Source organism: Hydrotalea lipotrueae, assembly GCF_019249625.1.
Classification (GTDB): Bacteria; Bacteroidota; Bacteroidia; order Chitinophagales; family Chitinophagaceae; genus Hydrotalea; species Hydrotalea flava.
Genome location: NZ_JAESDL010000016.1, coordinates 1 through 57,671 on the forward strand (window position 1 = coordinate 1; position 57,671 = coordinate 57,671).

The 57,671-nt window shown below is 37.5% G+C and carries 53 protein-coding genes (1 of these 53 running past the window's edge); 32 read left to right on the plus strand and 21 right to left on the minus strand.

What is annotated here, in order from left to right:
* Nucleotides 1-134: 134 nt before the first annotated feature.
* The 8 genes from JK139_RS10205 to yidD all read left to right on the plus strand — a co-directional run bounded on the left by JK139_RS10205 (nt 135) and on the right by yidD (nt 7,024).
* Nucleotides 135-896: an isoprenyl transferase gene (locus JK139_RS10205; protein ID WP_218331221.1), complete on the plus strand. Its 762-nt coding sequence runs from the start codon at nt 135-137 to the stop codon at nt 894-896.
* An 85-nt stretch (nt 897-981) separates the two neighbouring features.
* On the plus strand, nt 982-3,813 hold the full coding sequence (locus JK139_RS10210; RefSeq protein WP_228733201.1) for a BamA/OMP85 family outer membrane protein: 2,832 nt from the start codon (nt 982-984) through the stop codon (nt 3,811-3,813).
* 87 nt (nt 3,814-3,900) lie between these two features.
* A complete protein-coding gene (locus JK139_RS10215) occupies nt 3,901-4,419 on the plus strand; it encodes an OmpH family outer membrane protein (RefSeq protein ID WP_068243730.1) in 519 nt (172 codons plus the stop codon).
* Nucleotides 4,420-4,457: 38 nt separating this feature from the next.
* Nucleotides 4,458-5,057: an OmpH family outer membrane protein gene (locus JK139_RS10220; RefSeq protein ID WP_218331222.1), complete on the plus strand. Its 600-nt coding sequence runs from the start codon at nt 4,458-4,460 to the stop codon at nt 5,055-5,057.
* Nucleotides 5,058-5,127: 70 nt separating this feature from the next.
* A complete protein-coding gene (gene murI, locus JK139_RS10225; protein ID WP_218331223.1) occupies nt 5,128-5,958 on the plus strand; it encodes a glutamate racemase in 831 nt (276 codons plus the stop codon).
* Nucleotides 5,959-6,176: 218 nt separating this feature from the next.
* The gene (gene rpmH / locus JK139_RS10230; RefSeq protein ID WP_074419624.1) at nt 6,177-6,332 is read left to right on the plus strand and encodes a 50S ribosomal protein L34; all 156 of its coding nucleotides are present in this window, start codon (nt 6,177-6,179) and stop codon (nt 6,330-6,332) included.
* 76 nt (nt 6,333-6,408) lie between these two features.
* On the plus strand, nt 6,409-6,819 hold the full coding sequence (gene rnpA / locus JK139_RS10235) for a ribonuclease P protein component (RefSeq protein ID WP_074419627.1): 411 nt from the start codon (nt 6,409-6,411) through the stop codon (nt 6,817-6,819).
* On the plus strand, nt 6,794-7,024 hold the full coding sequence (gene yidD, locus JK139_RS10240; RefSeq protein ID WP_074419623.1) for a membrane protein insertion efficiency factor YidD: 231 nt from the start codon (nt 6,794-6,796) through the stop codon (nt 7,022-7,024). The genes rnpA and yidD overlap by 26 nt, the downstream gene beginning before the upstream one ends.
* Nucleotides 7,025-7,026: 2 nt before the next feature.
* Here the strand turns inward: yidD and JK139_RS10245 are convergent, their stop codons facing one another.
* The 6 genes from JK139_RS10245 to JK139_RS10270 all read right to left on the minus strand — a co-directional run bounded on the left by JK139_RS10245 (nt 7,027) and on the right by JK139_RS10270 (nt 13,772).
* Nucleotides 7,027-7,641, minus strand: coding sequence for a hypothetical protein (locus tag JK139_RS10245; RefSeq protein ID WP_218331224.1), 615 nt, complete (start codon nt 7,639-7,641; stop codon nt 7,027-7,029).
* A 47-nt stretch (nt 7,642-7,688) separates the two neighbouring features.
* Nucleotides 7,689-9,485 (minus strand): AMP-dependent synthetase/ligase, encoded by a 1,797-nt coding sequence (locus JK139_RS10250; RefSeq protein WP_218331225.1) that lies wholly within the window; start codon nt 9,483-9,485, stop codon nt 7,689-7,691.
* 167 nt (nt 9,486-9,652) lie between these two features.
* Entirely contained in the window at nt 9,653-10,675 is a 1,023-nt protein-coding gene (locus JK139_RS10255; protein ID WP_218331226.1) for a tetratricopeptide repeat protein, read from the minus strand.
* A 33-nt stretch (nt 10,676-10,708) separates the two neighbouring features.
* The gene (locus JK139_RS10260; protein WP_218331227.1) at nt 10,709-11,944 is read right to left on the minus strand and encodes a DUF1015 domain-containing protein; all 1,236 of its coding nucleotides are present in this window, start codon (nt 11,942-11,944) and stop codon (nt 10,709-10,711) included.
* A gap of 33 nt (nt 11,945-11,977) precedes the next feature.
* The gene (serC, locus tag JK139_RS10265) at nt 11,978-13,048 is read right to left on the minus strand and encodes a 3-phosphoserine/phosphohydroxythreonine transaminase (protein WP_075051803.1); all 1,071 of its coding nucleotides are present in this window, start codon (nt 13,046-13,048) and stop codon (nt 11,978-11,980) included.
* 82 nt (nt 13,049-13,130) lie between these two features.
* The gene (locus JK139_RS10270; protein WP_074420801.1) at nt 13,131-13,772 is read right to left on the minus strand and encodes a DUF502 domain-containing protein; all 642 of its coding nucleotides are present in this window, start codon (nt 13,770-13,772) and stop codon (nt 13,131-13,133) included.
* 286 nt (nt 13,773-14,058) lie between these two features.
* Here JK139_RS10270 and JK139_RS10275 point away from each other — a divergent pair, with 286 nt between their 5' ends.
* The 12 genes from JK139_RS10275 to lpxD all read left to right on the plus strand — a co-directional run bounded on the left by JK139_RS10275 (nt 14,059) and on the right by lpxD (nt 29,347).
* Nucleotides 14,059-14,313 (plus strand): YciI family protein, encoded by a 255-nt coding sequence (locus JK139_RS10275; RefSeq protein WP_228733202.1) that lies wholly within the window; start codon nt 14,059-14,061, stop codon nt 14,311-14,313.
* A gap of 159 nt (nt 14,314-14,472) precedes the next feature.
* Complete coding sequence (locus tag JK139_RS10280; RefSeq protein ID WP_075051804.1) at nt 14,473-14,673, plus strand: hypothetical protein; 201 nt, start codon at nt 14,473-14,475, stop codon at nt 14,671-14,673.
* Nucleotides 14,652-15,278, plus strand: coding sequence for a TetR/AcrR family transcriptional regulator (locus tag JK139_RS10285; protein WP_074420800.1), 627 nt, complete (start codon nt 14,652-14,654; stop codon nt 15,276-15,278). Before JK139_RS10280 ends, JK139_RS10285 begins: the two co-directional genes overlap by 22 nt.
* Before the next feature lie 80 nt (nt 15,279-15,358).
* The gene (locus tag JK139_RS10290; protein WP_218331228.1) at nt 15,359-16,765 is read left to right on the plus strand and encodes a TolC family protein; all 1,407 of its coding nucleotides are present in this window, start codon (nt 15,359-15,361) and stop codon (nt 16,763-16,765) included.
* 26 nt (nt 16,766-16,791) lie between these two features.
* A complete protein-coding gene (locus tag JK139_RS10295; RefSeq protein WP_218331229.1) occupies nt 16,792-17,994 on the plus strand; it encodes an efflux RND transporter periplasmic adaptor subunit in 1,203 nt (400 codons plus the stop codon).
* A gap of 51 nt (nt 17,995-18,045) precedes the next feature.
* Nucleotides 18,046-21,648, plus strand: a complete 3,603-nt coding sequence (locus JK139_RS10300) for an efflux RND transporter permease subunit (protein WP_218331230.1) — start codon at nt 18,046-18,048, stop codon at nt 21,646-21,648.
* A 114-nt stretch (nt 21,649-21,762) separates the two neighbouring features.
* Nucleotides 21,763-22,554 (plus strand): TIGR00266 family protein, encoded by a 792-nt coding sequence (locus JK139_RS10305; RefSeq protein WP_068243724.1) that lies wholly within the window; start codon nt 21,763-21,765, stop codon nt 22,552-22,554.
* Between the two features lie 10 nt (nt 22,555-22,564).
* Nucleotides 22,565-23,056 carry a DinB family protein gene (locus tag JK139_RS10310; protein ID WP_218331231.1) on the plus strand — a complete coding sequence of 164 codons (492 nt, stop codon included), beginning with the start codon at nt 22,565-22,567 and terminating at the stop codon, nt 23,054-23,056.
* Between the two features lie 80 nt (nt 23,057-23,136).
* Nucleotides 23,137-25,032, plus strand: coding sequence for a mechanosensitive ion channel family protein (locus JK139_RS10315; protein WP_218331232.1), 1,896 nt, complete (start codon nt 23,137-23,139; stop codon nt 25,030-25,032).
* An 84-nt stretch (nt 25,033-25,116) separates the two neighbouring features.
* Nucleotides 25,117-25,680 carry a Crp/Fnr family transcriptional regulator gene (locus tag JK139_RS10320; RefSeq protein ID WP_074420940.1) on the plus strand — a complete coding sequence of 188 codons (564 nt, stop codon included), beginning with the start codon at nt 25,117-25,119 and terminating at the stop codon, nt 25,678-25,680.
* Between the two features lie 68 nt (nt 25,681-25,748).
* Nucleotides 25,749-28,136 carry a glycoside hydrolase family 3 C-terminal domain-containing protein gene (locus JK139_RS10325; RefSeq protein ID WP_218331233.1) on the plus strand — a complete coding sequence of 796 codons (2,388 nt, stop codon included), beginning with the start codon at nt 25,749-25,751 and terminating at the stop codon, nt 28,134-28,136.
* 188 nt (nt 28,137-28,324) lie between these two features.
* Entirely contained in the window at nt 28,325-29,347 is a 1,023-nt protein-coding gene (gene lpxD, locus JK139_RS10330) for a UDP-3-O-(3-hydroxymyristoyl)glucosamine N-acyltransferase (RefSeq protein ID WP_074420938.1), read from the plus strand.
* 32 nt (nt 29,348-29,379) lie between these two features.
* On the opposite strand, the gene JK139_RS10335 is transcribed toward lpxD, so the two are convergent.
* From JK139_RS10335 to JK139_RS10380, 10 genes are all read right to left on the minus strand, one after another.
* Nucleotides 29,380-30,357: a fatty acid desaturase family protein gene (locus JK139_RS10335; RefSeq protein WP_074420937.1), complete on the minus strand. Its 978-nt coding sequence runs from the start codon at nt 30,355-30,357 to the stop codon at nt 29,380-29,382.
* A 69-nt stretch (nt 30,358-30,426) separates the two neighbouring features.
* The gene (locus tag JK139_RS10340; RefSeq protein ID WP_074420936.1) at nt 30,427-31,569 is read right to left on the minus strand and encodes a methionine aminotransferase; all 1,143 of its coding nucleotides are present in this window, start codon (nt 31,567-31,569) and stop codon (nt 30,427-30,429) included.
* 33 nt (nt 31,570-31,602) lie between these two features.
* Nucleotides 31,603-32,913, minus strand: a complete 1,311-nt coding sequence (locus JK139_RS10345) for a TolC family protein (protein ID WP_074420935.1) — start codon at nt 32,911-32,913, stop codon at nt 31,603-31,605.
* 62 nt (nt 32,914-32,975) lie between these two features.
* The gene (pyrH, locus tag JK139_RS10350; protein WP_068243449.1) at nt 32,976-33,692 is read right to left on the minus strand and encodes a UMP kinase; all 717 of its coding nucleotides are present in this window, start codon (nt 33,690-33,692) and stop codon (nt 32,976-32,978) included.
* 110 nt (nt 33,693-33,802) lie between these two features.
* Nucleotides 33,803-34,645, minus strand: a complete 843-nt coding sequence (gene tsf, locus JK139_RS10355) for a translation elongation factor Ts (protein ID WP_074418627.1) — start codon at nt 34,643-34,645, stop codon at nt 33,803-33,805.
* A gap of 195 nt (nt 34,646-34,840) precedes the next feature.
* Nucleotides 34,841-35,722, minus strand: coding sequence for a 30S ribosomal protein S2 (rpsB, locus tag JK139_RS10360; RefSeq protein WP_068243447.1), 882 nt, complete (start codon nt 35,720-35,722; stop codon nt 34,841-34,843).
* A 51-nt stretch (nt 35,723-35,773) separates the two neighbouring features.
* The gene (rpsI, locus tag JK139_RS10365) at nt 35,774-36,163 is read right to left on the minus strand and encodes a 30S ribosomal protein S9 (protein WP_074420933.1); all 390 of its coding nucleotides are present in this window, start codon (nt 36,161-36,163) and stop codon (nt 35,774-35,776) included.
* Nucleotides 36,164-36,191: 28 nt separating this feature from the next.
* On the minus strand, nt 36,192-36,635 hold the full coding sequence (gene rplM, locus JK139_RS10370) for a 50S ribosomal protein L13 (protein ID WP_074420932.1): 444 nt from the start codon (nt 36,633-36,635) through the stop codon (nt 36,192-36,194).
* Nucleotides 36,636-36,950: 315 nt separating this feature from the next.
* Nucleotides 36,951-38,606, minus strand: coding sequence for an amidase (locus JK139_RS10375; RefSeq protein ID WP_218331234.1), 1,656 nt, complete (start codon nt 38,604-38,606; stop codon nt 36,951-36,953).
* Nucleotides 38,607-38,736: 130 nt separating this feature from the next.
* Nucleotides 38,737-39,480, minus strand: coding sequence for an NUDIX hydrolase (locus JK139_RS10380; RefSeq protein WP_081299025.1), 744 nt, complete (start codon nt 39,478-39,480; stop codon nt 38,737-38,739).
* A 148-nt stretch (nt 39,481-39,628) separates the two neighbouring features.
* Here JK139_RS10380 and ligA point away from each other — a divergent pair, with 148 nt between their 5' ends.
* The 3 genes from ligA to JK139_RS10395 all read left to right on the plus strand — a co-directional run bounded on the left by ligA (nt 39,629) and on the right by JK139_RS10395 (nt 43,095).
* Nucleotides 39,629-41,743 carry an NAD-dependent DNA ligase LigA gene (gene ligA, locus JK139_RS10385; RefSeq protein ID WP_218331235.1) on the plus strand — a complete coding sequence of 705 codons (2,115 nt, stop codon included), beginning with the start codon at nt 39,629-39,631 and terminating at the stop codon, nt 41,741-41,743.
* A gap of 13 nt (nt 41,744-41,756) precedes the next feature.
* On the plus strand, nt 41,757-42,335 hold the full coding sequence (locus tag JK139_RS10390; protein ID WP_218331236.1) for an HNH endonuclease: 579 nt from the start codon (nt 41,757-41,759) through the stop codon (nt 42,333-42,335).
* 91 nt (nt 42,336-42,426) lie between these two features.
* Nucleotides 42,427-43,095: a DUF2461 domain-containing protein gene (locus tag JK139_RS10395; protein WP_074418613.1), complete on the plus strand. Its 669-nt coding sequence runs from the start codon at nt 42,427-42,429 to the stop codon at nt 43,093-43,095.
* Here JK139_RS10395 and JK139_RS10400 read toward each other — a convergent pair.
* The gene (locus tag JK139_RS10400) at nt 43,092-44,594 is read right to left on the minus strand and encodes an NAD(P)H-hydrate dehydratase (protein WP_218331237.1); all 1,503 of its coding nucleotides are present in this window, start codon (nt 44,592-44,594) and stop codon (nt 43,092-43,094) included. The genes JK139_RS10395 and JK139_RS10400 overlap by 4 nt on opposite strands.
* Nucleotides 44,595-44,676: 82 nt before the next feature.
* Entirely contained in the window at nt 44,677-45,666 is a 990-nt protein-coding gene (locus JK139_RS10405; protein ID WP_074420930.1) for an aspartate-semialdehyde dehydrogenase, read from the minus strand.
* 269 nt (nt 45,667-45,935) lie between these two features.
* Here JK139_RS10405 and JK139_RS10410 point away from each other — a divergent pair, with 269 nt between their 5' ends.
* From JK139_RS10410 to JK139_RS10430, 5 genes are all read left to right on the plus strand, one after another.
* The gene (locus tag JK139_RS10410) at nt 45,936-46,985 is read left to right on the plus strand and encodes a 3-oxoacyl-ACP synthase III family protein (protein ID WP_074420929.1); all 1,050 of its coding nucleotides are present in this window, start codon (nt 45,936-45,938) and stop codon (nt 46,983-46,985) included.
* A gap of 54 nt (nt 46,986-47,039) precedes the next feature.
* Nucleotides 47,040-47,951 carry a diacylglycerol/lipid kinase family protein gene (locus JK139_RS10415; protein ID WP_218331238.1) on the plus strand — a complete coding sequence of 304 codons (912 nt, stop codon included), beginning with the start codon at nt 47,040-47,042 and terminating at the stop codon, nt 47,949-47,951.
* 146 nt (nt 47,952-48,097) lie between these two features.
* Nucleotides 48,098-48,553, plus strand: coding sequence for a universal stress protein (locus tag JK139_RS10420; RefSeq protein ID WP_074420927.1), 456 nt, complete (start codon nt 48,098-48,100; stop codon nt 48,551-48,553).
* A 19-nt stretch (nt 48,554-48,572) separates the two neighbouring features.
* Entirely contained in the window at nt 48,573-48,818 is a 246-nt protein-coding gene (locus JK139_RS10425; RefSeq protein WP_218331239.1) for a cation-transporting P-type ATPase, read from the plus strand.
* Nucleotides 48,819-48,824: 6 nt separating this feature from the next.
* Nucleotides 48,825-50,957, plus strand: a complete 2,133-nt coding sequence (locus JK139_RS10430; protein WP_218331240.1) for an HAD-IC family P-type ATPase — start codon at nt 48,825-48,827, stop codon at nt 50,955-50,957.
* A gap of 3 nt (nt 50,958-50,960) precedes the next feature.
* Here JK139_RS10430 and JK139_RS10435 read toward each other — a convergent pair whose 3' ends face one another.
* Together JK139_RS10435 and mgrA are read right to left on the minus strand one after the other, a co-directional pair.
* Nucleotides 50,961-52,166, minus strand: coding sequence for a glycoside hydrolase family 27 protein (locus JK139_RS10435; protein ID WP_218331241.1), 1,206 nt, complete (start codon nt 52,164-52,166; stop codon nt 50,961-50,963).
* Between the two features lie 30 nt (nt 52,167-52,196).
* Entirely contained in the window at nt 52,197-53,195 is a 999-nt protein-coding gene (gene mgrA, locus JK139_RS10440; protein ID WP_218331242.1) for an L-glyceraldehyde 3-phosphate reductase, read from the minus strand.
* Nucleotides 53,196-53,437: 242 nt separating this feature from the next.
* Here mgrA and JK139_RS10445 point away from each other — a divergent pair, with 242 nt between their 5' ends.
* The 3 genes from JK139_RS10445 to JK139_RS10455 all read left to right on the plus strand — a co-directional run bounded on the left by JK139_RS10445 (nt 53,438) and on the right by JK139_RS10455 (nt 56,102).
* The gene (locus tag JK139_RS10445; protein ID WP_218331243.1) at nt 53,438-54,568 is read left to right on the plus strand and encodes a redoxin family protein; all 1,131 of its coding nucleotides are present in this window, start codon (nt 53,438-53,440) and stop codon (nt 54,566-54,568) included.
* Nucleotides 54,569-54,630: 62 nt separating this feature from the next.
* Entirely contained in the window at nt 54,631-55,632 is a 1,002-nt protein-coding gene (locus JK139_RS10450) for a Gfo/Idh/MocA family protein (RefSeq protein ID WP_218331244.1), read from the plus strand.
* A 101-nt stretch (nt 55,633-55,733) separates the two neighbouring features.
* Nucleotides 55,734-56,102: a hypothetical protein gene (locus JK139_RS10455; protein WP_081299136.1), complete on the plus strand. Its 369-nt coding sequence runs from the start codon at nt 55,734-55,736 to the stop codon at nt 56,100-56,102.
* A gap of 49 nt (nt 56,103-56,151) precedes the next feature.
* Here the strand turns inward: JK139_RS10455 and JK139_RS10460 are convergent, their stop codons facing one another.
* On the minus strand, nt 56,152-57,075 hold the full coding sequence (locus tag JK139_RS10460) for a LysR family transcriptional regulator (protein ID WP_074420568.1): 924 nt from the start codon (nt 57,073-57,075) through the stop codon (nt 56,152-56,154).
* 86 nt (nt 57,076-57,161) lie between these two features.
* On the opposite strand from JK139_RS10460, the gene JK139_RS10465 reads away from it, so the two are divergent.
* Nucleotides 57,162-57,671, plus strand: partial view of an NADP-dependent isocitrate dehydrogenase gene (locus JK139_RS10465; RefSeq protein ID WP_218331245.1) — the 5' portion only. Its footprint extends 927 nt past the window's final position; 510 of the gene's 1,437 nt are visible here — the first part of the coding sequence; its start codon is at nt 57,162-57,164; its stop codon lies beyond the right edge, outside the window.

The following is a 57,671-nucleotide window of genomic DNA, read 5'->3' on the forward strand; positions in this document are numbered from 1 at the left end:
TACCTATACTTTTTAGAGCAATAAAGAATTGCCGGATAAAAAAGCAATAAAACCTTGCTCCCTACTGCTATATTTTTATCTACAAACCCATTGCTTTCCATACATTTGCCGCTACAAAATAGTACGGGTTTTACATGCAAGCCTTATTACAACAAATTGATACATCCAGACTACCCCGCCATATTGCTATTATTATGGATGGCAATGGCCGTTGGGCAGAAGAAAAGGGTCAGGAGCGCTTATATGGCCATTTTCATGGGGTAGAAAGTGTACGTAATATTGTAGAAGGATGTGCAGAGCTGGGCATTGAATACCTTACATTATATGCATTTAGCACCGAAAATTGGGACAGACCACAACCCGAAGTAGAAGGGTTAATGGCATTGCTGGTTGAAACCATTCGCAAGGAGGTGCCGGTGTTGAACAAAAACAACATTCGGTTACACGTAATTGGAGAGTTGCGTATGTTACCCGATTTTGCCAGAACAGCTTTAAACGAAGCTCTGGAGCTTACTGCCGCCAATACAGGTTTAAATCTGGTAATGGCATTAAGTTACAGTAGCCGATGGGAGTTGGTAAATGCCGTAAAAAACATTGCAAAAGATGTAAAGGCCGGTAAAATTGAACCCGATAGCATTAATCAGGATACCTTGCAAAAATACCTGAGCACCAGTAACCTGCCCGATCCAGAATTGATGATTAGAACCAGTGGAGAGTATAGAATCAGTAATTTTTTATTATACCAATTGGCGTATGCCGAATTGTATTTTACCAATACACGCTGGCCCGACTTTAGAAAAGAAAACCTTTATGAAGCCATTATCGACTTTCAAATGCGGGAGCGGCGTTTTGGAAAAATTAGCAGGCAAATTAAAGCGAAGGAAATACACAAATAAAAATTTAATATGCTATTGTGATGAATTTAACGGCCGATTTAACAAACACTTTTAATTATTCCCTTTAATTTGCTCCAGTTAATATATGCTGAAACAACTGTCTAATGCTACTTTTTTATGGTACAATAGAACGGCAACCATACCAAAAAACCCTATTCGGATGCAGAAAACGCTTAAGCTTTTGACTCTTGCTTTATTTCTTAGTTCCTTTCACCTGTGTGTATATGCCCAACAAAAAGCCGATACAACCATTACCTCTATAGATGCAGATCTGATTAACATCTTCAATCAAAAAACACCTAAAAAATATAAAATTGAATCCATTAAAGTAACCGGCAACAAATATTTTGATGAAAACCTGCTGATTTCGATCTCCGGATTAAATGTGGGTGATGAAGTGGTGATTCCGGGCGGCGATAATTTTTCAAGAGCCATTAATAAATTATGGAGTCAGAATTACTTCTCGAATGTTGAAATTTATATTACCAAATTAGTAGGTACTAATATTGACATTGAAATAAATGTTACCGAAAGGCCACGCCTCTCAAAATTTTATTTTAAAGGCATTGGGAAAGGAGCTACCGACGATTTAAATTCCAAAACCGGACTAGTGCCGGGAAGGGTAGTTACCGAAAACATGAAACGTACTGCTTCAGAAGCCATTCGTAAATATTTCTTCGATAAAGGCTATCAAAATGCCCATGTAACCATTCAGGAAATAAAAGATTCTACCCGTTCTAATTCAATGGATTTGGTATTTGTGGTAGACAGGGGCGGAAAAATTAAAATCAGCGATATTTATTTTGCCGGCAATACTGTAGATGCCGCCAAACTAAAAAAACAAATGAAGGGAACCAAAGAAAAAGGCCATTTAACCTTATTCCCATCGATTGATTCCAGCGGGTTTATTAAACCACAACCCTATACTTTTCAACAATACATGCGTGATAAAGGCTTTTTAAACTTTACAGATACACGTAAAGTAGTAGCTCCATATATCCGCATAAAACCCTTTGTTTCTGCCAAATATAATGAGAAGAAATATAACGAAGACAAAGAATCGATTATTGATTTTTATAACTCCATTGGTTACCGCGATGCTCAAATTGTAAAAGACCAGGTATTTAAAAATTCAAAAGGAAATTTAGATATTGATATTGCAATAAGTGAAGGCCATAAATATTATTTTGGAAACATTAGCTGGAGGGGAAATACCATTTATTCTGATTCTATTTTAACTGTAATACTCGGCATTAAAAAAGGCGATACGTACAATATGGAAATATTGAACAAGCGCCTGGGTAAAGGTGGCGGTGCTCCCGATGGTAGTGCCGATATCAGCAGCTTGTATTTAGATAATGGTTACCTTTTCTTCAGAGCTGATCCGGTTGAAACTGCAGTATACAATGATACCATCGATTATGAAATCAGGATGGTAGAAGGTCCACAAGCTACTATTAAAAATGTACGGATTTCAGGCAATGATAAAACAAAAGAATATGTTATCCGACGCGAATTACGCACCATTCCGGGTGAGAAATTTAGTAGAACCGATCTAATTCGCTCTCAGCGTGAAATTGCGCAGTTAAATTATTTTAATCAGGAAAAAATTGGCATTAATCCTATTCCTAACCCTGATGATGGAACAGTAGATATTAACTATACATTGGAAGAAAAATCAAGCGATCAGCTGGAGCTGAGTGCCGGCTGGGGTGGTGCTATTGGATTAACCGGAACAGTGGGTGTTTCCTTCAATAACTTCTCCATCAAAAATATATTCAGTAAAAAAGCCTGGGACCCATTACCAATGGGCGATGGACAAAAATTGAGTTTCCGTGTACAAAGTAACGGGCGGGCATTTCGTTCCTATAATTTCTCTTTCACTGAACCCTGGGTAGGGGGTAAAAAAAGAAATGCATTAACTTTTTCTATTTACGATACCAAATTTGCCAATGCCTACGACCCGCTTACCGGTACCTATACTGCAGCAGCAGCAGGTCGTTCATTCCTAAAAACAACCGGTGCTTCGGTATCTTATAGCAAACAGTTAACCTGGCCCGATGATTATTTTTCCCTTTCATTCTCTGTAAACTATACGCGTTATCAATTGGTGAATTATGCCATCAGCCAACAGTTGAAATTGAGGGATGGAACCTTATTTAACAATGGTATTTCCAATAACTTCAACTTTAAAGTTGCATTGCAACGATCTTCTGTTAACCAGCCTTTATTCCCAACTTCGGGTTCTACATTTTTGGCCAGTTTAGCAGTAACACCGCCATACTCAGCATTTAATCCGGGTGTGGTTACACAAAACGATCCGTACAATTTTATTGAATACCACAAATGGCGCTTTAATGGTGAATGGTATGTGCCTTTAAGCAAAGGCACCGGTGAAGATCACAATAAAATGTTTGTATTGAAATTAGCTGCTAAGTTTGGTTTTCTGGGAAGGTATAATCCGCAATTGCAAATTTCGCCGTTCGAGCGTTTTCAGTTGGGTGATGCCGGTTTAAGTAACCAGTATGCTTTAATTGGATATGATATCATTTCGCAAAGAGGTTATCCAGTGTATGAAACTTCTAATCCAAGAATCAACCCTGATCAAACCGGCGCCAGTCAGTACTTCACCATGTTTAATAAGTATACGGCAGAATTAAGATATCCATTAAGTTTAAACCCGAGTAGTACTATTTATGCAGAATCCTTTTTTGAAGCAGCCAATGGATGGTATGATTTAAAAGATTACAACCCTTTCCAATTAAGGCGTTCAGTGGGTGTGGGTATGCGCTTCTTTTTGCCCATGTTCGGATTGCTGGGATTTGATTATGGAATAGGGTTAGATAGGTATACTCCCGGTGCCAGCTTAAAAGATATTTCCAGATTTACCTTTATGTTAGGATTTGAACCGGAATAGGATTGTATTGAATTTGCTTAATTTGTATGGTTAAATACAGCCACTGCAACCAAGCAGGAGGATGTTCATAAATTGAAAAATACAGGTATGAAAAAATTATCATTTTTACTGATTGGCTGTATCCTGCTCAGTCTGGGTGCAGTGCAGGCGCAACGTTATGCCGTAATAGATACCAAGTATATTTTAAACAAAATGCCCGAATATGTTCAGGCAAATAAACAAATTCAACTGATTAGTGAGCAGTGGCAAAAAGAAATAGATGATAAACAGGCTGCACTGGATCAGATGTATAAAAATTATGCCGCTGAACAGGTAATGTTAAGCGATGAACTAAAAAATAAACGCGAAGCAGAATTGTTTAATAAAGAAAAAGAGGTACGTGATTTGCAGAAAAAAAGGTTCGGTTATGATGGAGATGTGTTTAAAGAACGCCAACGATTGATAAAGCCAATTCAAGACAAAGTATACAATGCCATTCAAAAAATTGCTGTTGAAAAAGCTTATGATTTTGTTCTGGATAAAAGTGAAGGAATTACTGTTATATTTGTCGACCCAAAATTAGATAAGAGTGATGATGTACTGCGCGAACTGGGTATAAAACCTTAAAATAACACAAACAAAAAACAATCTATAAAACAAAAAAAATGAAGAAAGCAATAGTATTATTTGCCGCCCTTGGTTTGAGTATGGTAATGGTGGGCACTACAATGGCCCAAAACATTAAAATTGGTATTTTCGATGAACAAAATGTTTTGGCATTAATGCCCGGTATTCAAAAAGTAGATACGCTTTTGAATCAATACATGACCGATTCGCTGAATGTACAAAGAGATTATGCCATTAGCGAGTTTAAAAGAAAAGACAGTATTTACAAAGCAGATTCTGCCCGTATGAATTCCAGTATGAAATCAATTATGCAGAAAGATTTGGCTGATCAGTTTGCCAAACTCCAAAACTGGCAGCAATACCAAAACCAAATGATGCAACAAAAACAACAGCAATTATTGCAGCCATATTATGATATAATTGGAAAGGCTTTTCAGACTGTAATGGCAGAGCAAAAATATAATTATGTATTTAAACCCGATGCACTGTTGTATGCTGAAAAATCGGAGGAATTAACATTACGTGTACTGGCTAAAATGAAAATTCCTTTACCCAAAGAACTGGAAGACCAAATAAAAGCGTTGGGTATTAGTACTTCAGGTGGAACAACACCCTCTAAAGCACCTGTGAAACACTAAAAATATTTTAAACATCAATAAAGAAGTATCCGCAGCATGAAAAGGTCGGATGCTTTCTTATTTTTGAGCTATGCTAACACAGAAGGGTCCAATTGGCGTATTCGACAGTGGTTATGGCGGGTTAACTGTTTTAAAAGAAGTAACTGCTTTATTGCCGCAATATGATTATATCTATTTGGGTGATAATGCCAGAACTCCGTATGGTTCACGCAGTTTTGAAACGGTTTATCATTATACCCTGCAATGTGTAGAATGGTTTTTTGCCCGGGGTTGTTCGTTGGTGATTGTAGCATGTAATACAGCATCTGCTAAGGCATTGCGTACCATTCAGCAAAAAAATCTACCGGTTATTGGGGCTCATAAACGTGTGTTGGGTGTCATCAGGCCTTCAGCCGAAGTTATTGGGTCATTTTCCAAAACTGGGCATATCGGTATAATGGGTACCCAGGGAACGGTATCATCACAATCTTATCCACTCGAAATTAAAAAGTTTTTTCCCGAAGTAAAGATTTGGCAACAGGCCTGTCCTATGTGGGTACCACTGATCGAAAATAACGAACACCTTAATGCCGGCGCCGATTATTTTGTTACTAAATACACGCAACAATTATTGGCGCAAAGTGCAGCTATTGATACGGTTTTACTAGCCTGCACGCATTATCCGCTATTGTTCAATAAAATTAAAGCCGCATTACCGCCACATATTCAGGTAATTGTGCAAGGTGGAATTGTAGCCAAAAGTTTGCAGAACTACTTAATGCGACATCCTGAAATGGATGAAAAATGCACCAAAAATGGCAGTAAATCTTTTTTTACTACGGATGATTCAAAAAATTTTGAGCAACAGGCCGGGTTATTTTATGAACTACCCATTCAGGCCATGCAGGTAGAAATAGGTTAAAACTGCTTTTGTATACCTCTTTTTCAATAATATTTGCATTCCGCTTCATGTTTTTTTGCATTTGAATGAGCAGAAATAGGCTGAGTTAAAAAAAATTAGGGCAAAAGTTCAAATTTTCAGTCTGTGCCCTTACCTTTGCCATCCTTTCACAAAAGAGTGGTATGGTGGCCACTGTTGAAGTTGAAAAATTATTATTGGGTTAGAAAAATAAAATTATTATGAAACGTACATTCCAACCACATAAGCGTCGCCGTAAATCGGTTCACGGTTTTCGCAAACGTATGCAAACTGCTAATGGAAGAAAGGTATTAGCCAGTCGCAGAAGGAAGGGTCGCAAAAAATTAACCGTATCCAGCGAGAAAGGATTAAAATAGTCAATTTCAATTCTATTCATATCTTTAAAAGCCTCACCTTCGGGATGAGGCTTTTTTCATGTATAATTTTTTAAATATGTCTGGCCTTTTTTCATATTCCAAACACGAAAAATTAAAAAGCCGCAAGCAAATTGAGGTTTTGTTTGTGAAAGGTATGCAACTGTACAGTTATCCTTTTAAAATTTTATATCAAATAGCACCACGAACGGGTGATGATGCGGTGTTAAAAGCAGGGGTAACGGTTAGCAGCCGACATTTCAAAAAGGCGGTACAACGCAATCGGATTAAAAGATTAATGCGTGAAGCATACCGGTTAAATAAAGTTAAACTGCAGCAATTATTGACTGAAAAGCCACACCAACTGTATTTGTTTATTATTTATGTTGGAAAGGAAATGCCCAATCAGCAAAAACTACATTCGGCATCACATAAATTACTGGTTCAATTGTACCAGATTTTGCATGAAATGGATACTAAAAATACTTAGTTGGCCTTTGATTGGGTTGATAAAATTTTATCAATACGTCATATCGCCCAATATTGGCCCTAAATGCCGGTATACGCCCACCTGCTCACAATATGCCATTGAGGCATTAAAAAAATATGGCATTTTTAAAGGTGGTTGGCTTTCTATTAAACGTATCAGTTCATGCCATCCCTGGGGTGGCCATGGCCATGATCCAGTACCTTAAATTTATTTTACCGTTGGTGGTGCCGTTAAGGCTTTTAATTTTGCAAGCTTTTCCCTTATTTCATTTGATGTGTAAAAACGGTATACTTCCGGTTCTTTATCGCCTACTTTTTCAATCGAGGTCATTCTGTGAAAAGGGGGCACTACAAAAGCATCCATATTCGCTGTAATTTTTACAATATTACTTGGCGTAACAAAAAAATTGCGATTGGTTGCACTTACATTTTTACCTTCAATCAGTTGGCTCAATGAGTCAATTCCTCTTTCAATGGTTTCCTGTTTAATGGTATCTACTTTAGTTTTAGGTGCACTATAATTTTGATAAGCCCCTGCAATGGTATCCTTTCTTGCATTCAAAATATAATAGCCATTATCATTTACCGAAATGGCAGAGCTTTTACCGTCTTCATCCTTAAGAGTAAGCGTTAATGGTCCTGCAACATTAAAGTCAACTGTTTTGTCATTTGAGCCGGCTCCCCCACTAAGGGTAATGGTTTTGGCATCCATATTAACATCTATATTACCGGTAGCTACAATCATTATTTTTTTAGTGTTATTAGTAGAACAAGCTGCCAAAAAAATACCCATTATAGTTATTAATCCAATGTTACGAAGCATACATATATGTTTTAAATTGAAAAATAAAGGCGTTGCTGCAATTTAGGTTAGTTATTATTTTCAGCATAAATTTTTTCAATATCTGCTGCATATTTTTCCATAATAATTTTTCTGCGCAGGCTCATTTTTGGTGTCATTTCACCGGTTTCAATGCTCCATTCAACAGGCAATAATCTAAATTTTTTTATTTGTTCCACGTGGTTGAATAACTGGTTGTATTTATCAATTATTTTATTGTAATGTTCCAATACTTTGGGGTTTTCAATAGCCTGTTGATTTGTTGTAAAAGGTATATTATTTTCTTTCATCCATGATTGTAATGTACTGAAACTGGGAACAATAAGTGCTCCAACAAATTTTCTTTCGGGGCCTACCACCAATACCTGTTCAATGAAAGCATTTTCTTTTAATTTATTTTCAATGGGTTGCGGTGCTACATATTTGCCTCCACTGGTTTTAAACAATTCTTTTTTGCGGTCGGTAATTTTTAAAAAAGTTCCATCTTCCCATACACCAATATCTCCGGTATGTAGCCATCCATCAATTACAGCTTCGGCAGTTAAATCGGGGCGTTTATAATAACCAACCATTACACAAGGGCCGGTTACTAAAATTTCACCATCATCTGCCAGTTTCACTTCAATACCATTAATGGGTGGGCCTACTGTGCCAAATTTCATTCCACCTGCAGCTTTCCTGTTTACACAAATTACCGGACTGTTTTCGGTAGGTCCATAGCCCTCATACACGGGAATTTTGGCAGCATTAAAAATGCGTAATAATTTAACCTGACAGGCGGCACCACCTGTTACAATATATTGCACATTGCCTCCCAAAGCAGCACGCCACTTATTAAAAATAAGACGATTGGCTATTGCCAGTTGTGTATTGTACCAAAATCCTTTATTGATTCTATTATCGTATTGTGTACCCAATGATACAGCCCAAAAAAACAACCAACGTTTTATACCGGTTAACTGGTTACCGGTATGCATAATTTTTTCAAAAACTTTCTCTAACAAACGGGGTACCGTTGTAAAACCATCGGGTTGTACTTCTTTTAAATTATCGCCAATAGTTTCTAAACTTTCGGCGTAATAAATAGATATACCACTATACAGGTAAATATAAGTAACCGTTTTTTCAAATATGTGATTGAGTGGTAAAAAGCTTAATACTTTTGTGTGTGGTGCATCTTCAAAAGGGAAACTTTCTTTACTAAACATTACATTGCTGTAAATATTGGTATGGCTCAGCATTACACCCTTTGGGGTACCTGTAGTTCCGGAAGTATAAATGATGGTAGCCAAGTGTGTAGCCGGTATTTGTGCCCGAATTGTTTGTACCCTTTGCAGGGCTGCATCATCTTTTATCAATAACTCACTCCAATGTCTGGCACCTTCTATTTTGTTAAAAGTGAAAATATTTTTTAATGTAGGAACATTGGGTTGAATAAATTTTATTTTTTCCAATAAATCAACACTACTGATGAAAAGGGTAGTCACTTTTGAATCGTTTAAAATAAATTCAATTTCTAACGGATTGGTTGTGGGATAAAGCGGTACCAAAATGGCTCCTGTTTGCTGAACAGCCAAATCGGTAATAATCCACTCAGGGCGGTTATTACTAATAATGGCTACTTTATCGCTGCCTTCGGGCGTAAAATCATTTCCACTTAAACCGAGTGATAAAAGACCGGCACTTAATTGCAAGGCGGTTTGCTGCACATCCTGCGTACTGTAGCTGTGCCATTGCCCATTTTCTTTTGCTGCCAGCATGGTTTCTTTTGGAAAATGTTGCAATTGATGGTCTGTTACTTCAAATAATCTTTTGGGTGTTATCATATTGGCAATCGTTATAAACTAAAATATTGCGGTAACGGTGTTTTTAATATTGAACACGATACAAATTAAGTAAACATCGTTAATTAAAAAAACAGGAATGATAGGGGGTGAATAAGAAAATCTATTTTCTTAAATCAATGCTGGCATTTTAATATTAAGTAAGTGTATTATTGATGATAATACTGGCCTAAAGGAATTTTAAAAATACGACTGGCCTGATATTGTTTAAAAGCATCGGCCTGTGCAGTATGTGTTTGCACCCAATTTTGATAATTAACAGGACTGGCAGCAGCACCAAATATCCATTGGTTATAGGCCTCAAACATACCATCTCTTAAAAAGTATTGCCACTGATCAAAAAGGCGGGAGGGAAATTGCTGGTTTAGGCCGCTATTATACCAATCCAAAATAAAACGGGTTCTTACAGCCATTAAATTATCGGGTGTTACACCCGTGGCAATTTGATAAATACTATTTTTTAACACCTGAAAAAAGGCCAATGCAAAAGGTGTTTTTTTATAACCGCTGTCCCATTGCTCGGGTTTGTATTGGGTATATAGTTTTTTATAAGCATCTAAAATGGTGCTTTTCATGCTGGCAGTGCGGGTAGTGTAACTTTCCAAATTAATGAATATTTCGCCATAGTACATTACCCACAACAGGTTATCATTGTTTTGTGCATAATACATGGCTGCATTGAAATAGTTGCTGCTGTAATTTGGGTCTGCCTCAATGCCTTTTTCCCAATATTGAATGGCTTTGTCTAATGTTTTATTCATGGCCAACATTTCGCCATATTCATTGTATAATACACCACTATTGGGGAATTTTTTTAAACCTTTTTCATATAAATCGCCAGCCTCTTTGTATTCTGCAATGGCTTTATAGCACATGCCCAATATTTGATAGGCTTGTTCATCGGCGCCAGGTTGGGCAATAATTTTTTTGCTGACATTAATGGCGCTGGTATAATCTCTGTTCAAAAAATTAGCGAAGGCCAAATCTTTTTGTATGTCTAAGTTGTTCGGATCTTGCTGTAATGCATTGTTCAGCACCATTACTGCATTATCGTAATCGCCCTGTTGCATTAATTGTTTGCCATCTTTATACAACTGGGCAGCATCCTGGGTTTGCGCCTTTGCCATTATTACCAATAAACCAAAAAAACATAGAAAAACAACATGTTTCATAAAAATACATTTCAGGCTTTGGCGAAAATACACTTATTCATAAATTAAATGTGTTAATAAACCATCGCGTAATTTAGGTTCAAACCAGGTGCTTTTAGGAGGCATTACATTATTGGTATCTGCAATGGTGAATAATTGTTCCATGCTAACAGGAAATAAACTGAACGCCACTTTCATTTCACCGCTGTTTACGCGGCTTTCCAATGCTGCCATACCTCTAATGCCACCCACAAAATCAATTCTTTTATCTGTGCGCTGGTCTACAATATTAAATATGGGTTCTAAAATATTTTTTTGCAAAATGCTAATATCTAAAATACCAATGGGGTCAGTATTGAAGCTGCCGGGTTTAGCGGTTAATTGATACCAGTTGCCATTAAGGTACATACCCATTTCGTGCGAAGCAGCAGGTTTCAATGCTTTTTCTCCGACGAGATGAACTGTAAATTTTTTTGATAATGCTGCTAATAAACTTTCCTGTGTATGCCCATTTAAGTCTGATATTACCCTGTTATAATCCATTATCGATAACTGATTAGCCGGGAATAAAGTGGTTAGAAAATAATTGGCGGCTTCAGGTATTTTACCATTGAACGATTGCCTTACTTTGGCAGCAGAAGCAGCCCGGTGGTGGCCATCGGCAATATAAGTTACCGGCACATGTTTTGCGAACAGGTTAGTAATGGTTTCAATAGCATCACCATCGTTAATTACCCAAATGCTGTGTTGCACGGCATCATCGGCCACAAAATCGTACCCGGGTGTTTTAGCGGTGGTCCATTGTGTAATAAAAGCATCAATGGCATCAACATTTCGGTAAGCAAGAAATACATTGCCTGTTTGGGCACCTGTAACGGTTATGTGATTAATACGGTCCTGTTCTTTATCGGGCCGCGTAAATTCATGTTTTTTGATGATGTTGTTATCATAATCATCTACTGCACTGGTACAAACCAAGCCGGTTTGGCTTTTGCCATCCATAATTAAACGATAAATGTAATAACAGGGTTTTGATTCATAAAACAGTATTTCTCTTTTCAAAAATGCATCTAAATTTTGTTTGGCTTGCAGATATACTTCTGGTGCATGAACATCTATTTGTTCGGGCAAATCAATTTCACTTTTAGTAATGTGCAGAAAGGAAGCGGGATTGCCTTGTGCTTCAATTTTTGCTTCGGCACTGCTTAATACATCGTAAGGTTTACTGGCCACTTGTTTTGCAAACTGTGGTTGTGGTCTTAAAGCTTTAAAAGGTTGAATAATCGCCATGCTATCGTACTTGTTTAAATGATTTAAAATAATTTAACCGTGTTTTTGTGCAAAATCCTTCGCCAGTTGGCAAAATGCCTGAACACTTTCTAACGGTAAGGCATTATACATGCTTACCCTTAAGCCACCTACAGTTCTGTATCCTTTTACACCAATTATTCCATTTTCGGTGCAGGTTTTTAAAAAAGGCTGCAATAATGCTTCCTCTTTCATAAAAAATACTGCATTCATTAAGCTTCTGTCTTCTTTTGCAATGGCCGTTGTAAAAATGGGTAAACTGTCAATCGTTTGGTATAACAGGTCAGCTTTTTGGCGGCTTCTTGTTTTCATAGCAGCCAATCCACCTTCTGCAACAATCCATCTAAGGGTTAATAATGCTACATAAATAGCAAAAACCGGCGGAGTATTCATGAGCGATTTTGCTTCAATGTGTTTTTGATAGTGCATAATGGGAGGCACCGGCTTTTGTACCGAAGCTGCCCATTCTTTTTTGATGACCACCAATGTTACCCCTGCGGCACCCATGTTTTTTTGTGCACCCGCATAAATGAATGAAAATTGATTAAAGGGCATGGGTCGGCTAAAAATATCGCTGCTCATATCGGCTACTAATGGCAAATTTGTGGGTGGTATTTGATGCCACTGTGTTCCTTCAACCGTATTGTTGGTGGTAATATGCAGGTAATTGGCTTTTTCAGGCAGCGATAAATTTTTAGGAATATACGTATGATTTTTATCTTTAGAAGAAGCTGCAATATGAACATTCCCAAAATAACCCGCCTCCTGTATAGCCTTACTGCCCCAAATGCCGTTATCGCAATAAGCGGCAGTTTCGCCGGGCGATAAAAAATTCATGGGAATTTGCATGAATTGCGTGGTGGCTCCGCCGTGTAAAAACAAAACTTCATAATCATCATTCAACTGCATCAGTTGTTTTACCAACATTTTTGCTTCTTCTAATACTGCTACAAACCAATCGGTACGATGCCCAATTTCAAGGATAGATAAGCCAATGCCATTAAAATCGTGTAAGGCCGCAGCAGCCTGTTCTATTACCGTAGCCGGCAAAATAGAGGGGCCGGAATTAAAATTATGTTTTTTCATGGTTGCTAAAAAAAGTGCTGCAATTTAATCAAATAGCAGCAAAGCAGGCCGTTAATAAATATGCATTAAAAGAGTATTGGGTTTAATCGTGTTCGGTAATGCCGCCGCTAATGATAAATTTCATGGCATCTGCAGCATTTAAATTGCGAATAATACGTACCCGATCTTTTGGAACAATATAGGTTATGCCGCTAATGGCGTAAGAATGTGGCACATATACTACAATATGGTCGGGCAGGTTTAAGCCGGCAGCATCTTTATTGGTAATAAACCCCATTCTCCAAACATCAGTAGCATCTACATTCACCATTACCGGCTTATCAAATTTCTTTTTGTTGCCCGAAAATGCTTCAAAAAAATCTTTTACCGATGAATAAATAAATTTTACACCAGGGGTATGTTCCAAAATAGAATCAAAAGCTTCTACAATTTTAGAGAAAATAAATGAGGAAGAAATACGACCCACTAATAAAACCAAAGTGAGCACTACTATAAAACCAACACCGGGTATACGTTTCAGACTGCCATCGGAATCTACCTTTATTAAACTCGGAAAAATGGCGTGAATAATATTGGGAAGAATGCCATCAATAAAATTAAACAAACTAATAACCAGCCAAATGGTAATACCAATGGGGGCAAGTACGGCAAGCCCTTGTAAGAAATATTTAAAAATATTTCGGAGAAAGAGTTGAAATATCAAGGAAAATCGTTCCTTTTTCATACCACAAGTTTACAATAAATATGCATATAAAAATGCAGGATGCCATTTTACTTTTTTTATTGCCAAAAACGGATAATAACAATGCATCAATTTAGTAAATTCAAATAATTGATGGAAGCGGCATGTCCCTTTTTAGCCGTATCAATTGTTATAAATAGATACACTGCAACTATTCATCATTCATTAAAATTAAAAAGCCATGGAAGAGTTTTTACTAATTTTCAGACACGAAAACGCTACAGGAAAAGTTTCTCCCGAACAAATGCAAATTTGGATGCAGTAACAAATGGAATGGGTAAACAGTATTGCTGCCCAAAACAAGTTTATGAGTGGTACCGGTTTATTGTTTGAAGACGCAAAAGTAGTACACCATAACAAAATGGTTACCAACGGACCATTAGGAGATATTAAAGAAATCCTTGGCGGATTTATTCTCATCAGGGCCGAATCGGCTGAAGAAGCAGCCCAATTTGCAAAAGGTGCGCCGGTATTTCAGGGAGAAGGCAATACGGTTGAAGTAAGAGAAATCATGCGGCATTAAACAATGGATATTTACAAACAACCATTATTATTATCTGTTGCTTAGCTATTTGTATCATGCGCATCATACAAATATAAAAAAATTGTTTAATGCTGGCATATTCACTTTGCCGGTCAGTCACTGAAAAAAATTGTATTCAACAAAAAATGGCCTGTTTACATGTTTAAAATTTATTTTACCCAACAACCTTTACAAACTTATTCTCAATTCAAAAAACTGATAACCGAACGTTTATTTGTTCATTCATCCTTCCCCTATACCATTCATGTAAAAATAATATTAAAAAACAGCATAGAAACTTTGGCTACGTTAAAAGTTTCCATAGTTTTGCGGCCGTTATGGAACATGATGAGAGAATAATAGCAAAAGCCCATGAATTGTTTATGCGTTTTGGCGTGCGCAGTATTAGCATGGATGAAATTGCATCGCAATTAGGGATGAGTAAAAAAACCTTATATCAATATTTTACCGATAAAGACCATTTGGTAGAGCAGGTAATTCGTTTAGAAATAAATAGAAATACCAGTTATTGCCATTTGCAATATAACCAAAGCGAAAATGCCATTCATGAAGTGTTTCTGGCCATTGAAATGGTTGAAGAAATGCTGAAAAACATGAACCCGCTGCTTTTGTTTGAGCTGGAAAAATACCATCCCAAAGCTTTTCAGCAATTTTATGAGCATAAAAACAAATTCCTGTTTCAGGTAATTACCAACAATTTAAAAAGAGGAATTGAAGAGGAATTGTACAGGAGTGAATTGCCGGTTGAAATTATGGCAGCCTACAGAATTGAATCAATTTTTTTAATATTCAACCCATCTTTTACACAGGCAACCGGCAAACACAGTTTAGATGAATTGGCTGAGGCCATCACACACCATTTTTTATATGGTATTGCCACTCCTAAAGGTCAAAAACTAATTGCCAAATACCTGCAAAAACGACAAAAACCAATTGCTAAATAAATTTAAAAAACATGAAAAAAATAATAAAAAATATTTATTTAAAATTCTAATTGCAACCTATTCATGATAAAAACAATTGTATGAAGATAAAATATCCGCTACTATGGCTGCTGGCAATCGGCAGTAGTTTTTCTTTAAAAGCACAAAACAATGAACCGATGCATGCTTTTTCATTGCAACAATGCCTTGATTATGCACATAAAAACAATACACAAATTAAAAATGCCTTACTGAATGTGCAAATTCAGCAGCAAATAAACAGGGGTGTTACTTCGGCTGCACTGCCACAAATTAATGGTGGTATTGGTGCCAACTATTACCCCAATGTGGCCGTACAAAGCTTTCCTAATTTTATTGCGGCAGCCACTTATGGTGTGTTAGTGCAGGAAGGAGTAAAAAACGGTGCGGGTAACCCTATTGTGCCACCTTCCGACTTTGGTTATGTGCAGGCACAATTTGGTACACCTTATAATGCCAGTGCCAATGTTTCATTAACCCAAATATTGTTTGATGGACAGGTATTTGTGGGTTTACAAGCCCGTACTACTTCTATCCAATACCAACAAAAAAATGTAGAAGTAACAGAAGAAAATATTAAAGCCAATATTTACAAAGTGTACTATCAATTGGTAGTCAGTAAAACACAAATCGGTTTGTTAGATGCCAATATTGAGCGTTTTCAAAAACTGTTACACGATACACAGGAATTGTATAAAAATGGTTTTGCCGAAAAATTAGATGTAGATAAAACTTTAGTACAATTGGCCAACCTGCAAACAGAAAAACAAAAAACTTTAAACAGTATTGCGATAGGGTATATGGGTTTAAAAATGCTAATGGGAATGCCTGTTAAAGACTCATTGATACTAACCGACAATATTAATGAAGACATTATAAAAGACAATATTCTCAACGATACCGTTTATCAATACAATAACCGGAAAGATTATCAATACTTAGCATTGGTTAAAAAATTAAACCAGTACAATGTAAAACGTTACCAAATGAGTTATTTGCCTTCCGTAACATTGTCGGGCTCATTCGCCAAACAGGCTTATCGTGGAAAATTTGATTTTTTTGACCGAAAGGGCGATTGGTTTACCGCATCGGCCATTGGTTTAAATATTGGTATTCCTATTTTTGACGGATTTGCAAAAGATGCGAAAATTAAACAATCAAGACTTGAATTAAAGCAAACAGATAATTCATTAGATAACTTAAAACTATCTATTGATAATGATGTAAAAACGGCGCAACTCAATTTTGCTTCTGCATTACAAACCCTCAATTTCCAGAAAAAAAATATGGAACTGGCCGAAACAGTATACAACCAAACCAAGAAAAAATATGAAGCAGGTACCGGTAGCAATACAGAAATAACTGCCGCCGAAACCGATTTAAAAACAGCTCAAACCAATTACATCAGCGCATTGTATGATGCGGTAATTGCCAGAGTAGATTATTTAAAAGCAACCGGAAAACTTTAATTCATTCAAATAAACAAATCATTTATATGCAAAAAATATTTCAATTTTCATTTGTTGTGGGTACAGTGGTCTTGATGGCTGCCTGTTCAGGTAAAACCACTTCTACCGAAATTCAAAAAGAAAAACAAATGTTAGCAGATTTAAAAAAGCAACAACAAAAAATTAACCAGCAAATCAGCGATCTGGAAAATAAACTGGCACAACACGATACCGCATTTGCCAACACTGAAAAAGCAAAATTAGTGGTGCTTACAACCGTTGCCCCCCAAACATTTATACACTTTATTAATTTGCAGGGAAGGGTTGATGCGGTGAATATTGCTTACGTAGCACCAAAAGGTACCGGAGGTGTAGTAAAAGCTTTGTACGTTAAAAAAGGTGACAAAATTCATAAAGGCCAATTGTTATTACAGTTAGATGATGCCATTGCGCAACAAAGCTTTGCAGCAGCACAACAAAATATAGAAACCGTTCAAACACAATTAGCTTTTGCCAAAACATTGTATCAAAAACAAAAAAACCTGTGGGATCAAAATATTGGTACCGAGGTGCAATTAATTACTGCTAAAAATAATGTTGAAAATTTACAAAACCAGTTGGCCACCTTACAAAAACAGTTGAACATTACCAAGCAACAATTAGATTATACCAAAGTATATGCTGAAATTGATGGGGTTGCCGATGATGTAAATGTGCGAGTTGGCGAGTTGTTTACCGGTTTTTCAGGCACATCGCCCCAAATAAAAATTGTAAATACCAACAACTTAAAAGTAACCACACAGGTTCCTGAAAATTATTTGGGTAAAGTAATAGTAGGCTCTCCGGTAAAAATTACTTTGCCCGACATTAATAAAACCATTGATGCAACTATTAGTGTTACGGGTAATTTAATTGATGCCAATAATCGCAGTTTTTTTGCCGAAGCCAAATTGCCTTCCGGTAAAGAGTTTTATCCCAATCAGGTAGCCGTAATTGCCATTCAGGATTATAAAGCCATGAATGCCATTACCGCCCCCATTAATACCATTCAAAATGATGAAAATGGAAAATATGTGTTAGTAGCCGCTAAAGAAGGCAACCGTTTAATTGCTATAAAACGCCACGTTAAAATTGGAATGATGAATAATGATAATGTTGAAATTTTAAGCGGGTTACAGGCAGGTGATCAGATTATTACCGATGGCTACCAAAGTTTGTACGACGGGCAACTAATTACTACACAATTGTAGTACCGTTATAGCTATTGTTAACCTTATACATGCAGCTTTTAAAATATGTTTATGAGTTTATTAGAAGATATCAACAGTAAGTTTAAAGAGTTTGCGCCTACTAGCTGGAGCATTAAAAATAAAACAGCTATTTATTTAATCATGCTCTTTGTTAGTTTGGGTGGTATTTATCAGTTTGTTACTTTACCCAAAGAACAGTTTCCTGATATTGTTATTCCAACCATTTACGTGCAAACCATATATGTAGGTAACTCGCCTAAAGACATCGAAAATTTGGTAACACGCCCCATCGAAAAACAAATAAAGGGCATTACCGGTGCAAAAATTAAAAAATTTACCAGTACATCGCAACAAGATTACTCTGCTATTACTGTTGAGTTTGAAACTGATGTAAAAACAGAAGTGGCACTACAAAAAGTGAAAGATGCGGTAGATAAAGCCAAGCAGGATTTACCCACTGATTTAACACAAGAACCTACCGTTTTAGAAGTGAGTTTTAGCGATCAACCCATTATGTATGTAAACCTTAGCGGCGATTACGATTTACAACAGCTCAAAAAATATGCTGATGATGTAAAAGATGAACTCGAAAATATTCCTCAAATTAATCGGGTAGATGAAGTAGGCGCCCCCGATCGGGAGTTCCAGATTAATGTTGATAACTTCCGCATGCAATCTGCCGGAATTACGTTTGATGATATCAGTAATGCTGTACAACGCGAAAACTTAGATATATCCGGTGGTTTATTGGATGTAGGCAATATGAAGCGTAACCTGCAAATTAAAGGCCAGTTAAAAACCGCTGCAGATATTGCTAAAATTATTGTGCGCAACCAAACCGGTGGCCCTGTTTATTTGAAAGATATTGCTACCATTAAAGATACTACTAAAGAAAGTGAAAGCTTTGCCCGATTAGATGGTAAAAATGTAATTACATTAAACATCATTAAACGTTCCGGCGAAAACCTGATTGAAACCAGTGATGCTGTGAAAGCAGTAATAGAAAAAATGAAAGGAACTATATTACCCAAAGATTTAAAAGCAGTGGTTACAGGCGATCAAAGTATTAAAACAAGAAGTTCTTTTAATGATTTGGTTAACTCTATTGTAATTGGATTTGTATTGGTGTTAATAGTGTTGATGTTTTTTATGGGTGTCGTCAATGCCTTTTTCGTTGCCCTATCTGTTCCACTAAGTATGTTTGTGGCATTTGTATTCCTGCCCGGCGCCGACTTAATTGTAGGCTCGCATGTAACCTTAAACTTTATTGTATTGTTTGCATTACTGTTTGGGTTGGGAATTATTGTAGATGATGCGATTGTGGTAATTGAAAATACCCATCGTATTTTTATGCAGGGAAAAGGTAAAATACCCATACAAACTTCAGCACGTATGGCTGCCGGCGAAGTGTTTGTACCCGTGCTTGCAGGAACACTTACCACTTTGGCACCATTTTTTCCTTTATTATTCTGGCCGGGTATTATTGGTAAGTTCATGATTTATTTACCCACCATGCTCATTTTTACCTTAACAGCTTCATTGGTGGTAGCATTTATTATGAACCCCGTTTTTGCGGTCGATTTTATGAATCATCCTGAAGATGAAGTAAAGCCTCCTAAAAAAGATCTTTTTAAGAAAACTTCTTTCTGGGTAGCAATAGCCATTGGTATTTTGTTAGATATTGCAGGATTAACTTTCTTCGGTAACCTGTTGCTATTCTTCATGATTTTGGTTGTATTAAACAGGTTTGTGTTAGATGATGCCATTCATTATTTCCAGAATTATGGATTGCCCTGGATCATGAATCATTATGAAACTTTATTACGCTGGGCATTGCATGGATGGCGTCCTGTAAAATTGTTATTGGTTACTTTCGGTTTATTAATTGTGGCAGTAGTAGGTTTTGCTATTGCTATTAGTACCAGTCATGTGGGTATTACATTCTTCCCGAAAGGAGATCCCAACCAAATTTATGTTTACCTGAAATTGCCGGTGGGTACCAATGTGTTGTATACCGACTCCATTACTCATGTATTGGAAGGAAGGGTGAATAAAGTTTTGGGCATAGATGAAGCAAAAGGCAAAACCAATCCTATTGTTGAAAGTGTGATAAGTAATGTGGCAGTTGGTGCCAGTGACCCCATGAGTGGCGATAGAAGTACCAGAAGTGAATTGGGCAGAATTCAGGTTTCTTTTGTTGAATATGAAAAACGACATGGTGTTTCTACTGCACCTTATTTAGACCAGATTAGGTCTGTAATGAAAGGAATACCCGGTGCCGAAATTACGGTTGATCAGGAAAGCTCCGGCCCGCCTACCGATCCGCCCATTAATATTGAAATTGCCTGCGAAAATTTCGATAACTTAATTGGAACAGCCACTTTGCTAAAAAATTATTTAGATTCTATTCAGGTGCCAGGTGTGGAAGAATTAAAAATGGATGTTGATTTAAAAAATCCTGAATTAACGCTTACCATTAATCGCGACCGAGCTTTGACAGAAGGGGTTTCTACTGCACAAATTGGCCAGCAAATCCGAACTTCTTTATTTGGAAAAGAAGTATCAAAAATTAAAGAGGGAAAAGATGAATATAAAATTCAACTGCGTAGCCAGGATTATCAGCGCCAAAATTTAAATGATCTGTTGAATATGCGCATCTCCTTCCGCGATATGGCAGCAGGTGGCGCCGTAAAAAATATTCCCATTAGTGCATTGGTAAAAGTAGAACCTACCACTACTTTGGGTAGTGTTAAACGGAAAGATCAGAAACGGTTAATTACCCTTCGCTCTAATGTATTAATCAACCAGGGTTATGATGCAACGGGCGTAAATCAGGTAATTAAAAAATACATTGACCAGTTTAAACCCAAAGTACCGGCAGGTGTTACCATTAAACAAACCGGAGAGGGAGAACAACAAGCCGAAACCGGTGCATTTTTAAGTAAAGCTTTATTAATAGCATTGGGGCTTATTTTAATTATTTTGGTACTACAATTTAATAGCGTTAGTAAACCCGTTATTATATTAACAGAAATTGTGTTTAGTGTAATAGGTGTTTTACTCGGCTTTGCAATATCTGGTTTGCAGGTATCTGTTGTAATGACAGGATTGGGTATTGTTGGCCTTGCAGGTATTGTGGTAAAAAATGGAATTCTGGTAATAGAATTTGCCGATGAACTAAGAGGCCGTGGTATGAAGACAAGAGAAGCAGTGATTGCTGCAGGAAAAACCCGTATTATACCTGTATTGCTTACTGCATTGGCTGCCATCCTTGCATTTATTCCTATTGCAGTTGGATTTAATATCAATTTCATTACTTTATTTTCTGAATTAAATCCTCATATCTTTTTTGGAGGTGATAATGTTGTGTTCTGGAAGCCATTGTCATGGACCATTATTTTTGGTTTGGCATTTGCATTCTTTATGACGCTTGTAATTGTACCTTCCATGTATTTAATAGCAGAACGTTTACGCAAGCCCATGCGCAGAATGTTTGGTGGAAAATGGATTAGCTTTTTGGCCATTCCACCTTTTACCATCATCTTCCTGTTATTGATTTTAATTACTTTATACAATCACAGAAAGCATGTTCAAAAAAGAAAGGGCCTGCAATTGAAACATGTAAATGAAGCTTTTATAGGAAGCTGGTTTTAAACCCTAAAGTTTTTCACAAAAGGCCGCTATGATATTTTCATAACGGCTTTTTTGTTTTTTATTTCTATTCAAAATACAGCAAAACCTTTTGTATTTTCACACAAAATTTTTGGTATGATTCAAAATCATGAAATTGACTATAGGATTATTGGTGAAGAAATGCAATATGTTGAGGTAGAATTAGATCCCAATGAAACCGCAGTTGCTGAACCCGGTGCCTTTATGATGATGGAAGATGGTATTACCATGCAAACTATTTTTGGAGATGGCAGTAACCAGAATAACGGATTGTTAGGCAAATTATTTTCGGCCGGGAAGCGCATGCTTGTGGGTGAGAATCTGTTTATGACTGCCTACACAAATGTTAGTGCCGGGAAAAAGCATGTAAGCTTTGCTGCACCTTACCCCGGCAAAATTATTCCTCTCGATCTTAATCGATTGGGCAACAAAGTAATTTGCCAGAAAGATGCATTTCTCTGTGCAGCCAAAGGGGTAAGTATTGGCATTGAGTTTCAAAGAAAATTAGGAACGGGTTTGTTTGGCGGGGAAGGATTTATAATGGAAAAATTAGAAGGTGATGGTATGGCCTTTGTACATGCATGCGGACATGTTGAACAAAAAGAGTTGCAACCCGGCGAGTTACTTAAAATAGATACAGGTTGTATTGTTGGGTTTACTGCAACTGTTCAATACGACATTCAATTTGTAGGAGGTATTAAAAATACATTATTTGGCGGTGAGGGGGTTTTCTTTGCCACACTCAGGGGGCCGGGAACCGTATGGATACAAACTTTGCCAATTAGCCGCCTGGCCGGCCGCATTTTACAATACGCAACTTTTAAAAGGAAAGAAGAAGGAAGTGTACTCGGCGGTCTGGGTAATTTATTAGATGGCGATGGCTGGTAAAATTATTGTTATGGTTGATGATATTCAACAAGCATTGGTACAAACCTGTCTGTTTTACTGGCAGGAAAATGTAAAGAAAACGGAGTATTGCTTTACCTTATTGTCTGAACAACAGGTTTGGCAGCAATACAATACCGTTAGTAACAGTATTGGCAATCTGGTATTGCATCTTTGCGGAAACATCAGCCAATATATACTGGCAACTTTAGGAGCGCAGGGTTTTCAACGCAATAGGAATGCAGAGTTTGAGCAAAACCCTCAATTATCTAAAGCGGCATTGTTAAAGCAATTGAATGCGGTTTTAGAGGCAGCCATTCAAATAGCAAATAATTGTTCCTCTGATTGCCTGTTGAAAAACTATTCTGTTCAAATTTATGAAATGAGTGGCATTGCCATTCTTGTTCATGTAACCGAACATTTTTCTTATCATACCGGTCAAATTGCTTTGTTAACCAAACAAATGACCGGAAAAGATTTGGGTTTTTATGCTTCCTTAACTTAAAACGAATATCTTTTTCTTCTATCAACATCATGTTGCATGGCTCAAATGGGAATGACTGAAATGTATTAAATTTATGCCTGATGAAAAAGATAAATGCAATAATAATTCTGTGTTGGATGCTACTGCCCATTGCAATAATGGCACAGCGCAAAAAAGATACCCTTGCTTTACATACTGATTCAGCTCAGCAAATATATATTCAGCAACAAGCCAATCAATTGAAACAAATTGAATTAGAAAGGCAAGCCGATTCTTTAAAAAAAATAAACCTCTTTCTTGAATTACAAAATTTTTCCACCATCAATCATCAACAAAAACAAGTCTTGCAGCAGCAACTGGATGTTTTGAAACAAAAAGACAGCCTTCGTGTGGCCGTGCAAAAACAAAAAATTGATTCATTAAAAAAAATTATGCATGGTTATGTTGTAGCTCCTTTTGGCGATACCTTGTTTACTGTTTATACTTCATTGGGTAGTTTTTCTGCTGCCGACAGAGCAAATGCTATTAACAATCGAATTCAGGCATTGGCTGATAATTATAATTTTGCTGTTGATTCGCTAAGTATTGTGGATAATGAAAGTACGGTAGATATAGTGTTTCATGATTTAGTACTGATGAGTATTACAGAAAATGATGCGTTATGGGAGAATATGGGTAAACTGCAATTGGCAAATTCTTATCGTTTAAAAATTAAAACTGCTATTCAGAATTATCGCCAGGAAACAAGTTGGCAAAATATTCTTAAGCAAATTATTCTGGCATTAATTGTAATTGTTGTATTGATATTTGTAGTACATTATGTTATAAAATTATTTGTAAAAATTGAAACAAATATTGCTTCAACGCATCATGCACGGATTCAAGGTGTTAAAATAAAAAATTATGAATTACTTTCTGTTGAACAGGAAATAAATCTGATTAAGTCTGCGCTGCGTATTACAAAATGGGTCATCATTTTCATCGCAATTTATCTTGCATTTCCGTTAGTGTTTGGAATTTTTCCATGGACAAAAACAATAGCTACAAAATTATTATCCTATTTTGTTGATCCGTTAAAAAGAATTTTACTTGGTATTTGGGATTATTTGCCCAACTTAATCACCATTATAGTCATACTGTTTGTATTTAGATTGGTTTTAAAAGGCATTCGTTATCTTAAAAACGAAATTGAAAAGGGCGCTTTATCTATTCCGGGTTTTTATGCAGATTGGGCAAACCCTTCTTATCAAATTGTACGTATTCTTTTGTTTGCTTTTTTGCTTATTGTAATTTTTCCCTATCTGCCGGGTTCAAATAGCCCGGTATTCAGAGGCGTTTCAGTTTTTTTGGGTGTGTTATTTACATTTGGATCCTCCGGTTCTCTCAGTAATATTATTGCAGGGTTGGTATTAACTTATATGCGCTCATTTAAATTGGGCGATCGTATTCGAATTGCAGATGTTACAGGCGATGTGATTGAAAAAACCTTGTTGGTTACACGCATTAGAACCATTAAAAATGAAATAATTTCTATTCCCAATGCTACTATTTTAAATAGCCATACCATTAATTACAGCAGCGATGCGCCGGAACGAGGTTTAATTGTGCATACAACCATTACCATTGGGTATGATGCTCCATGGCGTCAGGTGCATGCTTTATTAATTAAAGCTGCATTAGCTACAACGTATGTTGAAAAAAATCCGGAACCTTTTGTATTGCAAACTTCGTTGAATGACTTTTATGTAAGTTATCAGATTAATGCCTACACGAAACAACCCAATAAGCAGGCAGAATTATATTCCCTTTTGCACGCCAATATACAAGATACTTTTAATGAAGCAGGCGTGGAAATTATGTCGGCACATTATACCAATTTGCGAGATGGAAATCAGACCACTATCCCTTCTGATTATCTGCCTGATAATTATACTGCACCGGGTTTTAAAGTAAATACTGAAAAAATGAATCCGGATAATGCTAAAAATAAATCATAAATCGGGTAGAATTGCTATTCAGCATTTTTATAACTTTCTATTGAACTAAAGCCTAATTTCGTTGGCATAAAGTTGGTATGTACTATGGACCGTTTGACCCAAAAAATTTCTGCAACCGGCTATTTTTCTGAAAATAGTTTACAGGCTTTTTTACAACAATGGCAACAATGGAAATTGCCCAAGGATTATTTACTGCTAAAAGAAGGCATTGTTTCAGATTATATTTATTTTGTATCTTCCGGTTTGGCCCGTATTTATTATTTTAAACATGGCAAAGAAATTACCGAATGGCTGGCCATGGATGGTACTTTTTTTCTTTCTATTACCAGTTTTTTTAAACGTACACCCAGCAAACTGAATATCCATACCATTGAGCCATCTGTTATCATGGGTATACATCATGATGATTTGATGCGTTTGTGCGATGAATACCATGATGTGGAACGCTGGCTGCGTAAATTGTTAACCCGCTCATTGATTTCTTCTCAGCAAAGAATGGATGCCATACAATTTGAAACCGCCTTACATCGTTACCGGCGTTTGGCCGATGAGCATCCTACTATTTTGCAGCGGGTACCATTATCTTATATCGCTTCATTCTTAGGTATTACGCAGGAAACACTGAGCCGTATTAGGGCGCATCGTTAGTTTTTTGATAATTATCAATGAAAGGTGTTCACATTGGTATGAACTTTATGTTTCATTAATATATAATCATGAAACTTTCTACACTATTGCCTGCCCTTGCTATACTATGCAGCACACCCACGCTATATGCCCAATCGGGTAAAGCCAATGATTTAATAGCACGGATGACCTTGGAACAAAAAGTTGAATTAGTAGTAGGAATGGGTATGCGATTGCCCGGCCCAACTGCTGCATCAGATAAAAAAACCGATACCGGAAAACATGAAATTGCCGGATTTCAATTACCACCATCGCTACCAAAAGATGCTTCCATTCCCGAAAAAGTTCCGGGTGCTGCGGGCAGAACACATGCCATTGAAAGTCTTGAGTTGCCTTCATTAACCCTGTCGGATGGTCCGGCCGGCGTACGCATCAATCCATTCAGATCCAATCATCCTAACAAAACTTATTATGCCACCGCATGGCCGGTGGGAATTTTGCTGGCCTCATCTTGGGATACAGCATTGGTACAACAAGTGGGCAGGGCTTTTGGGAAGGAAGTGAAAGAATACGGTATTGATGTGTTACTGGCACCTGCCATGAATATACAACGCAATCCATTGGGCGGTAGAAATTTTGAATATTATTCTGAAGACCCATTTGTTTCAGGACATATTGCGGCAGCATTTGTAAACGGAATTCAACAAAACGGAGTAGGCACCTCTATTAAACATTTTGTTGCCAATAATCAGGAAACAAATAGAAACAGCGTAAATACCATTGTGAGTGAAAGGGCATTACGTGAAATTTATTTAAAAGGTTTTGAAATTGCCGTGAAAGAAGCCAAACCATGGACAGTGATGTCATCCTACAATTTAATTAATGGAACGTATGCCTCAGAAAGCAAGGATTTACTGACCGGAATTTTACGCGATGAATGGGGCTTTAAAGGTTTGGTGATGACCGATTGGTTTGGTGGAAAAGATGCTGTTGCACAAATGAAAGCAGGCAATGACTTACTGATGCCGGGCACTATTTTGCAATACAATGCCATTCTAAAAGCAGTAAAAGACGGGACTTTAGATGAAAAAATTATTGACCGAAATGCCGCAAGGGTGGTTGATTTAATTTTAGAATCGCCTACTCATAAAAAATATGCTTATACCGATCAGCCCAATTTAAAAGCAGATGCGGCACTATCCAGAAAAGCGGCTGCTGAAGGTATGGTGCTGTTACAAAACAATAATAACGCATTACCATTGACGAATACCACTCAAAAACAAGTGGCTTTGTTTGGCAATACATCCTATGATATTATTGCCGGAGGAACCGGAAGTGGTGATGTAAATAAAGCCTACACTATATCATTAGAACAGGGATTATTAAATGCCGGTTTTACCATTGATAAAAATTTAATAGATGTTTATACTGCTTACATTACAACCGAAAAAGCCAAACAACCCAAGCCCCGTTTCTTTTTTGAGTTGGTACCTCGTGTAAAAGAAATGGATTTAGAATTGCCTTTGTTGCAAACTGAAGCCGATAAAGCAGCGGCTGCAATTATTACCATTGGTAGAAATGCAGGAGAAGGTGCCGACAGAAAAGTAGACAATGATTTTACTTTATCAGATGCCGAAAAAAATATGATTCGCCAGGTTTGCGATGCCTTTCATGCAAAAAATAAAAAAGTAATTGTAGTATTAAATATTGGCGGTGTAATAGAAACAGCCAGTTGGCGTAATATGCCGGATGCTATTATATTGGCCTGGCAACCTGGTTTAGAGGCAGGAAATGCTATTGCAGATATCATTAGTGGTAAAGTAAATCCTTCCGGAAAATTAGCAGTTACTTTTCCCATGAATTATCAGGATGAGCCTTCTGCAAAAAATTTCCCGGGAAAAGAGTTGCAACCTGTCCGGCACAAAGGGTTCTCTTTAATGGGTAATCCGGCTGAAGTGGTGTATGAAGAAGGCATTTATGTTGGTTACCGTTATTTTAATACATTTCATGTACAACCGGCTTATCCTTTCGGTTATGGATTATCGTATACTCATTTCTCAACAAAGCCTATTCACCTCAGTACTACTGAAATGAAAAAAAATATTACTGCTTCTGTAACAATTACTAATAAAGGCAAAAGAGCCGGAAAGGAAGTAATTCAGGTATATATAACGGCACCAAAAAGTGATATTGATAAGCCTTCTGAAGAGTTAAAAGCCTTTGTCAAAACAAAACTATTACAACCCGGCGAATCGCAAACCTTAACATTTATCATTTCACCTGCCGATATTGCATCTTTTCAAACCACGCAATCTGCATGGATTGCCGATGCGGGTACTTATACCATTAAAATAGGCAATTCGTCCGAAAACATTCTACAAACAGCCACTTTTCAATTGCCACGACAAATGATTACAGAGCATGTAACCCATTTGCTGGTACCAAAGCAGGCTATTAATGAATTGAGTATGCAATAAATTACAGCCCCTATAACAACCAAAAGTGCAATTCAACTCCAACCTGTTGCACAAATAAAAGGCAGCGTTTTTAGTTGCCTTTTTTTATGGGTTCCAAACTTTAGCATTTCATTGCAACAGGCGTACAAAATTCTGTTACCTTTAAAATTATTCTGCAAATTTCATTTAAAATATATTAAAAATAAATTATGCAATTTTCGGCACAACAAATAGCAGACATGCTTCAGGGTACAATAGAAGGTAATGCCACAGTAACAGTATCTACTTTATCCAGAATAGAAGAAGGCGTAACGGGTTCGTTATCTTTTTTAGCCAATCCTTTGTATACGCAATACCTGTATACCACAAAGGCTTCTATTGTAATTGTGAATAAAGATTTTGAAGCAAAAGAATCGGTAACGGCAACATTAATAAGGGTAGAAAATGCACAAACTGCTTTTGCAAAATTATTAGAACTATACAATCAGATAAAGCTGAATAAAACCGGTATTGCACCCAATGCACATATTGAGCCATCGGCAATAATTGGTGAGCAAATTTATGCCGGTGCATTTGCTTATGTTGGTGAAAATACGAGAATAGGCAATGGTGTTAAAATATATCCGCAGGTATATATTGGCGATAATTGTGTAATTGGCGATAATACCACCTTGTTTGCGGGTGTTAAAATTTATTCAGAAACACACATTGGAAAAAATTGTATTATTCACTCCGGTACTGTTATTGGGAGTGATGGTTTTAGATTTGATCCGCAAAATGAAGGCAATAAAAAAATTGCACAGATTGGTAATGTTGTAATAGAAGATGATGTTGAAATTGGCGCCAATTGTGCTATTGACCGTGCAACATTGGGTTCAACTATTTTAAGAAAAGGCGTAAAGTTTGATAATTTAATACATATTGCCCATAATGTAGAAGTGGGCGAAAATACTTACATCGCAGCACATGGAGTGATTGCGGGATCAACAAAAGTGGGTAAAAATTGTATGTTTAGCGGACAGGTTGGTATTGTGGGTCATTTGCAAATAGCCGATAATACAATTATTACAGCACAATCAGGCATATCCAAAAGCATTACAAAGCCGGGAGAAGTTTATATGGGTTCACCAGCCTTTGATGCCAATAAATACAGAAAGGCTTATATTCATTTTCGTAATTTAGATCAGTTGGCACAACGGGTAACTATACTTGAAAAAAAGCTAACTGATTAATTGAATGCATTAATTTTTAAAGCCAATTTGCACTAACTATCTAAAGGAACCATTTTATTCAGATCGGGGTCCCAAACTTTTAAACGAAGGCAGGCAATAATATCTTTAGGACGCAAACTGGTTACCGTTGCTTGCTGTAGGGCAGGTATATGTGCCATTGCTTCGGGTAAGCGGTAAAAAGGAATTTTGCAATTGAGGTGATGAATATGATGGTAGCCAATATTTGCAGTAAACCATTGCCATAAGGTACTCATTTTCATATAGCTGGAAGATTCTAATGCAGCAGCAGCATAACTCCATTCTGTATTGCAACGGTAAGTAGCACCGGGAAAATTATGTTGCGCATAAAATAAATATGCACCCAGCATGTGTGATAAGAAGAAAGGCAGAAAGAATACAAAAAACCAAATTTGCCATCCAAAATGAACCCATAAAACAATGGCGATGCCAACGTGTATCAGCAAAACGATGGCAGAATCCCAATGTCTTTTCTTTGAACTGAGAAACGACCGAACACACATGCCAAACATAAACATAGTAAAATAAGAAAAGAACATATTGAGTGGATGCCGGATAGCCAGATAAATACTTTGCTCTTTTTTATTCGCAGCATAAAACTTTTGTTTGGTCATAATCGGATAGGAACCAATACTGGCGCTGTACAATTTAGCATTGTTGTTGTGGTGGTGATCATGCGAACGTTTCCAGATACTTGGCGGTGTTATCATGTAAGCACCAAAAATGGTAAATAAAATATTGGCAGCAAACGATTTGTTTAAAATAGTATGATGCTGAAAATCATGAAAAATAATGAACATGCGGGAAAGCAGTAAAGCACTGAAAATGCTAAAAGCCAATTTAATTAGGATGCCCGGTAGTAAAAAAGAACCTGTTAAACTTGCAATTAATAAAACTGTAGTAGAAAGTGTATAATACCAGCTCTTCCAGCGAATTTCTTTGGCAAACGGTTTGGTGGATAAAATTAATTCCTTTTCGGAGGAAGTATGCATTAAACAAACGTATGAAAAGAATGGAAATAAAACATACAATTGCTGTTAATTCACACAAATTTTTTTGATTTATAAGTGTTTAAATCGTTCTGCTGCTTCCAGAAGTGTTTCTTCCTTTTTGGCAAAGCAAAAGCGAAGTACCTTTTCATCGGTTTTATGATGATAAAATGCAGAAACCGGAATGGTGGCTACACCGGCTTTTTGTACCAATTCAACTGCAAATTCTGTATCGGACTTATTAGATAATGCAGCATAACTGTAACATTCAAAATAGCTTCCGTGTGAAGGAATACAAACAAAACCCGTTTGCTGCATTAATGTTCTAAAAAAATCGCGTTTTTTTTGTATTTGCGCACCCAATTGTACATATTTATCCTCTTCCTGTAAATAAGTTGCCAAAGCATATTGTTTGGGGGTATCGCAACTAAAGCAATTAAACTGGTGTACTTTTCTAAATTCCTGCATTAATGGTGCTGCTGCTATGCAGTAACCCAACTTCCAGCCTGTACAATGATAGGTTTTTCCAAACGAAAAAATGATAAAACTTCTTTCTATCAAATCTGGATAGCGTAGCAGGCTTTGGTGCGGGATAGCATCAAATATTAAATGTTCATATACCTCATCACTCACTATCATTATCTTGGTCTTGGCTACCAGTGTTCTCAAAGTCATAATATCCTGCTCGCTTAATACAGCACCTGTTGGGTTATGGGGTGAGTTGATGATAATGGCTTTTGTTTTGGAATTGATTTTCTGCGCTACTTCATGCCAGGGAATTGAATAATCGGGATATTGTAATGCAATAAAAACCGGTTTAGCGCCATTTAAAACAATATTGGGAACATAGCTGTCGTATGCCGGTTCAAAAACAATCACTTCATCGCCGGAATATAAAAACGAAGTGAGTGCGGTGTAAATGGCGTAGGTGCCGCCCGGGGTAATGGTAATTTGTGTTTCAGGATGGATGGAGGTGTTGTACAATTTTTTTACCTTTTCGGCAAGGGCATTCCGTAGAGCAGGTAAACCATTGGTATGCGTATACTGATTGCAACCATCTGTCATGGCTTTTTGTATCAAATCAATTAAGGCCTCATCCATCATAAAATCAGGAAATCCCTGCCCAAGATTAATGGCGTGATGCTGTTGTGCCAACTGGCTCATTATAGTGAAAATGGTAGTACCTACCTGCGGTAATTTTGATACAATGTGCATAGCCCTTTTTTATAAAATGGGAAGATAGTAAACTTAAGGTGCCAAAATGCCAGCCACCCTTTTTAATTCAATTTCTGCAGCTTTTGCGGCATAATTTAAATTCACCAATTTATAACCTGCTTCTTCAAAACTTTGTTGTGCGGCTCTTACTTCCAAAATAGTAGCCTGCGATAAACTAAAACGCTGCAGGGTTAAATTCACCAATTGTTCGGTTAACCGGTTAATGGCGTATTGGGTGGCGATCAAATCTAATGTATGGATATACATTTGATATGTTTTTGTGAGATCGGTTTGGTAATTTAAAATGGTGGCATCTTTTTGCACTCTTGCAATGTGTGTATTGATGGCAGCAGCTTGTTGTTGCCGTTTTAAAATGCTTCCATTATAAATGGGTACGGATAAACCAAGCCCAACATAAGGGCCATACGACTGGTTTAATAAAATTTGCCCGCCATTGCTGGAATTTCTTCCGTAATTCAATCCGCTATTAACACGCAAGGTTGGATACCGTTGTGCAGCAGTTTGTTTTTCGGCGAGTGTGTTAATGGTAATTTGCTGATCAGCCGCTACAATATCCGGATTCTGGTTAAATTTATTTAGAACATCTTCTAATTTTATATTGTTTTCAATAGCAATAGAATCAGTAAACATTGCAGAAGAATCTGCGGGCATACTGAGTAGATTAAACAAATCAGCTTTTCCTTGTTCCAGAATAATTTTTTGTGATTGAAGGTCCTGCTCTTTACTATGTAAATCAATTTCAGCCTGAAAGTAATCAGCATCATTGGCAAAGCCAATTTTGCGTTTCACTGCTATAATTTCCAATTGTTTTTTGGATACTTCAATACTTTGTTCCAAAGTTTTCATATAGCTGCGTTGCCGAACTACATCAAAATATTTCGTCATTACTGCCGCAATCGTATTTTGTACCTGCGAATTAAAAAAAGATTCGCTTTGTGCCTGAATCATTTCTAATTGTTTTTTTGTAGTAATTACTCTGTAACCATTATACAACACCATAGTACCTGCAATGCCGGCATTTAAATTATTACTGGTGGCGCCATTGCGGGTTAAATCTCTATCGCCGGTTACACTGTTGATTTTTTGATTGATGTTGACAATACTTTCCTGATTGGTAGCAGTACCTGTTATGGTTGGTAAGCCCCCAGCCACACCTATATTGTTGTTTATTTTGGCAATTTGAATATTGCTTTTGGCAATTTGAATATTAAAATTATGTTGAAGTGCAAGGTTCACAGCCTCGTTTACAGAAATTGAGCGTTGGGCTGCTGCTTGCAGCATGCAGCAGAGCATAACAGCACCTGATAAAATTGCTTTTCTCATAAACCATGAAATTAGCTATGGAGCTATGTTGTATCAAATAAATTTTATGAGCGGATGAAGGGTTACTGTACCAGTGTTCCTACATTCATTCCTTCTACTACTTTAAGCAGGTTACCCGGTTTATTCATATCAAAAACAATAATGGGTAATTTATTTTCCATGCAGAGTGTAAAAGCTGTCATGTCCATTACTTTCAGGTTTTGGTTAATACATTCCTGAAAGCTGATATTTTCAAATCTTTTGGCATTGGGTTCTTTTTCGGGATCGGCGTTGTAAATACCATCTACCCTTGTACCTTTCAAAATAACATCTGCTTTCATTTCAATGGCTCTTAATGAACCGGCAGTATCTGTAGTGAAATAAGGGTTGCCTGTGCCGGCACCAAAAATAACTACCCTACCTTTTTCTAAATGACGCAATGCTTTTCTGCGGATATAGGGTTCGGCCACCTGCTCCATATTAATAGCGCTTTGTAAACGGGTATATACGCCAATTTTTTCCAGCATTGCCTGCATGGCCATTGCATTGATTACAGTTGCCAGCATGCCCATATAATCGCCGTGTGCCCTTTCAATACCACTTTCAGCTTCATTCATGCCTCTGTAAATATTGCCGCCTCCAATTACAATGGCTACCTGAACACCAAGGTTGGTTACTAATTTAATGTCTTGTGCATATTGTTCAATGATTTTTGGATCGAAGGGATCACCATTTTTTACATCACCAACAAGGGCTTCTCCGGATAGCTTCAGTAAAATGCGTTTGTATTTAGGCAGCATAATTAAAAGAATTGATTATACTGCAAATAACCTGATTTTTTGCAGAAGTTTCAAAATGAATAAAGGGAACCTTGTGGGTTCCCTTTAAAATATAGTCATAATAAATTATATTATCCCAATGCAATACGCTTAAAAGAAACTACTTTTAAATCAGCATCTACCGATTTCAGGTAATCGCCTACGCTTTTGCTACCATCTTTTACAAATGCCTGCGCCAGTAATGTTTGCTCTTTAAAGAAGGCATTTAATTTGCCATCTGCAATTTTAGCAATCATTTCTGCAGGTTTACCGGCCATTTTAGGATCGGCGGCAATTTGTTCAGTAACAATGGCTCTTTCTCTTTCTACTACATCTGCAGGAACAGAGTCGGCATCAATTGCTACAGGGTTCATAGCTGCAATTTGCATGGCCAGATCTTTACCTGCTTCAGCAGCGGCTTTATTTAAACCAACCAACACACCCATACGGTTGGCACCATGAATGTATGAGGCAACATAAGGTGCTTCAATTCTTTCAAATTTCTGAATGCCTATTTTTTCGCCGATAGCAGCTAATTTATCATTAATTAAATCGGATACTTTGGCACCGTTTACGATTACTTCGTTTAATTCTTCAGCACTTTTTACATTGTTGGCCACTGCTGCATCAGCAATAGATTGTGCAAAAGCAACAAAATCGGCATTTTTTGAAACGAAGTCAGTTTCGCAACTAATGCATACAATGAAGCCGGTTGTATTATTGGCAGTGGTTTTTGCAATAATAACACCTTCTTTTGCTTCACGATCGCTACGTTTAGCAGCAACTTTCTGACCTTGTTTGCGCAACCAGTCAATAGCTGCTTCAAAATCGCCATTGGTTTCGGTTAAAGCTTTACGGCAGTCCATCATACCAGCGCCGGTTGCCTGGCGCAATTTATTAATATCGGCTGCGGTTATAGAAACGGATGTACTCATTTGTAAAATTATTTAGTCATTGAAAAAATTTTTGCAAAGTTACCTATACTTTTATAAACGCTGTGTTGTTACAGGTTATGAAATGTTGAAGAAAGTACAGGTGTTGCAGTGTGCGACGCAACGGAAGTTGGAATAAATTGATACAGCCGGGCACAAAATAAATGATTCATTCGGGCTCAATGTACCGTATATATTTTATCTGCCACCACCTGCAGGTCTGCGACTGTTGGGCACTCTGCGTTTTGGTGCACCGGCACCTGGTTCTGCACCACGGCCACCTTTACGGGTACGTGCGGCTTCACTTTGTGCTTCAGCTTCCAGTCTGCGTGCTTTTGCTTCTAATTCGTTTGCATCATCGTTGGTATCTTCTTCTTCTTTATTTGCCTGACGTTCTGCCAAACCTTCTGCAATAGCAGCGGTTAAATAATTGGTAATGATGGCAATTGATTTAGTGGCATCATCATTAGCCGGAATAGGGAAATCAACTTTGTTAGGATCGCAATTGGTATCTACCATACCAAAAGTTGTAATACCTAAACGTTTGGCTTCTGCTAAAGCAATATGTTCTACACCAATATCTACTAAGAATAAAGCTGCGGGCAGTCTGCTCATTTGGGCAATACCACCTAATACTTTTTCCATTTTTTCTTTATCGCGGCTAAGCGTAAGGCGCTCTTTTTTGGTTAGGCTGTCTGCACTGCCATCGTTCAGCATTTTTTCAATGCTCTGCATTTTTTTAACGCTTTTACGAACAGTATTAAAGTTAGTGAGCATACCACCTAACCAACGTTCAGTAGCAAAGGGCATGTTTACGCGTTTTGCGCATTCAGCCACAATTTCTTTAGCCTGCTTTTTGGTAGCCACGAACATAATTTTTTTACCGTTCTTGGCAATTTGCTTCATAGCGGCGGCTGTTTCCTGAAGATGGTCTACTGTTTTGTTCAGGTCAATAATGTGAATCCCTTTTTTTTCTGCATAGATGTAAGGTAACATTTTAGGATTCCATTTCTTTTTTAAATGGCCAAAATGCACACCGGCTTCTAACAACTGCTGCTGTAGTGAAGTATTATTTTCCATTGTGTTTGTATAAATAGTTTGAATGATAGGGTTTGCGTAATCCAATACTGATTAACGTTTGCTGAATTGGTAGCTCTTACGGGCTTTTTTATGACCAAATTTCTTACGTTCAACACTGCGGGGATCACGTTTTAAGTATCCGGCGGCTTTTAATACAGGCCTAAACTCGGGGTTTACTTCTAGTAAAGCACGGGCTATGCCTAATTTTGCTGCTTCGGCTTGGCCTTTTAAACCACCACCTTGTGCATTGATAACTACATCAAATTTGGTAATTACTTCAGCAGTCTTTAAAGGGGCCTCTACCTGGTTTTGTAAGTAAACCAAAGGAAAATATTCTTTATAATCTTTGTCGTTCACGGTAATTTTACCTTCACCCTTACTAATAAAAACCCGGGTTACGGCTTCTTTACGGCGACCAACTGCGTTTTTTTGCTTTTCCATTTATTTGGAATTGATGTTAGAAATTAGATTAAAATTTTAATTCTTTGGGTTGTTGTGCACTATGTGGATGCTCGCTGCCGGCATAAACAAACAATTTATTGAACATTTTGCGGCCGAGGCGATTTTTAGGTAGCATGCCTTTAATGGCTCTTTCTAAAAGCACTTCAGGTCTGCGTTTTAATAAATCTTTGGCTGCTTCTTCTTTTTTACCGCCGGGATAACCTGAGAAGTTAATGTACATTTTATCATCCATTTTATTGCCGGTTAAAACAACTTTATCGGCATTGATGATAATAACATAATCGCCACAGTCTACATGCGGTGTGTAGTATGCTTTGTTTTTGCCTCTTAATACAGCGGCAATTTTTGAAGCAATGCGCCCTACGGTTTGATTAGTACCGTCTACAACATACCAGTTGTGCTTAACGGTAGCCGCGTTTGCATGCTTGGTAGTGAAATGAAGATGACTCATAATATGGTTTGTTTAAATGATATCGGGGCTATCCCCCCGGCGAATGTCCCATTTTTTTGGGATGGCAAAGGTAGGTGTTCTATTGTTGAATTTTTAGTGTCTTGACGATCTTTTTTAATAGCGCTTTCATAACTAATTGATTTTCAATAAAAATTTTGATTAAAAATTTTCATCGTGTTATAAAACTGCCTTTTTTGGGTGCTTTTTATTTTGCTTTTTTGTTTTGATTGTACAATGAAAAGTAATTTCCCATGAATGATGGCATAAAAAAAGCAGCTGTGAAAAGCTGCCGGAGTGTTTAAAACTTATTCATCTTTATTGAAATAGCTTAGGATAGGTTTTGTTCCAAGGTGTTGCCTGCTGATAAGCTTCTGCAATGCGCAACAGTGTGCCTTCATCGTATAAATTACCAATAAAAGTAATGCTGGTGGGTAAATGAAACCTTTTATCAAAACCCGTGGGAACGCAAACCACCGGGTTGCCTGTTAAATTGGTAATGGCCGACTGGTTGCCACTGCCACGGGTGGGACAAATAACTGCATCGTATTGTTGCAGTAATGCATTTACTTTTTGCATCAGCAAGTAACGGTGCCTATTGGCATTGATGTATTCTACGGCGGGTATTAACCTGGCTTCTCTAAACTGGTTGGGCCAGTCGTAACGGCTTTGCCGGGTCATTTCATCATCTAAATTACCGCGGGTAAATGCATCAAAAGCAGCGGCACACTCAGCACCAATTACAATACTCATAATATTGACATTGTAAACCCCACTGTCGGGAAAATTAACGGGAATTAATTGAACCCCCATTTTTTTAAATGTTTCTAACACTTTCCATTCATTTCTGGAGGTATCGGTTATATTATCGAAATAGTTTTTGGAATACGCTATTTTATAAGCTTGTATGGGTTTATTAGGCGTGTAATTAAATGGGCGGTTTACAGCCAATTCATCTATTCCATCAGTACCATGAATGGCATTAAATACAATAGCCGCATCATTTGCAGAGCGGCAAATGGGGCCAATTTTATCTAAACTCCAGCTAAGCGTCATAGCGCCTGTTCTGCTAATACTGCCAAATGTGGGGCGTAAACCGGTAACGCCGCATGTGGATGAAGGCGAAACAATACTTCCCCAGGTTTCTGTGCCAATGGCAAAAGGTACCAATCCTGCTGCAGTAGCGGCTGCTGGACCTGCCGAAGAACCGGATGACCCTCTTGTTAAATCCCATGGATTTTTGGTGCGTCCGCCAAACCAATAATCGCCCATGGCCAAGGCCCCTAAAGTAAATTTAGCTACTAAAACGGCACCGGCTTTGCGTAATTGTTCATATACAAAAGCATTTTCATCAATGGTTTGGTTTTTGTAGGGTGCTGCGCCCCAGGTAGTTTTATAGCCTTTTACAGCAAATAAATCTTTCAATCCATAGGGTATGCCATGTAACATGCCTTTGTATTTGCCGGCGGCTATTTCAGCATCGGCCTGTGCGGCTTGTTGCAATGCTAAATCTTCAGTAAGGGTAATAACGCATTGCAAGGTATCGCCAAATTGTTTGATGCGTTGAATGAAAAATTTGGTGAGTGCAACCGAAGTAATTTTTTTGTGTTGAATTAAATAAGCCAATTGAGGTATGGAGTAAAATGCTAATTCGTTTAAATGGGTGGGTAATACCACTGTTTTAGGCATTTCCCAATGAATAGGTAATTGTTGATTAGAAAAATGCATGCCGGCTACTACCGGGCTTTGCCACAAGCTCATGGGCACATCGTTAGGCAGTGATTGGCGGTGTAACGATTGGTAAGTGTGATAAAATTGCGTTATACCCTGTTGCATGGAATCTAATTCCTGTTGGGTAAAAGAAAGATCGGCTAATCCGGCAGCTATGCTAATTTGTTCAGTGGGGATGGTATCTTTTTGTGCCTGAAGAAATAAGGGTAAGGCGAAAAAGCATAAAATGGTGATTGTTCTCATGTTTAAGTGTTTTGGTTAGAATGAATGATGCGAAAAAATGCAGCAATGGGTATTAAACTATCATGTACTGCCCATTTCACCTGTGAACACAAATGTGCTTTTCTTGCAACGGAAAGTTATGGAACCTTTTTTAGAAATCAATACCAATCCATTTGCGTTTATTCTTTTCGTATTTCTGGAAATTGAACTTATACAATTTGCCGGGTCTGTGTGGCACATCCTGTTCCATTTCACCTATATCAATTAAAAGGCCCATGGCAGCAAATTTTTTTCTGAAATTACGGCGGTCTAATTCAATGCCTAAAATGGCTTCATATAAATTCTGTAATTCGCGAAGCGAGAATTTTTCGGGTAATAAATTAAAGCCCAACGGATGTTCCTGAATTCTTTTTTGTAACCATTGGTGGCAGGTATCTAAAATTTCTTTATGATCAAAAGCCATTTCTTTGATAGAATTTACACTATGCCAGTGCAACTCATTGTCTAATATTTTTACTTCGTGGTGTTGTATGTTGAGTAAAGAACAATAGGCAACGGTTAACACCCTGCCGCCCGGGTGCCGGTTGGGTTTGCTAAAAGTGCGTACCTGATCTAAATACACATCTGTCATGCCCGTTCTTATTTTCAAAACCCGGTAAGCTGCATCGTCTAATTCTTCATTGTCTTCTGCAAAATCGCCCAACAAGGTCCATTTACCTTTGTACATTTCCAAGTCACTCCTAATTAATAAAACCTTTAAATCTTGTCCGTCAAATCCAAATATTACACAGTCAACCGTAATAGGTACACGGGGATAGGAATTAACTAAGGCATGAACATCGGTAATCAGTGGCCGTTTCTCCGGCAATTCGGTTTGGTGGTTGTTCAGTTTCATTGTTGGCAAGTATTTTCCTTACATCTTAAAAAATGTATGGGAATTTTGGGGCAATGAAGGTAATACTTTTAGGCATTGTGTAAATTTTACATGGGCAAAAAAATTGAATTTATGTGCAAGGCAGTAAATTTGAAGTTAATTTTTTAGCATGTATAACACGGAGCATATTCATAGTTTATCACGTTTAACACAACAATGGCTTCAAAAGGAATCGGCGCCTGATGCAATGCAGCATGCTGCTGCAAATATTGAAGAGTTGCGTGAAGTATTGCGATTTCATGAATACCAATATTATGTAGCCAACACCCCCCTGATTAGTGATTATGAATATGACAGGTTGTATAAGTTATTAGAAAAAACTGAAAAAGCGCATCCGGAATTAATTACGCCTGTTTCTCCTACACAACGGGTGGGTAATAGTTTGAATCAAAACTTTTTAACGGTAGCCCATTTGGTACCCATGTTAAGTTTGGAAAACAGTTATAATAAAGCCGATTTGTTAGACTGGGATAGAAAAGTACGGGAATTGACCAATTTGTCCGTGGTTGAATATACACTGGAACCAAAATTTGATGGTGCCGGCATTTCACTGGTATATGAAAACGATATTTTAATTCGCGCTGTTACCCGTGGCGATGGGGTAGAAGGAGAGGATATTACCAACAACATCAAACAAATTCGTTCCATACCCTTAACAGCGCCTTTTTCTAAACATGGTATTCAGTTAATTGAAATAAGGGGTGAAGTAATTATGAGTAAGCGAGCATTTGAACTGTATAATGAAAAATTAGCAGAACAGGGTTTACCCATCATGGCAAATCCAAGAAATGCCGCTTCGGGAAGTTTACGGATGAAAGATCCCAAAGAAGTTGCTAAACGCAACCTGGAAGCATTTTTATATCACGTAAGTTATTACACAAAATTTGCTGATAGCGAAGTAAACGCGTCTGCTTTATTACAAACCCATGCAGGCATGTTACAATTGCTTTGGGAATGTGGATTGCATGCACCGGTAAAAGAGCAAAAAATTGTACAAGGCATTGATGGAGTGATAGAACAGGTTGAAGCTTTTGAGCATTTACGTGATACAATGCCTTATGAAATAGATGGCATGGTGGTAAAGGTGAACAGTTTATCATTACAGGATTTATTAGGAATGACGAGTCACCACCCACGGTGGGCCATTGCCTATAAGTTTAAAGCACGTCAGGCCACTACCATTTTAAATTCGATCGAGTTTCAGGTAGGCAGAACAGGTGCCATTACACCGGTGGCAAAGCTAATACCGATAGCCATTGGCGGGGTAACGGTATCCAGTATATCGGTACACAATGAAGAGTACATCAAAGACAAAGACTTAAAAATTGGCGATACCGTATTAATTGAAAGAGCCGGCGATGTAATACCGCAAATTGTAAAATCGTTACCTGAGTTAAGAACCGGCCATGAAAAAGCCATACATTTCCCTAACCATTGCCCGGTATGCCATAGCCCACTATTTAAAGAAGTCGGTGAAGCGGTTTGGCGTTGTGTAAACATAGAATGTACGGCTCAGGTGGTAGAAAGAATGGTTCATTTTGTGAGCAAAGATGCCATGGATATTAAAAGCCTGGGAGAAGCTAATATCAGGCGTTTTTATGAATTAGGGCTGTTGAAAGATATTCCGGGCATTTATAAACTCGATTTTCCTGCTATTGCACAATTGGAAGGATTTGGAAAAAAGTCGGTTGATAATTTACAGCAAGCCATTGAAGCCTCTAAAAAGCAACCACTTCATCGGTTAATTTATGCGTTGGGTATACGTTTTGTTGGAGAAACAACTGCCAAAACATTGGCCAATGCTATTACCCATTTGTTCGATTTGGGGAAAATGGATACATTGGCGCTACAACAATTAGAAGATGTTGGCGTTAAAGTAGCAGACAGTATTCGTCATTTTTTTAGCAATCGCCAAAATATGGCTATGTTAGAAGAATTAGAGGCTTTGGGTATTCAGTGTTACAACGAAAAACGAACAAAAACGCAAAGCAGCACCCTGCAAGGGCAAAGTTTTTTATTTACAGGTACACTCACCAAATTTAAAAGAAATGAGGCAGAAGAGATGGTAGAACAACGGGGGGGCGTTATTGTTGGCAGTGTTAGCAGCAAGCTCAATTACCTGGTAGTGGGGGCAGATGCGGGAGGGAAACTGGAAAAAGCAAAAAAGATTAATACAATTAAGATAATTGATGAAAATGAATTTCTATCTTTATTGCAACAATAAATAACCTTTAACTATGTTTGAACACCTACCCAACGAAAAGTGGCGCCAGTTCTCCTTTACGAACTCAGATGTCCTTCAAAAAAAATACATGGTAAGCAACATGGGAAGAATTGCCTCTTTTACCACCAATTTTAAAAAAGACGGCACCCTGCTAAAAGGCTCTGCGATAGAGGGTTATCGCATCATTCGCCTGAAAGTAAAGGATAGTTATACCCATTTTCTTTTGCACAGAGCTGTGGGCGAGTTATTCCTGAAAAAACCTAAGGCAAACGAAAAATTTATTATTCATCTCAATCATAATAAAAAAGACAACCGTGCCGAAAATTTAAAATGGGCTACTCAGGAAGAAGTGATTGAGCACAATAAAAATAACCCCCGTGTAAAAGCAGCCAGAAAAAAACTGCTTCAAAGAACATCTGAACTTAAAAAGGGATTGAAGTTAACCCTTGCTCAGGTGAAAGATATTAAAAAAATGCTGGCTAACCCCAAGCGTAAACTAACCTATAAGCAATTGGCCGAGAAATATGGCGTAAGCGAAATGGCCATTACACGTATTAAGCGGGGTGAAAACTGGGGCCACGTTAAAGTGTAACCTATTTTTGAATTGATAAAATATTTTATTCAATACTTTGTTTTGTTAACGGAATTCCATTTGCGTTTCTTGTTAACATTTTTATTTGTATATGTTACAACTATCTACCCTCCGTTTTCTGCAACACTTGGCAAAGCACAATAACAAAGAGTGGTTCAATGAAAACAGAGTAAAATACGATGCGGCACGAGCCGATTTTATTGCATTCACAACACAAATACTATCCGGTTTTTCAAAGGTGGAACCCGATTTATTACCGCTGCATTCCAAAGATTGTATTTTTCGCATCAATCGCGATGTGCGTTTCAGTACCAATAAAAGTCCTTATAAAACCAATATGGGCGCTGCATTTAGCAAGGGTGGCAAAAAATCAATCCTGGCAGGCTATTATTTTCATTTGGAACCGGGAAAAAGTTTTGTAGGTGGCGGTCTTTGGATGCCGGCAAAGGAAGTGATCCAAAAAGTACGGCAGGAAATTGATTATTGTTGGGATGAATGGAGAAATATCATTAAAGCAAAACCTTTTCAACAGCAGTACGGCGATTTAAGCAGAGAAGAAGGCATGTTTTTACAGCGTGAACCCAAAGGTTATGATAAAGAAAATCCGGCTATTACTTATTTAAAACTGAAAAGCTGGATTGCCACAAAACCCTTATTGGATGAGGATTTAACCAATAAAGTCCTGCTTCAAAAAGTTATCCGGGCTTTTGAAGCACTGCAACCGGTTATTCATTTTTTAAATCGTGCTATTGAAGGTTAATGATTAAAAAAGTCAGTCGGTTTGCAATAAGAAAATGCTTTGCCTAAATTTTCAATTACATCGGTTGCCAGTAAACTTTCTTCTGATTGGATTTCTAATGCCAGATCAGCTGCCAATCCATGTAAATACACACCTAATTGTGCAGCTGTTTGCGGCGCATAACCCTGTGCCAGTAAAGCTGTAATAATGCCGGTTAAAACATCGCCGGAACCGCCCTTGGCTAATCCAACGTTGCCACTGGTATTAAAACTACCCTTTCCCTGATGTGCTACTAATGTATAATGACCTTTTAAAACCACTGTAATGGCAAGGGCAGCAGATAATTGCACTGCTTTTTCAATTCTTTCAAATTCATTAGCCGATGTACCAAATACCCGGTCAAATTCTTTAGGATGTGGTGTAAGAATGGTTCCGGCCGGTAATTGTTGCAACCAATCTTTATGTTGTGCTATAATGTTGAGGGCATCTGCATCAATAACCATAGGTTGATCATAATGCGCTATTAGCTGTTGAAGCAGTAATACTGATGCATCATTCACATCCAATCCGGGGCCAATACCTACAGATGTATAAGGGGTAAAATCATTCAAGCCGGCTTCTCTCATTAATAGCATTGCCTCAGGATAGCGAATATTTAATGTAGCAGCAGCTTGAGCAGGCACCTGAGTGGTAACCAATCCACATCCGCTTCGCAAGGCAGCACCCGTTGCCATGAGTGCAGCACCCATTTTTTCTGTACTGCCTGCAATGAGTAATGCATGTCCAAATGCGCCTTTATGTGCAAACGGATTTCTAACGGAAATGCATTGTTGTATGCCATCCAATTCAATCATTGAAAATGTAGTATCCAATTTTTGTAGAAATTGGGGGTGTAGCCCAATATCCAAAATATGTACTTTCCCAAAATAGGGCGCATTTTCGGCTGCCAAAAAACACAATTTATAGCATTGAAAAGAAAGGGTATGTCGGGCACTTACAACGGTACCCCCATTTACACTACTATCAATAAACATACCTGTAGGAACATCGATGGATATTATTATTGAATGAGCTTTATTGATATGCTGTACAATTATTGCATATAAGCCACTTAGTGGTTTATTCAGTCCTGCACCGAGTAATGCATCAATAATCACTGCATTTTCAGGAATAATTGGTAATAAAGCTTCTGTAGAAATATATTGAACAGCCAGACCTAATATATGCAGCCGGTGTAAATTTTCCTGAAAATTATCGGTACCTGGCCTGCCAAATTCCAAAATATAAACGGATGGTATAATGCCGGCCTCAAATAATTGGCGGGCAATGGCTAATCCATCGCCTCCATTATTGCCTTTGCCGCAAAAAATAAAAACAGGTTGTTGTATAAAATTTTGCTGTAATAGCCATTTGGTGCAGGCTAATGCTGCCCGTTCCATTAAATGGATAGATGCAATGGGTTCGTGTTGCATGGTAAATGCATCCCATTGTTGCAGTTGTGCAGCCGATAATAACTTCATACCCTAAATTTATTCAAAAAAATTACACCTTCCCGCCAGTTTAAAACTTTAAGGAAGGTGTAAAAAGATAAAATCCATAATACTACAGCAAATGATTATCCATTAAGTATTCGGCAATTTGAACGGCATTGGTAGCAGCACCTTTGCGCAGGTTATCGCTCACTACCCACATATTCAAAGTTTTGGGCTGTGTTTCATCTCTGCGAATACGGCCAACAAAAACTTCATCTTTTTCATGCGCCCAAAGCGGCATGGGGTATAATTGTGCAGCATCATCCTGTTGTACAATTACTCCGGGTGCTTTGCTCAACAAGTTTATTACTTCCGCTACATCAAATTCTTTTTCAAATTCAATATTTACACTTTCGCTATGCCCGCCCACTACCGGAATACGAACGGTGGTTGCCGTTACGCGAATACTGTTATCCTGCATAATTTTTTTGGTTTCATTCACCATTTTCATTTCTTCTTTGGTGTAACCATTGTCTAAAAACACATCAATTTGAGGAATTACATTTAAGTCGATGGGGTATTTATAAGCCATTTCTCCCTGAATACCTTTTCTTTCATTCATTAACTGGTCAACCGCTTTTTTGCCTGTGCCGGTAACACTTTGGTATGTACTTACCACAATACGTTGTATGGTATAGGCTTTGTGAAGGGGTTGCAAAGCAACTACCATTTGAATGGTAGAACAATTTGGATTTGCAATAATAAAATCATCTTTGGTTAACACGTTGGCATTTACTTCAGGCACTACTAATTTTTTAGAAGGATCCATGCGCCAGGCACTGGAATTATCAATTACCTTAATGCCTGCTGCTGCAAATTTGGGTGCCCATTCTAAAGAAGTACCACCGCCTGCAGAAAAGATAGCAACTGCCGGTTTGGCTGCAATGCCCTGCTCCATACCAACTACAGTATGTGGGTTCCCTTTAAAAATAACTTGTTTGCCAACAGATTTTTCAGAGGCAACGGGAATTAATTCAGTAACGGGGAAGTTTCTTTCTTCCAAAACTTGTAACATTTTTGAGCCTACTAAACCGGTAGCTCCAACTACGGCTACTTTCATTGTTTGTTTTTTTTGTGAATAAATGATGTTTGCTTGCTTTACGCTCTGTGTTATGTTTATTGAATGAAGTGTATAACAATAAAAAAACCTTCCGTTGAAGGGAAGGTTTTAATTTATGTTGCCTATACACAAACAAAGTACCTTCCCGCTAAACAGGTTTTTTGGTACGTTTGGTATAGATTACTTTATTCATTGCGGGTGCGAAAATAGACTCAAAATTCATTCCGTCAAAATTATTTTGCTTTACCTTCACTTCTAAATTGAGAATTATGATACGATCTGCAATTGCTGGTATTGGCATGTATGCTCCTGAACAAGTAATAACGAACAATGATTTGCTGCAATACATGGATACCAGTGATGCCTGGATACAGGAAAGAACAGGAATAAAAGAGCGTAGATATGCACACCGTACCAATGAAACCACAACTACAATGGGTGTAGAAGCCGCTAAAATAGCCATTGAGCGTTCCGGAATTACGCCTCAGGACATTGATTTTATCGTTTTTGCCACCCTTTCACCCGATTATTATTTTCCCGGTTGCGGTGTTTTATTGCAACGTGCTTTAAAAATGAAAGAAGTGGGTGCTTTGGATGTCAGAAATCAATGCAGTGGATTTGTGTATGCATTAAGTGTAGCAGACCAGTTTATAAAGACCGGCATGTATAAAAATATATTGGTGGTAGGTTCTGAAAAACACAGCTTTGGTTTAGATTTTAGCACCCGTGGTCGTAATGTAAGTGTTATTTTTGGTGATGGTGCCGGTGCCGTGGTGCTGCAGCCAAGTGAAGATACAAATCGTGGAATTTTAAGTACACACTTGCATAGTGATGGTGAATCGGCTGAAATTTTAGCCATGTATAATCCCGGAACCCATGCCAACTATTGGGGCACTAAAAATTATGCAACCTTTAATGATGCACCCATTGCAGATATGTTTATGAGTCATGCTATGATAGACAATGCAGAGAATTTTCCGTTCATGGATGGCCCCGCCGTTTTTAAAAAAGCAGTGGTAAAATTTCCGGAAGTAATTAAAGAGGCCTTGCAGGCCAATGATTATCAGCCGGCCGATTTGGATATGTTAATCCCCCATCAGGCCAATTTACGCATAGCGCAGTTTGTACAACAGCAATTGGGATTACCCGATGAAAAAGTATACAATAATATTCAGCATTATGGCAACACAACAGCGGCATCTATACCCATAGCCCTTTGCGAAGCTTGGGAGCAAGGCAAAATAAAAACAGGTAATCTTGTTTGTTTGGCTGCTTTTGGCAGCGGATTTACCTGGGCAAGTGCATTACTAAAATGGTAATGCTTGCTTCGATTTCATTCCATTTGTATTCTCTATTTTCTAATTGTTGCAAACATGGCCCGTAAAATTATTTATTTAGTGAATCCCATTTCAGGTGCCACTAAGAAAGACGCCCTTATTCAGTTAATTGAATCTGAAACAAGTGCCCGAAATATTCCTTTTGAAATTTTACCAACTTCGCCCATTGCTAATTATGATATAGTAAAAGATAAAATTGAAAACGAAGGTATTACCGATGTAATTATTTCCGGGGGCGATGGTACCGTTAATCAGGTTACCCAGGCTTTGCGCCATTACAAAGTTCATTTTGGCATTATACCCGTAGGTTCAGGTAACGGATTAGCCTTTGCGGCAAATATTCCTAAAAAACCAAAAGCTGCATTAAAAGTTATTTTTGATGGTAAAGCACAACCTGTTGACGCGTTTACTTTAAATCATTATTACTCTTGTATGCTTAGCGGACTAGGTTTTGATGCCCAGGTGGCACATCGTTTTGCTATGAACTCAAAGCGCGGATTATTTACTTATACAAAAGAAAGCCTCATCAATTTTTTTAAAGCACAGCCTTTTCAATTTGAAGTTCAACTAAACGATTTTTCATTTTATACCGATGCCTTTGCAATTACAATTGCCAATAGTAATCAGTTTGGCAATAATTTAACTATTGCACCAGCCGCTAGCTTAAACGACGGACTTTTAGATATTGTAATTATTCAAAAAATGAATAAAGCCAAAATACCTTTTGCTTTACTTAAACAAATAAAAGGTAATAACCGTTTGCAAGAATTGGTAAATGAAATTACGCATAAAAACGTTATTTACTTTCAAGCACCTGCCATTACCATTCGTAATTTAAAGCATGCCCCCATGCACATAGACGGAGAGCCGGTTGATAGTAGCGATATCATAGAAGTTAAAATGATTCAGAATGCGTTTCATTTGCTACAACCAAATGTGTTAAACTAATTTTTTATACATTTTTAGCCTTTAAATTTTGGTGTATATCCGTTTAAATTTATATCTTACAAATTTGTTTAAAAAATACATTCAAGGCATTGAAAATGAACAAATAAAAGCATTTTCCCTTTTCTTTCAAATTTAAAAATTACAACATGAAAAAAGTATTAATTGCCCTCGATTACAATCCTTCTGCACAGTTAATTGCCGAAAAAGGATATCAGTTAGCCAAAGCTATGCAGGCTGATGTTTGTTTAATACATGTGGTGGCAGACGCAGGCTATTATGCAGTAGACTATTCACCCATTATGGGTTTTGGTGGTTTTAATACTGCTAACACTATTGAGTTGGTGGAAGAATTAAAAAAACAGGCCGGTGAATTTTTATCTTCCGCAGTTAAACATCTGGGCGATGATAAAGTAAAAACATTTATTCTTGAAGGCAACACGGCAGACGCTATTTTATCATATGCAGATGAATATAATGCGGATATTATTGTAATAGGCTCGCATAGCCATAGTGGGTTAGATACTTTGCTATTAGGTAATGTACCGGCTAAAATTTTGAAACATACTAAAAAACCATTATTCATAGTGCCTACCGGTCAATAGTTTATTAATGTTTTAGTATATGAACCCTATAACCCTGCCGGAACAATTGAAAGTTTTTGGCACCAATGTACATACCGGGCTTACCGATGAGCAGGTGTATGCCTTACAAAAAAAATTTGGCGCCAATGAGGTGGTAGAGAAAAAAACACCTGTTCTCTTGCTTTTTTTGCGCCATTTCTGGGGTCTAACAGCTTGGATGTTAGAAATAACAATAATTGTTTCTTTCTTATTGCATAAAAAATTTGACGGATGGCTTATTGCATGACTATTATTGTTTAATGGAATAGTTGGTTTTTGGCAGGAGTTAAGGGCCGCAAAAACGGTAGCATCATTAAAAGCGAAACTAACTGTAACGGTTAGGGTTTTACGAAATGGTAAATGGCTAAATCTTCCCTCTCATGCGGTTGTTCCTGGTGATGTACTAAGAATAAGAACCGGCGACTTTTTGATAGCCGATATGCAAGTTATGGAGGGAGATATTCAGGTAGATAAATCTGCTTTAACCGGCGAATCTGCCTTAATTAAGGCAGGCATAAACGATGTAATTTTTTCAGGTTCTATTGTAAAAAATGGTGAGTGTACAGCCTTAGTAATTGCTACGGCTGCTAATACTGTCTTTGGTAAAACTGCCGGTTTAATTATGACTGCGAAACACAAGATGCACATGGAAGAAATTGTGACAAAAGTGGTGCAGATTTTATTTTCTATAGTAGTAGTTGTGTTGGGTATAACAGTAGTTGATGCATTGATGGGCGGTGCGCCTTTTTTAAATACGCTTCCTCTCATTTTAATATTGCTTGTATCAGCAGTACCTATTGGTTTACCTGCCATGTTTACTATTAGTATGGCTAAAGCATCGCAGGAGTTATCTGATAAAGGATTACTTGTTAGTCGTTTAAGTGCTACAGAAGATGCAGCTACATTAACAACGCTATGTATTGATAAAACAGGAACCATTACAGAAAACAAACTTTCTTTACAAGAATTAAAATCTGCTAATGGTTTTACTGAAAATGACGTTTTATTATTCGGCACATTAGCCTCAGTAGCCGCTAATAATGATGCCATTGATGAGGCTTTTTTTGCAAAAATGAAATCTACCGGTATTAGTACAGTGGAATATCAACAAAAATCTTTCACGCCATTTTCAGCTGCAGCTAAAAGAACAGAAGCCACCATTACCCATAATAATGATGTTTTTAAGGTAATGAAAGGGGCTTATGTTACCATCCAATCCTTATGTACAACTATAAACGTTGAATTAGATGCAACAGTTAATTCGTGGGCAATCAAAGGTTTTAAAACACTTGCAGTAGCCATTCAAAAAAACAATACTACCCAATTAGTGGGTATTGCAGCTTTATATGATCCTCCTCGACCAGATTCTGCTGAAATGTTGGCTGCTATTAAAGAACTGGGGGTAACTGTAAAAATGCTTACGGGTGATGCTTTGCCGGTTGCCAAAGAAATTGCTTTGCAGGCAGGAGTAGGAAATAGGATTATAGCTATTAATGAAGTACGGGAAACATTACAGCAGTCAGGTACCGTTATTAAAAAATATGATGGCTTTGCCGAGGTTTTACCGGAAGATAAATACAATATTGTAAAAATATTGCAGCAGGAAAAACAAATAACAGGAATGACTGGCGATGGTGTAAATGATGCGCCGGCTTTAAAACAAGCTGAGGTAGGTATTGCGGTGAGCAGTGCCACAGATGTTGCAAAACAGGCTGCTAGTGTTATTTTGTTGCAGGCAGGCTTAAAGCAAATAGTTGATTTAATTAGAGTAGGCAGAATAACACACGTTCGCATTACCAATTATACGGTTAATAAAATAGCTAAAACATTGCAAACTATTTTGTTTGTTTGTGTGGCCTACCTCATTACTAATACTTTTGTTGTTGGCCCCATTGATATGGTATTAATGTTATTTTTAATTGATTTTGTAGTGCTGGCATTGGCAACTGATAAAGTTAAATGGAGCAAATCGCCTGCCAACTGGAATATAAAACCTATGGTTTTGAAAGGTTTTGTTTTAGGTATATTATTGTTTGTAGAGTGTTTGGTATGGTTCTTATGGGCATCCCATCATTTTAAAATTACACAGCCGGAAATGTTACACACACTTGGCTTTGCAACATTGTTTTATTCAGGTATTTGTGCGGTACTAACCGTACGTACCAATAGCTGGTTTTATCGAGAACCTATTAGTAACACTTTATTGTGGGTAATTATTGCAGATATGTTTTTGGTACTGATACTGCTGCCTGTTGGATTTACAGGTTTTGCAGTATTACCAATAATACCTGCAGTATGTACCTTATTGTATTTCTTGTTTTGCAATTTGGTAATTAATGATGCTATAAAAGTATGGCTGTTACATCGTTTGCGGGTATCTGTATAATGTTTATTCTTTTTTCAATTGTAACAATATTACATCATGCCCATTAATAGTTGTTTTAAAACTGTGCCGGGTATTTCCTTCTACCCGTTTTTCCCAAATGTTAAATATTTGGTACGTGTTTTTTGTTGCATCTAATATTGCTTTTGAAAGTGAATCATACATTGGTTTTTCTTCCCAGTTCATTTCAACAGATACAGGTTTTGTGCTTCTATTCAAAAAACAAACAGCCCAATTGCCATTTTCAAGCGGTTTTAACCAGGTTTCTACGCTGTCTTTTTCTGCATAAGAAAAACCTTCAATGCCTAATTTATCCTGATCAACAGCAATGGCATCTTTGTTAATCAAAATATTTTTTGTTGCGTTACTCATTTTTCTTAAATCGTTACCGGCAATTAATGGTGCAGCCAGCATGCACCACATAGAGAAATGCGCCCTGTTTTCAGCTTCGGTTAAACCATTGCCTACTTCCAGCATATCGGGGTCATTCCAGTGTCCCGGGCCGGCGTATTTACGCAGGCCTTTTTGTAAGTCAATAATTTTTAAAACACCAAGCGCATGCCAGGTGCCCATATCTTTGGTTCCTGCAAATACATTTGAAATATCGCCGGTAGTGCGCCATAGGTGGCCCACATTTTCTGCCCACTCCCAGGGCTTATTTTGTCCCCATTCGCACATGCTGAAAACAATGGGTCTTCCGGTTGCAGCCAATGCTTTACTCATGGTGGTATATGCTTCTTTTGCATTAATACCTTCGGTATTGCACCAGTCAAATTTTAAGTAATCCACCTCATGCGCTGCATAATAGCGGGCATCCTGGTATTCATAGCCCCTGGTTCCCGGGTATCCGGCACAGGTTTTAGTTCCTGCACAGTTGTATAAACCAAATTTTAATCCTTTCGAGTGCACATAATCGGCAACTGCTTTCATGCCATGAGGAAATTTTTTTGGATCGGCTATCAGATTGCCATTCTTATCGCGTTGCATAGCCATCCAGCCATCATCTAATACCAAGTATTCATAGCCTGCATCTTTCATGCCACTGGATACCATCACATCGGCAATATCTTTTACCAACTGTTCATTAATGTTGGTTTGAAATGTATTCCAGCTGTTCCAGCCCATAGGCGGGGTTAATGCAAGACCCTGAACTTTTTGTGCATGCACCTGTAATGAACAGATGATTAGCAAAAACAAAGTAATTTTTTTCATATTGTTTTTTTTCATGGTTGACTGTTATTTTTATGCAGACAGAATGGATGCAATATTTTGTAATTCTTCCTGTGAAAAAGTATAATTGTTCAATGCCATTAATGAGTCGGTTAATTGTTCTGCTTTACTAACGCCAATGAGTACCGATGTAATGCGTTTATCTTTTAAAACCCAGGCCAATGCCATTTGTGCCAGCGATTGATTGCGTTTACCTGCTATTGCATTCAACGCATTCAGTTTTTGAATGAGTTGGGGCGTAATTACATTTTCTTCAATAGCGCCATTACCTCTATGGCTGGCTGCACGGCTGTCGACAGGTATTCCATTTAAATATTTATTGGTTAAAACACCTTGTGCCAATGGTGAAAATGCAATACAACCCACACCATTTTTTTCTAAAACATCTAATAAACCATCTTCTACCCATCTATCTAACATTGAGTAGCGTGGTTGATGTATTAAACAATGTGTACCTATTTGTTGCAATAGTTGAAATGCTTTTTCGGCTTCGGCAGGCGGGTAGCTGGATATACCAACGTATAGGGCTTTACCTTGCTGAACCATTAAGTGTAAGGCTGCCATGGTTTCTTCTAAAGGTGTATTTGGGTCGGGGCGGTGATGATAAAAAATATCTACATAATCCAATCCCATTCTCTTTAAACTTTGGTCTAAACTGGCCGTTAAATATTTTTTTGAACCATAATCGCCATAAGGGCCATCCCACATTTTCCAACCTGCTTTTGTACTGATAATGAGTTCGTCCCGATAGGGTAAAAAATCTTCTTTAAAAATTTTACCAAAATTACTTTCAGCCGAACCCGGTGGTGGCCCATAATTATTTGCTAAATCAAAATGGGTAATGCCTTTATCAAAGGCTAAGCGTAAAATAGCACGGGCATTGGCCTGTGAGTCAATATCTCCAAAGTTGTGCCATAAACCTAAAGAAAGGGCGGGTAATAATAAACCACTGTTGCCGCATCTGCGGTATTCCATGGCTTCATAGCGATGAAGGCTTGCTTGATAATGCATTTTGTTTTGTTTAAATGGTGCAATAAAGTTGGTAAATAGCGTACTTATTTGTGTATGGTAGCTGAACTTCAGGTTTTAGAAGATACTAAGTTAAAATAGTACAGGCATAAGATAAACTTGTTTAAAAATAATTGATGTTCATCAAATTGTTTTGGTTATTCAGAATACTGTTTGTCTTTACCTTTTTTCTAAGTACCTTTTGAACCTGAAATTGCAGTTCTTTTTATTTAAAAAATTGCCATATGTTAAAGTACCTGATTCCTGTTTTTATATTGGTTTCGATTGCTGAAATTAGTTTTGCTGACAATTTATTTTTGAATGAACATCCTACATTAGCCATTGGTGCGGCCGCCCCCGATTTTAATTTGCCAGCTACAGATGGTAAACACTATACTTTGGCATCATTCAATGATGCTAAAATTTTAGTGATAGTATTTACCTGCAATCATTGCCCTACTGCACAGGCCTATGAAGACAGAATTATTGCATTAACCAATACCTACAAAAATAAAGGTGTTGCCGTGGTTGCCATTATGCCAAATGATCCAAAATCGATTCGTTTAGATGAGTTAGGGTATACTGATCTTAGTGATTCGTTTGATGAAATGAAAATAAGGGCTTCCGAAAAACATTTTAATTTTCCCTATTTATATGATGGTGATAATCAGGAAGTATCAAAAAAATACGGCCCCATCGCTACGCCGCATGTGTTTATTTTTGATGCAGGAAGAAAATTGCGTTATTCAGGTAGGATTGATGATGTTGAAAAGCCGGGCAAAACCCCACACCATACTGATGCTGCCAATGCCATTGATGCACTTTTGCAAAACAAACCCGTTCCCGTTACTACTACCAAAGTATTTGGTTGTTCAATTAAATGGGCCGAAAAAAGTAATTGGATAACCCTGGCACAACAACAATGGGCGGCAGAACCGGTAACATTACATCCAATTAGCACCGATAGTATTCAGTATTTATTACAAAATCATTCAGATAAATTACGACTAATTAATGTGTGGGCTACCTGGTGTGGCCCGTGCGTAACTGAATTTCCGCAGTTTATTACCATTAATAGAATGTATAGGGGCCGTGATTTTGAGTTTATTTCCATTAGTGCAGATGATCCTGCCAAACAGATGAAGGTATTGGAGTTTTTAAAATCACAGCAGGCTTCCTCCCGTAATTATATTTTTAATAGTGATGACAAATATAAATTAATTGAAGCTATTGATCCAAACTGGCAAGGCGCTCTGCCTTATACCATTTTGGTAGAACCGGGCGGAAAAATTGTTTATGCTAAAGAAGGAGCCATTAATCCTGCTTTGATGAAAAAAACAATAGTAGATAATCCCTACATCGGGCGGTATTATTAAAAATAAAATGGTAACACCCTAACCATAAAGCGTTACTACATTTAATGGGAAAAAATAAAAACATGAAAAAAACAATTCGATGGGGAATTATTGGTTGCGGAAAAATTGCCGCAAAGTTTGCAAGCGATTTAAAATTAGTAGATGATGCAGTATTGTACGCAGTTGCAGCACGATCTTATGATGCAGCCGCTGCATTTGCTGCTACGCATCAGGCATCAAAAGCTTATGATAATTATACAGCATTGGTACAAGATGAATCGGTAGATGTAATTTATATTGCTACGCCCCATAGCTTCCATTATGAACATACCATGTTGTGTATTGCACATGGTAAAGCAGTTTTATGTGAAAAGCCATTTGCCATTAATACTTTGCAGGCCACGGAAATGATAAATTTTGCAAGAAAACAAAAAGTATTTTTAATGGAAGCCTTATGGACCAAATTTCTTCCGCATTATCAACAACTCATCCAGATGATTCAGGAAGGAAAATTAGGCGTATTACAATCGGTCTTAATCAATTTTGGGTTTAAACCACAGGCTCCCGTTTCGCCTCGTTTGTTCGACCCTGAACTAGGTGGTGGAACCCTAATGGATATTGGTATTTATAATGTTTTTATGGCATTAAGTATATTGGGTAAGCCTCAGCAAATTCAGGCTGTAATGGTGCCTCATGCTGCAACGGGTGTAGATGAGCAATGTGCAGTTTTGTTTACCTATCCCAATGGTGCAATGGCACAATTGTTCTCTTCATTTGTAACAACATTACCTACCGAGGCAGAAATTGCAGGAACCGCCGGTAGTATTCGTTTAACATCCAGATTTTATGAGCCTTCGGCAACCATTCAATACTATCATTTCACTATTCGTGAAACAACTGAAATTCTGGTGCCAAAAGAATCCGGTTTCGGGTATCAATACGAAGCACGGCATGTAAACCAATGCCTGCAGAAGGGTTTAACAGAGAGCCCGGTTATGGCACATGCTGACACTTTGTTATTGATGGAAACGCTTGATGCCATTCGTAAAACAGCAGGCATACGCTATCCGGAAGACGCTTATTAGTAACAAAGTAGTAACCATAAAAAATTGTTGGTGAAATAATTCGAAATGTCTTTTTTAATTGATAATTTGTAAACAATTATTGTTTCACCAAAAAATCTTGTATGAAAAAATTAATGATGGGTCTGTTAATGGTTATAGCAACCCTAATGGCTGTACCTACAGCAACAACTGCTCAAACTGTTGCCAAAAAAACCATAGAAGCAAAAAAAGAAGCTACTACTAAAAAAACAAAAACAGCTACAGCTGCAGCAAAACAACAAACTGCAGCAGCACCTGCTACTAACACACCAGCAAAGCTTATGGCTAAGCCGGCTAAAAGTTATTCAAAACCTGCACCGTCAACCGCAGCAGCCGGTAACGACAAAGTAATTGGTAAAGATGATAAAGGAAGAACCATTTATGAAGGGAAACGTGGCGGCCATTATTATATCAATTCAAATGGCAATAAAACGTACATTAAAAAAAATTAATCTAATTTTCACTGCTTCATCTGTTTACAAAAGAAAGATGAAGTAGTGATTAATATTGTTCATACCAATTGAAATATTTTTCAATAATCTGATCTTTTTCACGGGCAATATAGCTTAACAATGCTTTTCCAATTGCGGAATGTTTTTTTCCTTTCAGCCAAATTAACTGCCAGTTTGTAATAATTGGGAAATGTTGTAGTGGAACAATTTGAAGACTTCCATTCAATAACTCATTTTTTATACCAATTAATGGCATAATAGAACTGCCTAATCCTGCTAAAACTGCCTGCTTTACTGCTTCATTCGATGTTAGCTCTAATTTTTGTTTCACTTTTAGTTGTTGTTTTTCAAAAAATAATTCCATGGTTAAACGGGTACCGCTGCCTTGTTCTCTGAAAATGAGGGGCATTTTTTCCAATATAGATATATTGTGTTTTTTTTGTTTGAAGTTTTGTGCAGTATTGTTTACAAGGTATAATTTGTTTTGAAGTAATTGGATGTTTTCAATGGCCATATTTTCCGGCAATACAGAAACCATTGCAAAATCAATGGCATTATTTTCTAAACTTTCCAATACTTTGGCTTTGTTGGTAACATCTAATGAAAGTTCAATTTCAGGATGCTGTTGCATAAATCCATCTAAAAAATAAGGCATTACATAAATGCCGGTAGATACAACGGCAATTTTAAGTTTGCCACTCAACAAGCCTTTATATGAAAGTGTTTTGTAATTAATGGCATACACTTCTTCTAAAATATTATTGGCTGCTGCTGCAATTTCTTTTCCAAAATCAGTCACAAATAATTTCCTGCCAATAATTTCAGTTAAGGGTAATTCAAACTGATCCTGAAAATTTTTTAATTGAATGGAAACTGCCGGCTGGGTTAAATTTAATTCTTCAGCAGCTTTTGTTATACTCTTTGTTTTTGCAATAATTGAAAACACCATGAGTTGATGTAAAGTGTAATTCATAAATATTATTTATGTATTTCATTATAAAGATAAATAAAACACAATGAAAAGCTACCAATACTTTTGCGCCGTTAAATGAAACAGATATGAAAAAAATAACAGTAGCAAAAGGCGATGGCATCGGCCCCGAAATTATGGATGCCACGTTAAAAATTATGATGGCAGCCGGTGCACAATTAGAAATTGAAGAAATAAAGATTGGTGAAAAAGTATATTTGGCGGGAAACAGCTCTGGAATTGATCAGCAGGCATGGCAAAGCATCAGAAACAATAAAATTTTATTGAAAGCGCCCATTACAACCCCACAGGGTGGCGGTTACAAAAGTTTGAATGTTAGTATCCGAAAAACATTAGGCCTGTATGCAAATGTGCGTCCATGTAAAAGCATGTTTCCCTATGTTAGCACAAAACATCCGGAAATGGATTTGGTAATTATTCGTGAAAATGAAGAAGATTTGTATGGAGGTATTGAGCATCAGCAAACAGATGAAGTGGTACAATGCCTGAAATTAATTTCCAGACCCGGTTGTGAACAAATTATCCGATATGCTTTTGAATATGCTAAACAATACGGCAGAAAAAAGGTTACCTGCTTT

Bases quoted from the DNA above. Each gene is read 5' to 3' on its own strand.
- JK139_RS10205 (WP_218331221.1), top strand. From the start codon at position 135: ATGCAAGCCTTATTACAACAAATTGATACATCCAGACTACCCCGCCAT.
- JK139_RS10210 (WP_228733201.1), top strand. From the start codon at position 982: ATGCTGAAACAACTGTCTAATGCTACTTTTTTATGGTACAATAGAACG.
- JK139_RS10215 (WP_068243730.1), top strand. From the start codon at position 3,901: ATGAAAAAATTATCATTTTTACTGATTGGCTGTATCCTGCTCAGTCTG.
- JK139_RS10220 (WP_218331222.1), top strand. From the start codon at position 4,458: ATGAAGAAAGCAATAGTATTATTTGCCGCCCTTGGTTTGAGTATGGTA.
- murI (WP_218331223.1), top strand. From the start codon at position 5,128: ATGCTAACACAGAAGGGTCCAATTGGCGTATTCGACAGTGGTTATGGC.
- rpmH (WP_074419624.1), top strand. From the start codon at position 6,177: ATGAAACGTACATTCCAACCACATAAGCGTCGCCGTAAATCGGTTCAC.
- rnpA (WP_074419627.1), top strand. From the start codon at position 6,409: ATGTCTGGCCTTTTTTCATATTCCAAACACGAAAAATTAAAAAGCCGC.
- yidD (WP_074419623.1), top strand. From the start codon at position 6,794: ATGAAATGGATACTAAAAATACTTAGTTGGCCTTTGATTGGGTTGATA.
- JK139_RS10245 (WP_218331224.1), bottom strand. From the start codon at position 7,641: ATGCTTCGTAACATTGGATTAATAACTATAATGGGTATTTTTTTGGCA.
- JK139_RS10250 (WP_218331225.1), bottom strand. From the start codon at position 9,485: ATGATAACACCCAAAAGATTATTTGAAGTAACAGACCATCAATTGCAA.
- JK139_RS10255 (WP_218331226.1), bottom strand. From the start codon at position 10,675: ATGAAACATGTTGTTTTTCTATGTTTTTTTGGTTTATTGGTAATAATG.
- JK139_RS10260 (WP_218331227.1), bottom strand. From the start codon at position 11,944: ATGGCGATTATTCAACCTTTTAAAGCTTTAAGACCACAACCACAGTTT.
- serC (WP_075051803.1), bottom strand. From the start codon at position 13,048: ATGAAAAAACATAATTTTAATTCCGGCCCCTCTATTTTGCCGGCTACG.
- JK139_RS10270 (WP_074420801.1), bottom strand. From the start codon at position 13,772: ATGAAAAAGGAACGATTTTCCTTGATATTTCAACTCTTTCTCCGAAAT.
- JK139_RS10275 (WP_228733202.1), top strand. From the start codon at position 14,059: ATGGAATGGGTAAACAGTATTGCTGCCCAAAACAAGTTTATGAGTGGT.
- JK139_RS10280 (WP_075051804.1), top strand. From the start codon at position 14,473: ATGTTTAAAATTTATTTTACCCAACAACCTTTACAAACTTATTCTCAA.
- JK139_RS10285 (WP_074420800.1), top strand. From the start codon at position 14,652: ATGGAACATGATGAGAGAATAATAGCAAAAGCCCATGAATTGTTTATG.
- JK139_RS10290 (WP_218331228.1), top strand. From the start codon at position 15,359: ATGAAGATAAAATATCCGCTACTATGGCTGCTGGCAATCGGCAGTAGT.
- JK139_RS10295 (WP_218331229.1), top strand. From the start codon at position 16,792: ATGCAAAAAATATTTCAATTTTCATTTGTTGTGGGTACAGTGGTCTTG.
- JK139_RS10300 (WP_218331230.1), top strand. From the start codon at position 18,046: ATGAGTTTATTAGAAGATATCAACAGTAAGTTTAAAGAGTTTGCGCCT.
- JK139_RS10305 (WP_068243724.1), top strand. From the start codon at position 21,763: ATGATTCAAAATCATGAAATTGACTATAGGATTATTGGTGAAGAAATG.
- JK139_RS10310 (WP_218331231.1), top strand. From the start codon at position 22,565: ATGGTTGATGATATTCAACAAGCATTGGTACAAACCTGTCTGTTTTAC.
- JK139_RS10315 (WP_218331232.1), top strand. From the start codon at position 23,137: ATGAAAAAGATAAATGCAATAATAATTCTGTGTTGGATGCTACTGCCC.
- JK139_RS10320 (WP_074420940.1), top strand. From the start codon at position 25,117: ATGGACCGTTTGACCCAAAAAATTTCTGCAACCGGCTATTTTTCTGAA.
- JK139_RS10325 (WP_218331233.1), top strand. From the start codon at position 25,749: ATGAAACTTTCTACACTATTGCCTGCCCTTGCTATACTATGCAGCACA.
- lpxD (WP_074420938.1), top strand. From the start codon at position 28,325: ATGCAATTTTCGGCACAACAAATAGCAGACATGCTTCAGGGTACAATA.
- JK139_RS10335 (WP_074420937.1), bottom strand. From the start codon at position 30,357: ATGCATACTTCCTCCGAAAAGGAATTAATTTTATCCACCAAACCGTTT.
- JK139_RS10340 (WP_074420936.1), bottom strand. From the start codon at position 31,569: ATGCACATTGTATCAAAATTACCGCAGGTAGGTACTACCATTTTCACT.
- JK139_RS10345 (WP_074420935.1), bottom strand. From the start codon at position 32,913: ATGAGAAAAGCAATTTTATCAGGTGCTGTTATGCTCTGCTGCATGCTG.
- pyrH (WP_068243449.1), bottom strand. From the start codon at position 33,692: ATGCTGCCTAAATACAAACGCATTTTACTGAAGCTATCCGGAGAAGCC.
- tsf (WP_074418627.1), bottom strand. From the start codon at position 34,645: ATGAGTACATCCGTTTCTATAACCGCAGCCGATATTAATAAATTGCGC.
- rpsB (WP_068243447.1), bottom strand. From the start codon at position 35,722: ATGGAAAATAATACTTCACTACAGCAGCAGTTGTTAGAAGCCGGTGTG.
- rpsI (WP_074420933.1), bottom strand. From the start codon at position 36,163: ATGGAAAAGCAAAAAAACGCAGTTGGTCGCCGTAAAGAAGCCGTAACC.
- rplM (WP_074420932.1), bottom strand. From the start codon at position 36,635: ATGAGTCATCTTCATTTCACTACCAAGCATGCAAACGCGGCTACCGTT.
- JK139_RS10375 (WP_218331234.1), bottom strand. From the start codon at position 38,606: ATGAGAACAATCACCATTTTATGCTTTTTCGCCTTACCCTTATTTCTT.
- JK139_RS10380 (WP_081299025.1), bottom strand. From the start codon at position 39,480: ATGAAACTGAACAACCACCAAACCGAATTGCCGGAGAAACGGCCACTG.
- ligA (WP_218331235.1), top strand. From the start codon at position 39,629: ATGTATAACACGGAGCATATTCATAGTTTATCACGTTTAACACAACAA.
- JK139_RS10390 (WP_218331236.1), top strand. From the start codon at position 41,757: ATGTTTGAACACCTACCCAACGAAAAGTGGCGCCAGTTCTCCTTTACG.
- JK139_RS10395 (WP_074418613.1), top strand. From the start codon at position 42,427: ATGTTACAACTATCTACCCTCCGTTTTCTGCAACACTTGGCAAAGCAC.
- JK139_RS10400 (WP_218331237.1), bottom strand. From the start codon at position 44,594: ATGAAGTTATTATCGGCTGCACAACTGCAACAATGGGATGCATTTACC.
- JK139_RS10405 (WP_074420930.1), bottom strand. From the start codon at position 45,666: ATGAAAGTAGCCGTAGTTGGAGCTACCGGTTTAGTAGGCTCAAAAATG.
- JK139_RS10410 (WP_074420929.1), top strand. From the start codon at position 45,936: ATGATACGATCTGCAATTGCTGGTATTGGCATGTATGCTCCTGAACAA.
- JK139_RS10415 (WP_218331238.1), top strand. From the start codon at position 47,040: ATGGCCCGTAAAATTATTTATTTAGTGAATCCCATTTCAGGTGCCACT.
- JK139_RS10420 (WP_074420927.1), top strand. From the start codon at position 48,098: ATGAAAAAAGTATTAATTGCCCTCGATTACAATCCTTCTGCACAGTTA.
- JK139_RS10425 (WP_218331239.1), top strand. From the start codon at position 48,573: ATGAACCCTATAACCCTGCCGGAACAATTGAAAGTTTTTGGCACCAAT.
- JK139_RS10435 (WP_218331241.1), bottom strand. From the start codon at position 52,166: ATGAAAAAAATTACTTTGTTTTTGCTAATCATCTGTTCATTACAGGTG.
- mgrA (WP_218331242.1), bottom strand. From the start codon at position 53,195: ATGCATTATCAAGCAAGCCTTCATCGCTATGAAGCCATGGAATACCGC.
- JK139_RS10445 (WP_218331243.1), top strand. From the start codon at position 53,438: ATGTTAAAGTACCTGATTCCTGTTTTTATATTGGTTTCGATTGCTGAA.
- JK139_RS10450 (WP_218331244.1), top strand. From the start codon at position 54,631: ATGAAAAAAACAATTCGATGGGGAATTATTGGTTGCGGAAAAATTGCC.
- JK139_RS10455 (WP_081299136.1), top strand. From the start codon at position 55,734: ATGAAAAAATTAATGATGGGTCTGTTAATGGTTATAGCAACCCTAATG.
- JK139_RS10460 (WP_074420568.1), bottom strand. From the start codon at position 57,075: ATGAATTACACTTTACATCAACTCATGGTGTTTTCAATTATTGCAAAA.